Source organism: Paenibacillus jamilae (genome assembly GCF_050482105.1).
In the GTDB taxonomy this organism is placed as follows: domain Bacteria; phylum Bacillota; class Bacilli; order Paenibacillales; family Paenibacillaceae; genus Paenibacillus; species Paenibacillus jamilae_B.
In genome coordinates, this window is record NZ_JBCNHI010000033.1 from 1 (window position 1) to 57,671 (window position 57,671).

Annotated in this window: 44 protein-coding genes (1 of these 44 running past the window's edge); 12 read left to right on the forward strand and 32 right to left on the reverse strand. The window is 47.0% G+C overall.

What is annotated here, in order from left to right; genetic code table 11:
- On the reverse strand, positions 1-5,234 hold a 5,234-nt coding region (locus tag ABEW32_RS24570; protein WP_430192682.1), incomplete at its 3' end, for a WIAG-tail domain.
- Between the two features lie 189 nt (positions 5,235-5,423).
- Between ABEW32_RS24570 and fabV the strand changes: the two genes are divergently transcribed.
- On the forward strand, positions 5,424-6,611 hold the full coding sequence (gene fabV, locus ABEW32_RS24575) for an enoyl-ACP reductase FabV (protein WP_430192684.1): 1,188 nt from the start codon (positions 5,424-5,426) through the stop codon (positions 6,609-6,611).
- A 296-nt stretch (positions 6,612-6,907) separates the two neighbouring features.
- Positions 6,908-7,060: a DUF1540 domain-containing protein gene (locus ABEW32_RS24580; RefSeq protein WP_017426780.1), complete on the forward strand. Its 153-nt coding sequence runs from the start codon at positions 6,908-6,910 to the stop codon at positions 7,058-7,060.
- A 95-nt stretch (positions 7,061-7,155) separates the two neighbouring features.
- Here ABEW32_RS24580 and ABEW32_RS24585 read toward each other — a convergent pair whose 3' ends face one another.
- A complete protein-coding gene (locus ABEW32_RS24585) occupies positions 7,156-7,380 on the reverse strand; it encodes a hypothetical protein (protein WP_430192686.1) in 225 nt (74 codons plus the stop codon).
- 93 nt (positions 7,381-7,473) lie between these two features.
- Entirely contained in the window at positions 7,474-7,845 is a 372-nt protein-coding gene (locus ABEW32_RS24590) for a DUF4190 domain-containing protein (RefSeq protein WP_430192688.1), read from the reverse strand.
- 221 nt (positions 7,846-8,066) lie between these two features.
- Here ABEW32_RS24590 and ABEW32_RS24595 point away from each other — a divergent pair, with 221 nt between their 5' ends.
- Positions 8,067-8,654, forward strand: a complete 588-nt coding sequence (locus tag ABEW32_RS24595; protein ID WP_430192690.1) for a hypothetical protein — start codon at positions 8,067-8,069, stop codon at positions 8,652-8,654.
- A gap of 8 nt (positions 8,655-8,662) precedes the next feature.
- Here ABEW32_RS24595 and lpdD read toward each other — a convergent pair whose 3' ends face one another.
- The 5 genes from lpdD to ABEW32_RS24620 all read right to left on the reverse strand — a co-directional run bounded on the left by lpdD (position 8,663) and on the right by ABEW32_RS24620 (position 19,515).
- On the reverse strand, positions 8,663-9,013 hold the full coding sequence (gene lpdD / locus ABEW32_RS24600; protein WP_430192894.1) for a prenylated flavin chaperone LpdD: 351 nt from the start codon (positions 9,011-9,013) through the stop codon (positions 8,663-8,665).
- A 181-nt stretch (positions 9,014-9,194) separates the two neighbouring features.
- Complete coding sequence (locus ABEW32_RS24605; RefSeq protein WP_430192692.1) at positions 9,195-14,708, reverse strand: S8 family serine peptidase; 5,514 nt, start codon at positions 14,706-14,708, stop codon at positions 9,195-9,197.
- Positions 14,709-15,231: 523 nt separating this feature from the next.
- Complete coding sequence (locus ABEW32_RS24610) at positions 15,232-16,857, reverse strand: S8 family serine peptidase (protein WP_430192694.1); 1,626 nt, start codon at positions 16,855-16,857, stop codon at positions 15,232-15,234.
- Between the two features lie 517 nt (positions 16,858-17,374).
- Entirely contained in the window at positions 17,375-19,156 is a 1,782-nt protein-coding gene (locus ABEW32_RS24615) for a SulP family inorganic anion transporter (RefSeq protein WP_430192696.1), read from the reverse strand.
- A gap of 29 nt (positions 19,157-19,185) precedes the next feature.
- The gene (locus tag ABEW32_RS24620; protein ID WP_007431533.1) at positions 19,186-19,515 is read right to left on the reverse strand and encodes an ArsR/SmtB family transcription factor; all 330 of its coding nucleotides are present in this window, start codon (positions 19,513-19,515) and stop codon (positions 19,186-19,188) included.
- A gap of 553 nt (positions 19,516-20,068) precedes the next feature.
- Here ABEW32_RS24620 and ABEW32_RS24625 point away from each other — a divergent pair.
- The 3 genes from ABEW32_RS24625 (at position 20,069) to ABEW32_RS24635 (ending at position 24,232) form a co-directional block, all read left to right on the forward strand.
- Complete coding sequence (locus ABEW32_RS24625; RefSeq protein WP_430192699.1) at positions 20,069-21,526, forward strand: RtcB family protein; 1,458 nt, start codon at positions 20,069-20,071, stop codon at positions 21,524-21,526.
- Positions 21,526-22,809 (forward strand): AAA family ATPase, encoded by a 1,284-nt coding sequence (locus ABEW32_RS24630; RefSeq protein WP_430192701.1) that lies wholly within the window; start codon positions 21,526-21,528, stop codon positions 22,807-22,809. Before ABEW32_RS24625 ends, ABEW32_RS24630 begins: the two co-directional genes overlap by 1 nt.
- A 259-nt stretch (positions 22,810-23,068) precedes the next feature.
- Entirely contained in the window at positions 23,069-24,232 is a 1,164-nt protein-coding gene (locus ABEW32_RS24635) for an MFS transporter (RefSeq protein WP_430192703.1), read from the forward strand.
- A gap of 87 nt (positions 24,233-24,319) precedes the next feature.
- On the opposite strand, the gene ABEW32_RS24640 is transcribed toward ABEW32_RS24635, so the two are convergent.
- The 3 genes from ABEW32_RS24640 to ABEW32_RS24650 are packed head-to-tail and all read right to left on the reverse strand — an operon-like array spanning position 24,320 to position 26,624.
- Entirely contained in the window at positions 24,320-25,072 is a 753-nt protein-coding gene (locus tag ABEW32_RS24640) for an amino acid ABC transporter ATP-binding protein (protein ID WP_430192705.1), read from the reverse strand.
- Between the two features lie 14 nt (positions 25,073-25,086).
- Positions 25,087-25,755 carry an amino acid ABC transporter permease gene (locus ABEW32_RS24645; protein ID WP_430192707.1) on the reverse strand — a complete coding sequence of 223 codons (669 nt, stop codon included), beginning with the start codon at positions 25,753-25,755 and terminating at the stop codon, positions 25,087-25,089.
- 17 nt (positions 25,756-25,772) lie between these two features.
- Positions 25,773-26,624 (reverse strand): amino acid ABC transporter substrate-binding protein, encoded by an 852-nt coding sequence (locus ABEW32_RS24650; protein WP_430192709.1) that lies wholly within the window; start codon positions 26,622-26,624, stop codon positions 25,773-25,775.
- A gap of 284 nt (positions 26,625-26,908) precedes the next feature.
- Between ABEW32_RS24650 and ABEW32_RS24655 the strand changes: the two genes are divergently transcribed.
- Positions 26,909-28,201, forward strand: a complete 1,293-nt coding sequence (locus ABEW32_RS24655; protein WP_430192711.1) for an MFS transporter — start codon at positions 26,909-26,911, stop codon at positions 28,199-28,201.
- A gap of 128 nt (positions 28,202-28,329) precedes the next feature.
- On the opposite strand, the gene ABEW32_RS24660 is transcribed toward ABEW32_RS24655, so the two are convergent.
- Positions 28,330-28,587, reverse strand: coding sequence for a GlsB/YeaQ/YmgE family stress response membrane protein (locus tag ABEW32_RS24660; RefSeq protein ID WP_013372531.1), 258 nt, complete (start codon positions 28,585-28,587; stop codon positions 28,330-28,332).
- Between the two features lie 295 nt (positions 28,588-28,882).
- Between ABEW32_RS24660 and ABEW32_RS24665 the strand changes: the two genes are divergently transcribed.
- Entirely contained in the window at positions 28,883-29,140 is a 258-nt protein-coding gene (locus tag ABEW32_RS24665; RefSeq protein WP_430192713.1) for a YkgJ family cysteine cluster protein, read from the forward strand.
- Positions 29,141-29,181: 41 nt separating this feature from the next.
- Positions 29,182-30,138 (forward strand): acetylxylan esterase, encoded by a 957-nt coding sequence (locus ABEW32_RS24670; protein ID WP_430192715.1) that lies wholly within the window; start codon positions 29,182-29,184, stop codon positions 30,136-30,138.
- A 137-nt stretch (positions 30,139-30,275) separates the two neighbouring features.
- Here the strand turns inward: ABEW32_RS24670 and ABEW32_RS24675 are convergent, their stop codons facing one another.
- The gene (locus ABEW32_RS24675; protein WP_016324638.1) at positions 30,276-30,599 is read right to left on the reverse strand and encodes a DUF3817 domain-containing protein; all 324 of its coding nucleotides are present in this window, start codon (positions 30,597-30,599) and stop codon (positions 30,276-30,278) included.
- A 153-nt stretch (positions 30,600-30,752) separates the two neighbouring features.
- Between ABEW32_RS24675 and ABEW32_RS24680 the strand changes: the two genes are divergently transcribed.
- Complete coding sequence (locus ABEW32_RS24680; protein WP_430192717.1) at positions 30,753-31,757, forward strand: LLM class flavin-dependent oxidoreductase; 1,005 nt, start codon at positions 30,753-30,755, stop codon at positions 31,755-31,757.
- A 283-nt stretch (positions 31,758-32,040) separates the two neighbouring features.
- On the opposite strand, the gene ABEW32_RS24685 is transcribed toward ABEW32_RS24680, so the two are convergent.
- The 4 genes from ABEW32_RS24685 to ABEW32_RS24700 form a co-directional block, all read right to left on the reverse strand.
- The gene (locus tag ABEW32_RS24685) at positions 32,041-33,645 is read right to left on the reverse strand and encodes a cellulase family glycosylhydrolase (RefSeq protein WP_430192718.1); all 1,605 of its coding nucleotides are present in this window, start codon (positions 33,643-33,645) and stop codon (positions 32,041-32,043) included.
- Between the two features lie 444 nt (positions 33,646-34,089).
- Positions 34,090-34,341 (reverse strand): hypothetical protein, encoded by a 252-nt coding sequence (locus ABEW32_RS24690; protein ID WP_013372537.1) that lies wholly within the window; start codon positions 34,339-34,341, stop codon positions 34,090-34,092.
- A gap of 163 nt (positions 34,342-34,504) precedes the next feature.
- Positions 34,505-36,265, reverse strand: coding sequence for a dihydroxyacetone kinase subunit DhaK (gene dhaK / locus ABEW32_RS24695; protein WP_430192720.1), 1,761 nt, complete (start codon positions 36,263-36,265; stop codon positions 34,505-34,507).
- A 1-nt stretch (position 36,266) separates the two neighbouring features.
- Positions 36,267-37,400, reverse strand: a complete 1,134-nt coding sequence (locus tag ABEW32_RS24700) for a glycerol dehydrogenase (RefSeq protein WP_430192722.1) — start codon at positions 37,398-37,400, stop codon at positions 36,267-36,269.
- Between the two features lie 189 nt (positions 37,401-37,589).
- Here ABEW32_RS24700 and ABEW32_RS24705 point away from each other — a divergent pair, with 189 nt between their 5' ends.
- Positions 37,590-38,621: a PocR ligand-binding domain-containing protein gene (locus ABEW32_RS24705; protein WP_430192724.1), complete on the forward strand. Its 1,032-nt coding sequence runs from the start codon at positions 37,590-37,592 to the stop codon at positions 38,619-38,621.
- Positions 38,622-38,763: 142 nt separating this feature from the next.
- On the opposite strand, the gene ABEW32_RS24710 is transcribed toward ABEW32_RS24705, so the two are convergent.
- From ABEW32_RS24710 to ABEW32_RS24770, 13 genes are all read right to left on the reverse strand, one after another.
- Positions 38,764-39,696, reverse strand: coding sequence for a DUF2167 domain-containing protein (locus ABEW32_RS24710; RefSeq protein WP_430192896.1), 933 nt, complete (start codon positions 39,694-39,696; stop codon positions 38,764-38,766).
- A 575-nt stretch (positions 39,697-40,271) separates the two neighbouring features.
- Positions 40,272-41,048: a DNA and RNA helicase gene (locus tag ABEW32_RS24715; RefSeq protein WP_430192726.1), complete on the reverse strand. Its 777-nt coding sequence runs from the start codon at positions 41,046-41,048 to the stop codon at positions 40,272-40,274.
- A 17-nt stretch (positions 41,049-41,065) separates the two neighbouring features.
- Positions 41,066-41,293: a hypothetical protein gene (locus ABEW32_RS24720; RefSeq protein WP_430192728.1), complete on the reverse strand. Its 228-nt coding sequence runs from the start codon at positions 41,291-41,293 to the stop codon at positions 41,066-41,068.
- Between the two features lie 14 nt (positions 41,294-41,307).
- Positions 41,308-43,959 (reverse strand): Hsp70 family protein, encoded by a 2,652-nt coding sequence (locus ABEW32_RS24725; protein WP_430192730.1) that lies wholly within the window; start codon positions 43,957-43,959, stop codon positions 41,308-41,310.
- Positions 43,960-43,990: 31 nt separating this feature from the next.
- Positions 43,991-44,680, reverse strand: coding sequence for an iron-dependent peroxidase (locus ABEW32_RS24730; protein WP_430192732.1), 690 nt, complete (start codon positions 44,678-44,680; stop codon positions 43,991-43,993).
- Complete coding sequence (locus ABEW32_RS24735) at positions 44,677-45,996, reverse strand: normocyte-binding protein (protein ID WP_430192734.1); 1,320 nt, start codon at positions 45,994-45,996, stop codon at positions 44,677-44,679. The genes ABEW32_RS24730 and ABEW32_RS24735 overlap by 4 nt, the downstream gene beginning before the upstream one ends.
- Before the next feature lie 40 nt (positions 45,997-46,036).
- Complete coding sequence (locus ABEW32_RS24740; RefSeq protein WP_430192736.1) at positions 46,037-47,914, reverse strand: serine/threonine protein phosphatase; 1,878 nt, start codon at positions 47,912-47,914, stop codon at positions 46,037-46,039.
- A gap of 22 nt (positions 47,915-47,936) precedes the next feature.
- Positions 47,937-48,767, reverse strand: a complete 831-nt coding sequence (locus ABEW32_RS24745; RefSeq protein ID WP_430192738.1) for a PP2C family protein-serine/threonine phosphatase — start codon at positions 48,765-48,767, stop codon at positions 47,937-47,939.
- 35 nt (positions 48,768-48,802) lie between these two features.
- The gene (locus ABEW32_RS24750) at positions 48,803-49,330 is read right to left on the reverse strand and encodes an FHA domain-containing protein (protein WP_025365579.1); all 528 of its coding nucleotides are present in this window, start codon (positions 49,328-49,330) and stop codon (positions 48,803-48,805) included.
- A 67-nt stretch (positions 49,331-49,397) separates the two neighbouring features.
- Complete coding sequence (locus tag ABEW32_RS24755; RefSeq protein WP_430192741.1) at positions 49,398-49,946, reverse strand: FHA domain-containing protein; 549 nt, start codon at positions 49,944-49,946, stop codon at positions 49,398-49,400.
- Between the two features lie 30 nt (positions 49,947-49,976).
- On the reverse strand, positions 49,977-50,426 hold the full coding sequence (locus tag ABEW32_RS24760; protein WP_430192743.1) for a J domain-containing protein: 450 nt from the start codon (positions 50,424-50,426) through the stop codon (positions 49,977-49,979).
- A gap of 130 nt (positions 50,427-50,556) precedes the next feature.
- The gene (locus ABEW32_RS24765) at positions 50,557-50,982 is read right to left on the reverse strand and encodes a hypothetical protein (RefSeq protein ID WP_007431573.1); all 426 of its coding nucleotides are present in this window, start codon (positions 50,980-50,982) and stop codon (positions 50,557-50,559) included.
- A gap of 119 nt (positions 50,983-51,101) precedes the next feature.
- Complete coding sequence (locus ABEW32_RS24770) at positions 51,102-53,270, reverse strand: transcriptional regulator (protein ID WP_430192898.1); 2,169 nt, start codon at positions 53,268-53,270, stop codon at positions 51,102-51,104.
- A gap of 626 nt (positions 53,271-53,896) precedes the next feature.
- Here ABEW32_RS24770 and ABEW32_RS24775 point away from each other — a divergent pair.
- Positions 53,897-55,999 carry a VWA domain-containing protein gene (locus ABEW32_RS24775; protein WP_430192746.1) on the forward strand — a complete coding sequence of 701 codons (2,103 nt, stop codon included), beginning with the start codon at positions 53,897-53,899 and terminating at the stop codon, positions 55,997-55,999.
- A gap of 38 nt (positions 56,000-56,037) precedes the next feature.
- Here the strand turns inward: ABEW32_RS24775 and ABEW32_RS24780 are convergent, their stop codons facing one another.
- On the reverse strand, positions 56,038-56,949 hold the full coding sequence (locus tag ABEW32_RS24780; protein ID WP_430192748.1) for a serine/threonine protein kinase: 912 nt from the start codon (positions 56,947-56,949) through the stop codon (positions 56,038-56,040).
- 180 nt (positions 56,950-57,129) lie between these two features.
- Positions 57,130-57,671, reverse strand: partial view of an L-lactate MFS transporter gene (locus ABEW32_RS24785; RefSeq protein WP_430192750.1) — the 3' end only. 712 nt of this gene lie beyond the right edge of the window; 542 of the gene's 1,254 nt are visible here — the last part of the coding sequence; the start codon falls outside the window, past its right edge; the stop codon is at positions 57,130-57,132.

Below are 57,671 nucleotides of genomic sequence, written 5' to 3' on the forward strand. Positions count from 1 at the left end.
TGGGCTGAGGTGATAGATTCCGGGGCCAGATGACTCGACTGGATGGTCTCTTCTGCCAAATGATTGGCTTGCACAGCTTCATCCGTAATGTGCCATGGCTGTACGGAATGTGGAGATATTTTGGCAGCGGTCACGACCTCATCTGCCAATTTATCGGTTGTAACGGACGCATCCTGTAATGCATCCGTCGATATCGACTGGGATGCCAGATGCTCACTCTGAATGGTTCCAGTGTACAGATGGTGCGATTGGATCGATTCTGCGGCAATGTGTACGGATTTCACTGCCCCCTCTGCTAGCGCTGTATCCTGTACTGCGCCATTCGCCAAATGCCGGGTGTGTACCGAATGTGCGGACAAATGCGTAGGACCAACGCTGCCTTCTGCAAGATTCGTCCCTTGCACCGAGTGAGCTGCCAGCTTCTCCGAGGTGATGCTTTCCGCTTGTAACGCACGACTAGACACACTATCTGGGGCCAGATGGCTCGCAAGTACCGCCGAAGACTGCAAGTGGGCTGAGGTGATAGATTCTGGGGCCAGATGGCTCGACTGGATGGTCTCTTCTGCCAAATGATTGGCTTGCACAGCTTCATCCGTAATGTGCCATGGCTGTACGGAATGTGGAGATATTTTGGCAGCGGTCACGACCTCATCTGCCAATTTATCGGTTGTAACGGACGCAGCCTGTAATGCATCCGTCGATATCGACTGGGATGCCAGATGCTCACTCTGAATGGTTCCAGTGTACAGATGGTGCGATTGGATCGATTCTGCGGCAATGTGTACGGATTTCACTGCCCCATCTGCTAGCGCTGTATCCTGTACTGCGCCATTCGCCAAATGCCGGGTGTGTACCGAATGTGCGGACAAATGCGAAGGACCGACGCTATCTTCCGCAAGATTCGTCCCTTGCACCGAGCGGGCCGCCAGCTTTTCTGAGGTGACACTTTCCGCTTGTAGCGCACGACCGGATACACTATCTGGCGCCAAATGGCTGGCATATATCACTGAGGACTGCAAATGGGCTGAGGTGACGGATTCTGACGCCAGATGGTTTGACTGAACGGCCTCATCTGCCAAATGATTGGCTTGCACAGCTTCATCTGTAATATGCCACGACTGCACTGAGTGTGCCGACAGCTTGGCGGCAGTCACACCCTCATCCGCCAATTTATCCGACGTAACGGATGCATCCTGTAGAATATCCGTCGATATCGACTGGGATGCCAGATGTTCGCCCTGTATAGTTCCAGTTTGCAGGTGATGCGACTGGATCGATTCTGGAGCAATATTTACAGATTTTACTGCTCCCTCTGCCAGTGCTCTATCCTGTATCGCTCCGGCTGCCAGATGCCGGCTGTGTACGGATTGTGCTGTCAGATGTGACGGGCCGATGCTGCCTTCTGCAAGATTCATCCCTTGTACTGAGCGCGCCGCCAGCTTTTCTGAGGTGACACTTTCCGCTTGCAGCGCACGACCAGACACACTATCCGGGGCCAGATGGTTCGTGAGCACTGACGAAGACTGCAAGTGGCGAGAGGTCACGGATTCAGAGGCCAGATGGCTAGACTGGATAGCCTCTGCTGCCACATGGTTTCCTTGCACAGCTTCGTCTATAATGTGCCATGGCTGTACCGAGTTGACCGACAGCTTGGCGGCAGTCACACCCTCATCCGCCAATTTATCCGACGTAACGGATGCATCCTGCAAAGCTTCGGTTGATATAGTCTGGGCTGCGATATGCTCTCCATGAATGGTTCCAGTGTGCAGGTGATGCGGCTGGATCGATCCCGGGGTAATGTGTACCGACTTCACTGCCCCTTTTGCCAGCGCTGTATCCTGTACTACACCGTTTGCCAAATGCCGGGCGTGTACGGACTGCGCAGACAGATGTGACGGGCCGACGCTGTCTTCCGCAAGATTCGTTCCTTGCACCGATTGGGCTGCCAGCTTTTCAGAGGTGACGCTTTCCGCTTGTAATGCTCGGCTGGACACACTTTCCGGCGCCAGGTGGCTCGTGAGCACTGCTGAACCCTGTAAGTGAGCTGAGGTGACGGATTCTGGCGCCAGATGGCTCGATTGGATGGCTTCATCTGCCACATGATTTCCTCGCACCGCTTCGTCTGTAATGTGCCACGAATGTACGGAGTGAGCTGACAGCTTGGCGGCAGTCACACCCTCATCTGCCAGTTTGTCAGAGGTTACAGACTCATCCTGTAAAGCATTAGTCGATATGGCCTGGGCTGCAATATGCTCTTCCTGAATGATTTCTGCTTGCAGATGCTGCGGCTGGATCGATTCCGGGGCAATGTGCGCGGACTTCACTGCCCCTTCTGCCAGTTCTCTATCCTGTACCGCTCCGGCTGCCAAATGCCGCGTGTGTACGGACTGCACAGATAGATGTGAAGGGCCGATACTGCCTTCTGCAAGGTTCATTCCTTGTACTGAGCGCGCCGCCAGCTTTTCCGAGGTAACACTTTCCGCTTGTAGCGCACGACCGGACACACTATCCGGGGCCAAATGCCTCGTCAGTACGGAGGAAGCTTGTAGGTGCACCGAGGTGACCGCTCCAGATGCTAGATGGGTCGAGTCCACAACTGCCACAGCCAAGTGGCTGCTTTGTACAGCTTCGTCCATAATATGCCCGGACTGCACTGCATGGGCTGACAGCTTGGTGGAAGTCACACCCTCATCCGCCAATTTATCGGACGTAACGGACGCAGCCTGCAAAGCATCAGTCGATATGGCCTGCAATGCAATATGCTCTCCTTGAATGACCCCGCTTTGCAAGTGCTCTGATTGAATGGATTCTGCTGAAAGATGCTCAGACTTCACAGCATTCTGGGCTAATATCGTTTCCTCTACTGCTCCTGCTGCCAAATGTTTGGTTTGTACAGCCTGTGCCGCCAAATGTTTGGGACCCACACTGTTTTCCGCCAGGTTGGAGGCCTGCACAGCCCGAGCCGCCAGCTTCTCGGAAGTGACGCTTTCCGACTGAAGCGCATGGCCGGACACACTATCCGGGGCCAGATGTTTGGTTTGGACCGAAGCCGACTGCAAATGGTTGGAGGTCACGGATTCAGGAGCAAGATGATTCGCCTCCACTGCTTCAACAGCCAAATGGTTGCTTAGCACCGCTTTATCCGTAATATGCCATGGCTGCACAGAACGAGCAGACAGCTTGGAGGAAGTGACACTGCCCTCAGCTAACTTAGGCGCAGTAATCGCCAAATCATTAATTTTATCCGTAGCCACACTTTCCGGCGATAATTTCAACGAAGTAACGGCATGATCCTGCAAATGATGGGAATACACCGCTCCGTTGGCCAAATGCGCGGTTTGAACAGCTCCTTCACCTAATATGTCTGCGGTAACGGACTGTTCTTGCAAGGCCGTGGTTCCGACACTGTCTTCCCCAAGATGCTTGCTCTGTATAGAGCTCTGGGCCAAATGGGTGGAATCAACCGATTGAGCCCGTAACGCCTTGCCACCCACACTGTTGTCGGCAAGATGGTTTTCACGGATTACTCCAGATGCAATGTGTGCGTGGGTAATGGCTTGAGACGCAATTTTATTGCCGGTGACCGCCCCTGTACCAATTTTAGTTTCTATCACCGCTTCATCAGCGATTTTGTCAGACTTAATAGCGCTTGGAGCAATGTGATTTTCCTTGACAGCCTGATTCGCCACATGATGATCCAGCACTGCACCCTTCCTTATTTTCTCGCTTGTCACAGCCCCGGCATGCAAATGTTGCTCCGTAACCGCCTCAGATGCAATATGATCTTTCCGAATAATTTCGGATTGAAGATGCACGGAAGAGACGGCCTCCGGAGAAATCTGAGCTCCTTGTATGGCTGCTGTTGCAATATGTCTGGTAAGTACTGCCTCATCGGCAATTTTGTGTGGGAGAATGCTCTGATCCGAAATTTTGGATGAAGTTACGGATTGATCGACAATTTGCAATGAGCCTACAGACTGATCTGCCAGTTTATTGGACTGAATACTCCGATCCGCAATATGCCGGGCTGTCACTTGGCCCGTTCCGAGCTGTTCTTCCCCAACAGAGCCAGGACTGAGATGCTTTCTTTCAATCGATCCTGCCTGAATATGCACACCGGTGACTGCCTCAGTTTCCAGATGACGCCCGCTGACAACACCTTCCTCCAATTGTTCTCTGCCTACAATTCCGTTGGTCAGCTGCTGGCGATTAATCGAACCAGGAGCTAGATGCCGGGCATGAACGGCATGCTCGGTCAGATGTGCGCTCTCAATGCTGCCTGCCTGGATTTTAGTTCCATCCACAGCACCATCCCGCAGTTTGGAGGTGGTCACAGACTGATCGCCCAGCTTGGAGCTATCGACAGCTTCATTCGCCAAATTGTTTGATTGAATCGTTCCGCTGCGAATTTTATCGGAGGTAACCGACTGATCTTGAAGCATATCTGAAGACACGATCCATTGCTTGAAGTGACGGCTCTCGATCGAGCCATTCGCAATATGATCGCCGCTAATAATTTTATCCGCCAGCTTTTCGGGCGTGATGCTGCCATCCCGAAGTTTTTCACCACTAATAGAGCGATCCTGCAATTTACTGCCTGCCACAGATGCGTCCGACAAATGTTCAACCGTAATGGAGTCGGGAGCAATCTTTGAAGCAGTCACAGCACCGTCAGCTATTTTAATGGTATGAACCGCATAATCTGCTAGAGATTCTGTGTGGATACTCTCTTGCTTCAGCTTGCTGGAATCTATGGAAGCGGGAGCAATCTTTTCACCTGTCACAGCGAGATCACTCAGATCATCTGTATAGATGAAAGCATTGTTTACATGTGGAGCCTTCTTATTGTTCAAAATTTCTTCCACATCAATTGGATCAGGCTCTGGCTCTGGCTCTGGTTCTGGTTCCGGTTCTGGCTCCGGTTCTGGTTCCAGCTCTGGTTCTAGCTCTGGCAGTGGAGGTTCTTCCATCAAAGCTGAAGTCTCCTCTACATCTGCAACCTCATTCTCTTTTTCATGCAGAGCCTCGACTTCAGGCTCGACAACTGTCTGTAGCTCCGACTCCACTGTAGTTGGGGGAGGCGGAGAAGCAACTTGATGAAGTCTTGCTTCTGTGTCCCTCTCCGCAGGCAGTGGCTTTGAGCGTTGTATCATACTTAACTCATTCAAATCCGGGTCAATCACACGATAGAGCGGCTTTTTGTTTCTGTTGGTTTTGCGGCTCTTGTTCTTCAAGCAGCTCTCTCCCTTCTCATGTTTATCGTTACAGCATCATATGCAGGCTCTTAGGCACTTGCCACCCTGTACAGGGATACACTTTTGGGTAAAAAGGATACTTACTGAAATCCACGTTTGAAAAAAAATTGTTAAAAGTTAAAATAGTAAGGGTGAAGATTGCTACAAGAAGAGAGGAACTACAATAACATGATTATCAAACCAAGAACACGTGGCTTTATCTGCACCACTGCTCATCCAGTGGGCTGTGCCCAACATGTTCAGGAGCAAATTGACTATGTACAAGCCCGTCCTGCTATCCAGGGACCTCGTAATGTGCTTGTGATCGGGGCATCTGCCGGATATGGGTTGGCTTCTCGAATTACGGCCGCTTTTGGTGCGCGTGCCAATACCATTGGTGTATATCGTCCTAGCAATGCTACGGCTACACGCACAGCATCAGCCGGCTGGTACAATTCTGCTGCATTTGAAAAAGCTGCTCAGGAAGCTGGGCTTACATCTTTAAGCGTGACAGGAGATGCTTTCTCGGATGAGGTCAAAGCCAAAACGGTGGAAGCCATTCGCGAAGAACTGGGACAAGTCGATCTGGTGGTTTATAGTGTTGCTTCAGGTCGCCGTATCCATCCTCGCACAGGCGAAACGTCTAATTCCGTGCTCAAACCTATTGGTGAGCCCTACACGAATAAGACCGTTAACTTCCACACCGGTGAAGTCAGCAGCGTGACGCTCGAACCGGCAACAGAAGAAGAAGTACAGGGAACTGTGGAGGTTATGGGCGGTGAAGACTGGAAATTGTGGATTGACGCCTTGCGTGCAGGCGGTGTACTCGCTGATCACGCGACTACCTTCTCTTTTTCGTATATCGGTTCCGATATTACCCAAGCCATTTACAGAGAAGGCAGTATCGGATATGCAAAAGATCATCTTGAAGCGACAGCTCGTCAACTGAACGACCAGTTGAAAATCACGGGGGGACGTGCTTTCGTCGCAGTCACCAAAGGACTCGTGACCCAATCCAGCTCCGCCATCCCTGTCGTTCCTCTATATATTTCCGCTTTATATAAGGTGATGAAGGACAAAGGGCTGCATGAAGGGTGCATAGAACAGAGCTACCGCCTGTTTGCCGAGCGTCTGTACGCACCAGAAACTGCTGTAGATGAAGAAGGTCGTATTCGTATTGATGATTGGGAACTGCGCGAGGATGTGCAGACAGAGGTTGCGAAAATATGGGAGGAACTGACGACCCAAAACATCTATGAATTATCCGATCTCGAAGGATATCGTCGCGAATTTTTCCAACTGTTCGGCTTTGAATTTGAGGGTGTGGACTACGATGCTGATGTTGATCCCATCGTAAATATTCCTAACGTGCGCTAAGTCTTTTAGTGCCGCCATTCTATACGAAAAAATAAAAAAGCTGTCTCTGGCAGAAGAACATTTCGCTCTGCATAGGGACAGCTTTTTGTTTTTAATTAAAAGGGAACTCTTGTGTCTGTTTTGGACTGCAACATGATGCAAACATTGCAATTTTAAAATTCATTTGATATTGTACAAGTAGGCATAGCAAAATCCCTCTTCTTACCAAGAGGGTAAACACGGTTGGACAAGTTCCACCTTGACTGACCATGATTGTATTTGCTCAGCCATCACATCCCTGTAAGGAGGTGAACAATATGGCAAAAGACGTTCTGTGCGAAGTCAACTCATGCACGTACTGGGCTCAGGATAATAAATGCAGCGCGAGCTCCATTTATATCGTAAGCAACAAGCCTGCGAACACTCACACGTCCGAAGAAACAGACTGCAAAACCTTTGAAGCAAAATAAACCTTAGTTTTCAAGCACAAACATAGTTGTATCATGAAGGGGCCCCTGCCAGGGTTCCTTCTTTCTTATAATTCTAACAAGAATGATAATTATTATCAAGTTCTTTTTGGCTTAAATAAAGACAAAAAAAAAGAAGCGTCACCCTGAACGAGTCGCTTCTTGTGCTTGACCTTTTGTAATTGTTCCTGCTTGGTCGGCTTTATTCGCGTGTGCTGTGAAATCTCGCCATAATGATCATTCGTTTTACGACTCTGTGCCGCGCAATAGATCCCGGCGCGTTTTGCCTTGCTCAGCGCCTTTTGTGTTTGAGTACGTGCCATACGGTTTCACTCTCCTTGATTGGACTCCTTTTATCATAGCATCCAATAGGCAAATCGTGAATGGTTTGTCTGACTCCAGCACTCTTTAATCCATTAAATGTCGGAAAAAATATCCGAGTCACCACTGGAGGCCGCCACAATAACAACAATAACCAAGAAAATAATGATCAGTGCATAAATCAGTGTGCCGATAATACTACATACCAGTCCAGCAATAGCCATACCTCTGCCTTGCTCGCCATGACGATTAATTTCCTTCAGGGAAAGACTAGACAAAATAATGCCCACAATTCCAATAATCAACCCAAGATAGGGAATGACAACAGACAGAATCCCAAGCACCATCGAGGCAACAGCTTTACTGTTTGTAGGTGGAACTACTGGGGGCTGGTTAAATGGGGCGTTATAATCGTTCGGCTCCTGAAAAGGATCGGAAGATCGAGGCTCCTTGTACAAGTCACTCATCTGTTTAATTCAACTCCAATAATTATAATAACAATATATAAGTTCTAGGGTACCACAATCTTACAAATCAGGACAGTACTTATTTCGGTTTTTTTAAATTAGAACATGGAGAAGAAAAGTATATTCTCTTAGCACTTTTGTAGATAGCCGGGCATACAGTATTGTACCTATTACAGATAAATTGCGCTCCATGAGAGCATCCTGCCAAGGAGGTCGGAGCTATGTTATATCGTGGAACATCCCGCAGAAAGGGCTCGCCTCACCAACGTTTACGTGCAAAGACACTTCGGAAAATATCTGCCGCCATGCTGCCGTTTTATAAAGCTATTGCAACTCGCCGTGCTTTTGCCGCCCAATGGTCGCGAGCTGTCGTTCAAGGCAACTTGGATCGGATGAAATCCCTCCTTTGCTCAGTAGCGCCATTTGCCGCCAAACAAGGCTTAGGCACGAATGGCATCGGCTACTTTATTTCCTTTTTAACTGAGCCACCGATGCTCTATTATACGAACGGTACGACGATTCCACCGGGGACGGTGCAGTTTACATTTGAGCCGAAGGTTCATCGCGCCATTGCCAAAGCCGTTTTTCCGCTGTATCGCGAATTGGCACGCAATGAATGCTTTGCTTCTGCCTTAGCCAAAGCGATCAATAGGCAGGATCAGCGTGCCGTTCAGGTAATGATCCGTAGTTTAATTCCATCCTCTGCGCTAAAATCTGTAGACATTGAGGATCATGGATTTGCATTGCTTTTTAAGTATCCCTTTAGTAAATATCCCTATCGCAATCTACTCTTTCAGGAGTTCACTTAAAAAGGTCGCTATAAGCGTACTTGCTTAAGTTCCTGAATGAGCTCTTTTCCCAATTGTATAGCCATGTCTGTCAGCACTTGGATTTCGTCCTTGGTTGCATGATCCAAATGTGCCCCGCTGCAAATGGCAAAGTTGCCTGCAAACTCCTTTCGCAAGCGGACTGCAATTTCTTCGGTAATATAAAATTCCTTGTGGTTTTGCAATTGCACGGTTTGAATCGGTTCGAGTCTCGCTCCTGCTGTGATGGTCCCCAAGTGAGGCTGATCGCCGCCTGAAATAAGCACAACGATATCTTTTCCCATAAAATAAGCATCCAGCACAAGACGGATACGTCCGCTTTCTTTTTGCAAATGAATCAACATGATCCTCTCCTGCTAAAAATTATTGTTGTGAAACGATTCACTTTATAGAGTACTATTCATTGTATCGCTTCCTGAACTGTTGGACAAATTTAAAAAGGCCCACAGCAGCCTCTCTTAACAGTGGCTTGCTGTGGGCCTGCATTGTATTCTAAAAAATCTTCTACCCCCTTACTTGCTGTTAACGGATCGTGATGGTATGCACTGCCTTACCGCTTGCGCTGTCATTATCCGTCACCATTAGCTCTACGGTATACGTTCCGGCTGTGGTGAATTTATGCTTCACCTTCGAGCCAACTGCCGTATCACCATCACCAAAATTCCAACTGTAGCTGACGATCTCACCATCCACATCACGGGAAGCTTTGGCATTAAATTGTACATTTTTGTTTTTCTTGGCTGAGTCATTCGCCTGAATAATAGCTACCGGCTTTTCATTCGATGTAGGTGGATTCGGACCAGGATCCTCTCCTCCACCTTGGGTTACATACAATCTTCCTGGCGCCTCCGTCTCCATTTCATTCCCCGCTGCATCCCTTACCCGGATCACGATGACTCCGCCTTCCAGGTTCAGAGAAGATGAAGTGAAATAAGTACCTTCATAGTGGCCTGACGAGGTTTCATTTAATGGAATTTCGTTGCGGGCCAGAGTCGACAGGTTAAAGGGCAGCTCCACATGGAAGAATGCCTCCAAGCCAGATGCACTGTCAAAAGATACTCGTACCGGCTGCCCTGGAGTGATGCGTACATCCTCAGCAGGGTTAATATTTTCAAGCTTCGGCAGCGCTGTATCGACATACACGGAGCGTGTAACAGTCGTTTCATTTTCGGCAAGATCCTTGGCCGTCACCGTAATTTGATTTTCACCTTCATTAATAAGCAACCGTTTGTTAAAGCTGCCGTCGCTTCCGAATTCAGCGGGCTCCCCGTTAATCGTCAATTCGCTGAGAAACTCATCATACACCGTACCGGTTACACTAACCACACCTGCGTTCGTACGGGCTCCTTCATCAGGTGAAGTCAGGATCAGACCCGGTTTAGTCTGATCAAGCGTCACAATCACAGGCTCGGATCGATCTGTTACTTTGCCGTATACTGCCGCTTGAACACTTAACGGATTAGCACCTGGCTGAAGATCGACCGCCAAACTGAATTGACGATCCTTCACTTTTGTTGTGCCAGCCAGTTCCTTGCCGTTAAAGAGCTGGATATCAGCTCCTTCTGCCGGAGAAGTTCCTGTGACGGTAATCGTATCTTCCTGCGTATATGTTGCCTTTGTAGGAGTTGTAATCGTTGGAGCATTCACCGGATATCTGACGATCGCCCGGATCATGTAGTTCCCTTCCTCTTCAGGCGATTGGCTCCATGTGCCGCTGACACCTTGCCAGCTGCGAAGCGCATTAGGGCTGTTTTCATCTGTAGCAAGACCTGGCGACTGTGTGCCTACAGCAGACTGTGTATATACGATGTAAAAATCACCTTGAACCGTCACTGGCTCTGGAAGCTGCACCGTCGTCCATTGTGTCTCATCCCGTACGGCGGTTCCGTCGAATGGACCAGCCAATAGTCGTCCAGGTGCTCCTGCTGCACCAGAAGCGTCATAGACAGAATATTGGAATGCCGTACCTCCCGGATTCGGGAAGGCAGGGTTCCAGAACAGCAGTGATGCTCCTGTCACTTGTGCCACTTCCGATTCAGGCGTCATTCTCACCGCCCATGAATTGCCTGCTGCGTTAAAGGCTCTGGCATTTTCTCCTGTGCCGTCATCGTAGGCGATGCCTCCTTGAAAACCGATGAAAGGCTTCAACGTGATGTTCGCTTCAACATTACCGTTTGGAGGAGCCGTGACAGAAATACTGTCACTATAATAATTTTCGGCTGCGATGGACAATGTATATGTTCCTTCCAGCACGTCCAGCGTAAATTCTCCAGCCTCATTCGTCTCTACTGGAGCAATACGTGCATCTTCCAGCACCAATACTTTCGCTTTTTGAATCGGTTCACCAGATTGCTTGTCGGTGATAACCCCATGAATCGTACCGTGTGGGACAGCTTGAAGACTAAAGTTCGCTCTGATGACTTTGTTATTCTCAATCGTAACTGCTTTGGTCTGAGGCACGTAACCGTAGGCTTCGGCCTTCAGCGTATAGTCACCCGCTACATGAGTGAAGCTGTATTTGCCTGTGGTTGGGTCTGTTTTCACCGAACGTCCGGTTTCCAGTACCGTAACCGTAGCACTAGCTGGAAGACTGTCGAGACCGACACGTCCACGATCCACCGATGTTTCTGCCGGCTTCACTTTTTCCTGGAATTCACTCTTTTCAGTGCTTGTAATTTTGTACAGCGGGAATTGTTCCTCCGCTTTTTCCAGCTTGATATTGGACTCAGGTACGATATCCTTGGTCACGGTCGAAGCTGGAACACCCAGCACACGGAAATCGTCAATATACCAGCCATTCTTGTTCACACTATTATCCGACTTCAAGCGGAAGCGAACTTGAATCTCATTGCCGGTATAGCTATCCAGATTGTAATAAACAGGAGCCCATTTTTTACCACTTGTACTATGCGAGAATTTACCCAACTCACTCCATGTGTCGCCATTGTTTTTGGATACTTCTACATATCCGTAATCATAGCCGCCTTCAATTTCAAACCAGTGGTTGAAGGTCAGCGTGGCGTTGCGTATACCATTCAAATTAATTTTTGGAGAAACCAGTGAAAAGTCGGCACCATTCTCATAGTTACTATCGAGATCGGTGGCCCATACATTTGGTTTGGACACTGCGCTCTCCGGTCCTACCTCCTTAGGAATGCCGCGTTCCCATTCATCCTTGGTACCGGAATGAGTCCAGCCATTGTCTGAGCTGCCGTCAAAATGATCGCTATACAGCGTATCCGGCACGTCCACTCTCAATGAAGCCTCGTTCGACTTGACACCTTCGTTACCACTATAATCCTCGGCCGCCACCGCATAATGATAGGTCGCACCACCCACGGTGATCGTATCCGTGTAGGTCAGCCCAGTGGTTGTACCGATGGAAGTATAATTTTTGCCGGACTGGGTAGAACGATACACCTTGTACTGCTTCACATCTTCATCAGAGGAAGCGCCCCAGGCGAGTGTGACATTGCCCACAGTATCTGCTTCTGCAGTCAAATGGCCAGGGGCAGCAGGTGCAACGCTGTCTGGTTCCTGAATGGACAGATCGTCAATATACCAGCCATCTTTCACGATCGTATTGTCACTAGTAAAGTTGAACAGGAGATATACCTTTTGCCCCGCGAATGCTCGCAAATCAAGATATTGTGTTTTCCAGCCGTTGCTGGTTCCAGTAAACGATAATACCTGCTCAAACGCATTCTGATTGTTAGTGGTCGCTACATACACTTTGCCGAAATCAGAATTATTTTCGAGATCATACCAATGTTTGAAGCTGACCAGTGCCCCTTTGGAACTCTCAGTCAGATCAATTGGAGGGGCCACAAAATAACTGTTGGAGTTGGTCTGGTATTGGCCTTCGAGATTGGTCGCAATGACCTTTGTACCCGAATGTGCGCCTTTAGGGCCGCTTGTCGGTGTTCCCCATTTCCAAACACTGCCCTGACCCCCGATATTGACACCGGCGATGTCTTTCTCAAAGTCTTGTGTGTAGCCCGGTTTAACACCTTTGGAGACATTCACCTTATATACTTCCGTTTCAAAGCCATTATTGCCGAAATCATTTACACGAATATAGTATTCCAAACCTTTGCTATCCACCAAAAAGGTCGGAATGGACGCCTGATATGTACCGTCTTTGCTGTCTCCAGAAGTCCGCTCCAACGGAATATACACATAGTTTGACGAACCTGCTGTTTTGGCAAATGCCTCAACGGCTGTTACGCCTACATTATCTGTTACATGAGCAGTTAAAGGTATATCAATACCCTCGAATGCAGCTGCAGGCGGTGTATGCTCAAGAACAGGCGCTTCCAGATCGTCGCCACCCGTTACGACTTTACCAGATACAGAGCCCAGACCCTGCATGACAGATCCGACTGCATCAAGTGCATTAATGACGCCATGTCCATACCCATTGTTTGGCGAAGTAGGGTATGTGCTATCTGTCCGAGGGGTAGCTGTGTTTTCCAGAATTTCCTCCAGCTGATCCACGGTAAGAGAATGATTCGCTTGCAGCAATAGAGCAGCAAGACCCGCAACATGAGGCCCCGCCATGGAAGTACCGTTATATCCACCTTTATAGCCGCCACCAGCCACGGATGATCGGATATTTACTCCCGGTGCGGAAACTTCGGGCTTGATCTCACCATAAGGTGAGGGTCCCAGCAACGAAAAGCTTCCCAGTTTATCATTGATATCGGTTGCCCCCGTGGCAAAGGATTCCGGATAGTTAGCCGGATTGGCTACTGATCCAGGTCCACCCGGATTGGAGAGAGAGGTATTCCCTGCGGAGAATTCGGGGAAGATTTGAGCATCCCGCCATGCCTGAACTACAGGCCGAAACCATTCATCAAGACCCGGTCCGCCTCCCCACGAGTTGTTCACTACATCTGGAGCAAGCTCGGGATGAAGATTACCTTGGGCATCTTTTGGCGCAAGCAGCCATTGACCACCGTCCAGTATAATGGCATCCGTCGTTTCCGGATTAAAAATCCGAACCGCAATCCACTTCGCACCAGGAGCAACGCCCACTCGGTTCGTTCCATTTTCCTCGGAGCCAACCATCGTGCCCATCGTATGCGTTCCGTGGGAATCGTCTTCCTGATCGACTGGTAGCGCCGCATGGCTATGCGGATCATACCAGCTCAGCTCTGGATTCACGATATTGCCTGCTGCGTCCAGACCACGCCATTTGCGATGCAGGGCCGGATGCGTATAGTCAACGCCTGTATCGAGGTTGGCGACCACGATTCCGGTTCCGTCAATTCCTTTTTCCCACACTTGAGGTGCGTTAATATGGGATATGTTCCATTCCACTGTAGACGGGTCCACCGCAGTCTTGCCCGTATTGCCGGGCAATGCCGATGTTTTGCCATCGTCCTTTTTCGGTTCTACAGCTTTTTGTGCTGTGTCAGACTTTGACGTTTCCGCTGTTGCTGCCGTAGCTGTTCCAGTCGCTTTGGTGCCTGTGTCTTCTGGCTGCTTATCAATCGTTACCTTTTGCAAGTAACGTGTTTCATTCGGCAAAATTTTATCGACCTCAGGCAGCTTCGAAATATGATCCAGCACCTCCTTGGTGCTCGTGACAGCTAAAGCATTGACTATAAAATAGCTTTTATATTCCTTTACTCCGCCGCTCTCCGATTCCTTATCCAAATAGCTTTCAAGTCCATATTGGGTTCTGGAAGCCGTTTCACGCAGAGAGCTGATTACATGGCTGCGCACAGCCATTTTGGCAGCGGAAGGGGTTATTTTCTCAAGTGAAGCCTTTTGGAGAGCATTTTTGGAAACCTTGTCGGTATCTACCTGTTCCTTTAATTTGACCAAATAGGTAACATAGTTGCTCTCTTCAAACTGTTTGGTCAGCTTCGGGGATACCTTCGCGGTCGTGACCTTGTGCGAGGCTGATTTTAGCTCCAGCTTGGAGCCATCCGGGGTGTTATTCGCTAAAGCGGGTTGAACAAATGAAAAGGCCATAAGCAAAGAGAGTCCAATAGATAATGGTTTCTTGAAACGTCTAGGTTTAATCAATTACTTCTCCACTCCTTTTACTAGGTTTAATGATTCCGGAATAACCTGTACAAGAGTCAGACCTCATGCCTTGCACATCAAACACACGAATTGCGCAATATGATGTGTTGCGACCACCTCCTTCATAGATTATAAAGAGACACAAAAATATATAGATATGTTCGTAGATGGCAGTTCTTCATAGGTGAGTTTAATGCAATAGAAAAGCGATGAAATTCAGTAGATACCTAGGAGAAAAAGCAGGAGCATTTCGAAGAAAAAAACATGTTATATCATTACATTTTATATTAAAAATTGATATAACAGCATATATTATGGATAGTATAAAGTTATCAAAACAGATATACAAGTCATTTTTTTGCATTTTTCTTGAAATTCTATGAATTTTATATTCATATATGTACGAAAACCCCTTTTTAGCGGCTACGTCATGAGTGCAACACACAGTTAACAGGTGCATGCGTTCTTGTACGAGCCGCCCAAAGGGATCTTCGGGGATCTTTCTTACATCTTTTGATTATTTTTAGTTAAGTACGGAGTTCACCGCAGCAAGCGCATCGATCAGACCATATCCATAACCATTATTGGGTGAGGTCCGATACTGGGTGTCTGTCAGCGGTGTTGCTGTTTTTGAAATAACATCCTCCAATTGATCCACGGTTAATGATGGTTTAGCCTGAAGCAGCAATGCCACTAATCCGACAGTATGCGGGCCTGCCATAGAGGTGCCGTTCCAGCCACCCTCATAAACTCCTCCAGGTACAGAAGAACGAATTTTTACACCAGGAGCCGAAATTTCTGGCTTCACTTCGCCGTAAGGAGAAGGACCACGCAACGAGAAGCTGGCCAGCTTGTTATTGATATCGGTGGCTCCTGTGGCATAGGCTTCCGGTAGATTTGCCGGATTGGCCACAGATCCAGGTCCACCCGGATTCGACAGTGTTGTATTGCCTGCAGAGAACTCAGGGAAAATTTGAGCTGCTCTCCACGCCTTGGTGACTGGGCGATACCATTCGTCCAGGCCAGGTCCACCACCCCAAGAATTATTCACCACATCTGGTGCAAGCTCAGGGTGCTTTTTGCCGTTTTTATCTACAGGCGCAAGAATCCATTGCCCACCGTCCAGCAAGATGGAGTCTGTGGTATCCGGATTGAATACTCGAACGGCAATCCACTTGGCCCCTGGAGCAACACCGATTTCATTCGTACCGTTGCTGTCTGAGCCAACACTTGTCCCCATCGTATGTGTACCATGTCCATTGGAATCTGTGGGCAGTGATGCTCCATTAACCGCATCATACCAGCTCAGTTCAGGGTCCACGACTTGTCCAGAAGCATTAAGCCCCCGCCATTTTCTTTTCAGTGCCGGGTGAGTATATTCAACACCTGTATCTAGATTGGCAACGACAACGCCCTTGCCGTCAATACCTTTGGCCCACACCTGTGGTGCTTTGATTTTAGAAATATTCCACTCGACACGACTTGGCGCTACCGCATCTTTATATACGGATTCTTCCACTGATTTTTGTGCATTCTCTTCCGTCACAGCCGCATCAACAGCCGTTTGATCTGCAACTGCTTGGTCTGCTGTTGATTGCTCCCCTACCGGCTGGGCATCCTTATCGATTTCTACCTTTTGCAGCTCCCGCTTTTCATCCGGTAAAATTTTGTCGATCTCAGGCAAGGTAGCGAGATTATCCATGACCTCTTTGGTACTGGTTACCGCAAATGCATTCACGATAAAGTAACTCTTATACTTTTTGACGTTTCCGTTGTTGACTTCCTTCTTTAAGTATTCTTCCACAGACTGTTGAGTTTTTTCTGCGGTATCCATGAGAGAGCTGACCACCGTTTTGCGTACAGAAAGCTTAGCAGCAGCAGGGGAAATCTGCTCGGCGGAAGCCTTCTGAAAAGCATGCTTAGCAACAGACTCCGTGTCTACCTGATCCTTTAATTTAACCAGATAAGTGACATACTCGCTGGTACTGAATTGCTGGTTCAGCTTGGCTGAAACCTTAGCGCTAATCGTCGATGCTCCTGCTGAGGAAGTTGTGCTGGAATCTCCATACACCGGAGAAATCAGAGAAAAAGCAAGAATAGCGGTAAAACCAACCGACAGCGTCTTTTTAACATTTTTCGACTTAATCAATACTATACTTTTCATCTCCCTTTACTTGGTTTTTTGGATTCTCAAAGACAGCCTTAAGGGCAGCAGCGTCAAAAACTCACAAATAGCCTCTGGTACTCACCTCCTTTAAAAATATAGATTCTGGGGTGAAATCCATAGGTCATATTCTGAGGTGAATAACCTTTGGTGCAGACCACAAGAAACGACATTCAAGCAAGAGCTGTGACAGGTCTAGGAAAAAGTAAGTGAAAAAATGAAGAAAAAGGTAGGGTAGAATACTAGAAGTGATCGAGGAGGTTGGTAATCACGTATTAAAATACAATTTAAAACAAAAGAATGAAACATATGGTATCTTTTGAATCTAGTATAGTGTCACAAAATCAGATATTCAAGCATTTTTTTTGAATTTTATTCCTTTTTTTCTTGAAGAAGTGAAAAACCTCTTCCATTTTCGAAACCAATGCGAGTCTTTCATACTGCATTTTGTTTCGGATCATAGAAGAGGTTTTCGGCATTCAGCAGCAAAAGTAGAAGGGCGCTATCTGCTGCTATTTACAGGTATGGGAACCGAAACGGCTCCTTCTGGAAAGGAAGATTTGGGTTCCTGGGTTCTACGACACAGGCTCGTACATTCTCGAAAAGCCATTTGTCTGCACCCACTGCACCGGTCCTGATTCACCATAGCAAGAGCTGCCGTTAAGGCCTCTCCAGTATGTTCAAAAAAGTGATTTTGTCCGATCATGTCGTAGCATCCGGTTTTCTGCAGCAATTCCAGCGGTTGAGGCTGAAGCCCGGACACAAGCACTGTGCCACCAGACTTCCGGTATTTTTGTATTAAGGCAGTAAAGTTAGCTTCTCCCGTCATATCCATAAAAGGGACCTTGCCCATACGCAACAACAAAATCCCTTGCAGGTGGCCAGTCTGTCCCCCTACACCTGAGTTTTCCAACGTCGAAGCTGCACCGAAAAACAGGGGGCCTTCCACATTGTAAATAGCCACCTGTGGGCAATCGTGCTGCTCTGTGACCATATGTGCGCCTACCTTTTCATGCTTCACAGAAGGGTCAGGAAGCACCTTATCTACTGAAAGCGTACTGCTCATGCGTTTGACAAACAGTACAACTGCCAGAATTAGACCTACCTCCACAGCCGTTGTCAGCGTCGTAAAAACCGTCAGCAAAAAGGTGACGACCAGCACAATAGAATCCGCTGTCCGTGTTTTGAGGATGTGTGCAAAATGCTTGCGCTCACTCATATTCCAGGCGACCACCATCAACACCGGTGCCATACTGGCCAACGGAATATTGGATGCATAAGGTGCAAAAAGCATCAGAATGAGGAGCACAACGACCCCGTGCACAATGCCTGACATAGGAGATACCGCGTTGTTGCGGATATTGGTGGCCGTACGGGCAATGGCACCTGTCGCAGGAATGCCGCCAAATAGTGGTGTCAGCACATTGGCAATCCCTTGTCCAACCAGCTCGCGATTGCTGTTATGGCGGGTTCCCGTCATCCCGTCAGCTACCACCGCTGAAAGTAGCGATTCAATAGCCCCCAGCATCGCTATAACAAGGGCTGGCGGCAAGAGCTTCACGATTAATTCCCACGTCATCGTAGGAACATGCAGCTCAGGCAAAGATGCTGGAATTGCGCCATAAGCAGAGCCAATCGTAGCCACCTGCCCAGGAAAAAGCAAAGCTGCCACCAGCGTTGACAAGAGTAGGCCGACCAGTGAGCCAGGTATCTTGGGCCATTTTTTAGGCACCACAATAAGCGCAGCAAGACAGATACAGGCTGTCAGGATGCTGTACACATTGAGTGAAGGAAGTCGATGGACGAGCTCTGCCATCGAAGGCAGAAAAGTTTCATGTCGCTCTACCCCGCGCAAGCCGAGAAAGTTAGCAATCTGACCGCTGAAGATTGTCACGGCAATCCCAGCTGTAAAGCCAATGGTTACTGGCTTGGGAATAAACTTGATCAACACCCCCAGCCTAAGAACACCCATTAAAATGAGGATAATACCTGCCATAAAACCGGCTATAAGTAGATTCTCATACCCGTATTGCATAACAATAGCCAGCAAAATCGGAATAAACGCACCTGTAGGTCCTCCGATCTGAAATTTGGACCCACCCAGCAGTGAAATCACAATCCCCGCCACGATGGTTGTGTACAGACCATATTCCGGCTTTACCCCCGATGCAATGGCGAACGCCATACCGAGCGGGATGGCCACAATCGCTACAATGCTTCCAGAAATTAGATCCTTTCGTAAAGCCCCTGCGTTATAGCCTTCGAACCTTCCTATCCACTTCATTCCTGTAACCCTTCTTTTCTGTAGTAGCATTACTTCTCGTTACGTATTCCTTCCAGCAACGAGATCGCTTCGACTAAATGATTGTCAAAAATCCGCCGCGCCACCGCTAACAGCTCTGTTAAGAGCGGATCACGTAGTGAATACACGACCGTTGTGCCTTCCTTGAAGCTGTTCACCAAATTTTTAGCACGTAAAACAGCCAATTGCTGCGATACAGCAGAACCTTCGGAACCAAGCGCAGTCTGCAGCTCGTTCACATTCCGTTCCCCTTCACTCAACACTTCCAAAATGCGGATGCGCAGAGGGTGAGCCAACGCTTTGAAAAAGTCAGCCTTAAACTTCTGGAGATCTCCTTCCATGCCTGCGCCGTCCTCCTCACAGAATTGTTTTCATAACAATCAACAATATCTGAATATTTGAATATTCAGTACAATAACAGCTTTGGGTCAATTGAACTATGATGTTACTCACACTTCACCATGCGTATAGTCACATTTTTCCACGTTTTTACCTTTCAGGGTTGACAGCTTCCACAGGTTTCCATTAACATAGCAATTAACTTTAAGAAAAGGGGGCCGACAGACATGATCAAGCTTTACACGCTAACGACGATTAGTCAGCAAGATACAACCACATATTCGAAATTTCGTCTCATCGGTCCCGTTCGGGCGACATGATGGGGATGTCACGCTGTCTGACGGCGTGATGTACCAGGCTTTTTTATTTTTTTATGCTATTGAAAGAACAGGTTATTTATGTTTTTATGATGTATTGTATGATGTACTGATCATAAAATGTAATGACACTTTCGGTGCAGGAAGCCGTAGACGACAAGTCTGCGGCTTTTTTGTTTTTTTCAAATCTATCTATACGATGTTATGAATTTACATGAAGAAGGGAACTACCCATTTTATGAATATACAACCTATGACCAACTCATCTTTGCATGAAGGACCATATAGCCATCTGATGAAGCTTCCAGCAGGAGATTTGACCGTGTACGCTTCGCAGCAACTCTTCTCCTCACTGGATTACAAAGTGTTCGAGATGGCTAACAACAATTTACAAATTCCTGGAATCCGCTATATGGGATACACACCGGATGTACATGTAGGCGTCGGAACCTGCATCGGTACAACTGCGGTGTGGGGAATGGAAGACGGCTATGTATCTCCCTCCATCGTTGGCAGCGATATTGGCTGTGGCATGCGCGTACACCTGACCAATCTGCACAAGGATGCTTTGAAGGAAATTAAGCTGCGTCGCAAGCTGGTTAAGACGATCGACAAATACTTGCCAATGGAAGCCCACCAACGCGGACATTATTCGGATATACGACTGGAGCATATTGTACGCAAGGGTTTGCATGGCTTGCCTAATAAATACATTCCCGATAGCTACACTCCTAAGAAATCTACCTCACTGACCCATGTAGAGCACAGTAAGTTCTCCTTTGACGAGGAAGTGCTGAATCTTGTCGAAGACCGTACTTGGCACCGGGCTCATCGGCAGCTCGGTACGTTGGGTGGAGGCAATCATTTCGTGGAAATTCAAGCGATTGAAATTGCGGAGGAAAATAGAGAAGTCGCTGAAGCTTGGGGAATGTTTGATGGTCAGGTAGCTGTGATGATTCATTCCGGATCACGTGCTTGGGGTGGAGCAGTCAGCCAGAACAGTTCATCTGCCATTGCCAAAGTGATGAGCCGTCTCGGTCTTGGCACCTCCGACCCGAGACTGGTATTCGCACCGCTGGATCATCCTGAGGCAGCACATTATGTGGATATGATGTATTCAGCGCTGAATTATGCTGTGGTGAACCGACATCTGATTGCATACTCCGTGCGAGAGGCCTTCCGTGATGTTTTTGGTACAAAGTGCGAGTTGCGTACTTTGTACGATCTGATGCACAATTATGCTTGGAATGAGTCCCATCCGGATCATGGCAGCGTGTTTGTTCATCGTAAGGGTGCGACACGCGCTCTTCCAGCTGGACATCCCGACAATCCGCGGCCTTATCAGGCAACAGGGCATCCGGCCCTGATCCCCGGCTCTATGGGGACTGCCTCTTATATTATGGTAGGTTTACCGGGCGGTCAGGATAACTTTCACTCCATTTGTCATGGAGCGGGCCGTATTCGCTCGCGTTCTGCGACCAAGCGGCTTGTAAGTGTAGACGATTTTGCAGGTGCCCTGGGTGTTGGGACAGACGACGAAATTGTGGTCAACCAGGCATCTCTGGAAAGTATTATCGACGAATCTCCACAAGCCTACAAAAATGTAGATGATATTATTGAAAGTGTTACCGGGGCAGGACTCGCAGCCGTTGTAGCCAAATGTAGACCGCTGGCCGCCCTGAAAGGAGCAAAATAATGTTGAGTATAGACATCCCAGCTATTTATGAATTTGACGAACAAACAGATGGACGCATTACCGGTTATGCCGCTTATGCCCGTCTGATCGACGGTATTAGTGAAGCACTCTATAACCGCTATGGCGTAAAATATGAGCTGTATGCCAGTGATGATCCCAATATTGAATATTGGGATCTGCTGGAGGAGGATATTCGTTCAGGCAGCCCTGATCTGGAGCATGTGGCACGGGTCTTCGATCGTTTGGAGGAACGCACCATTCAATATGACGATGACGGGCCAACGCCTGAATATGGTGTGCATCTGTCGATGCGCAATAATGTATTTGCCTATCCCAAGTGGGGGATCGCACTGGCACGAGTCCCCTTTTTCCGTGAAAATGGCGTATACAATGAAGATTACGTATTTGCCATAGGCGACCAGGAACTGCAAAGCTTCCTCGCCGGCGTACGCGGTCGTGAACGCAAGCAAAATATGAAGCGTGTCACCGTCTTCACCGATACAAGCCGAGGACTCTCCCGGCAGGCAGAGCCGATAACCCGCGCCATTACGCGGGATGATGTGATTTTGAAAGCGGAAATCAAGCGGGATATCTTCCGATCACTTGATCAGTTTTTTGAAGCAGATCGTACCTTTTATCAGACTTATAACATTCCTTACAAGCGTGGAATTCTACTGTACGGCCATCCAGGTAACGGCAAAACAACACTTGTGAAATCAATTGCCAGCAGTGTACCGGGTCCGGCCGCTTACTGGCAAATTACAGAATATACAACCAGTGAATCAGTCAAAGAGGTGTTCGAGGCAGCTACTCGCCTGGCTCCAATGGTGCTGGTCATTGAGGACATTGATTCTATGCCTCAGGAGGTTCGTTCCTTTTTCCTGAATACGCTCGACGGCGCTACATCCAAGGAGGGTATCTTCCTGATCGGAACGACCAATTATCCCGAAAAAATTGATCCGGGACTGATGAACCGGGCGGGGCGTTTCGATCGGGCTTACGAAATTAGTTTGCCTGACGAAGCGCTGCGACTCGCGTATCTCAAGCTGCGTAACTTCCTTGTTTTTGCAGGTGAGACAGGTACACAGAAGGCGGCAACGATGACGGACGGCTTCTCCCTGGCTCAGCTTGGTGAACTGTATGTCAGCACGGCTCTAGAATGGCATGAGCAAGGAAAAGCCGATATTGAGCTGATTATTAAAGGCATGCGGGGCGAGCTTGATAAAAGCCGCAAGCAGGACTGGCTAAAAAATGCCTCCGAAGGAAGAGTTGGGTTCTTCTGATTAATCCTTTTACTGTCTTATTATGAAATTTATGTTATACTGATAAGCAATAAAGTACCGAAAGGGTGACCTTAAGCCAATGATCTACTAATCCTATTTCCAAAGAAAAAACGTAATCTTACGAATTTTCTGGATAGGATTAGTGTAGGCTTTTGGGTATTAACGATAAGAGCATTGCTTCTTTGACGGGAGCAGTGTATCTTCTTGTTCGTATGTCTGCCTCCTATCCAGAAACCAATGGATAAGGAGGTTTTTTAGTATGAAAAGAATACTCGCAATTCTCATGATCAATATATTCATTGTGATGGTCGGCGTTGGTTTGATTACTCCTATTCTGCCGGAACTAATCATTGAATTTGGTGCCAGTGGGCGAGCCATCGGCTTATTGGTGGCAGCCTATGGCATAACGCAATTCCTGCTCTCGCCCATGACGGGACAGCTGTCTGATCGATATGGGAGAAAAGTTTTTATCGTCGTAGGTGTTATTATTTTTGCGGTAGCTAAATTTATTTTTGCTATTGGAGATGAACTGTGGATGCTGTATACCTCAAGACTTCTGGAAGGAGTGGCAGCAGCCCTGATTATTCCGCCCATGATGGCATATGTAGCTGATATTACTACGACCGAAGAACGTGCCAAAGGGAATAGCCTACTAGCGGCAGCGATGTCATTTGGTTTTGTTATTGGTCCAGGACTTGGCGGCCTCCTTGCAGCATATGGAACGAGAATGCCGCTGTATACAGCAACAGGTGCAGCTATGATTGCAGTTATTTTTTCAATCATTTGTTTACCTGAAAGTTTATCGAAAGAACAAATGAAGGCAGCACGGGCAAAAATTAATCATCAAAGAGAATCTATTTTCAAACAGTATGCAAGGTCATTGAAGTCAAAATATGCGATGTTTTTTGTCATTGTTCTGGTGATGACTTTTGGACTCGCTAATTTTGAATCCGTTCTTGGTTTATATGTAACGAATCGCTTCCAATTCTCACCGCAACATATTTCAATCCTTTTAACGGCAGGTGCTATGATCGGCGTCGGTATGCAGGCATTGGTTGTTGCGAAAATGATCCATCAATTTGGTGAAAAAAGGTTGATCAAAGGCTCGCTTCTATTCACCTCTGCCGCTTATATTTTACTTCTCTTTGCCAAAGATTTTTGGAGTATCTTTCTTGTGACTTCCCTTATTTTCTTTGCCACCGCTATGCTTCGTCCAGCTCTTAATACACAATTGTCGAAGATGGCAGGTAATGAGCAAGGGTATGTAGCTGGTATGAATAATGCCTATATGAGTGTCGGAAATATTTTAGGTCCTACTCTAGCGGGATTTTTATTTGATGCAAATATGTTTGCTCCATTCCTAACAGGCTGTTGTATTCTTTTAATTACCTTTTTGATTACATTAAAAATGAAAGTGAAATAAAAGAGAGGACCACTGACGAATAAAAGGCAGCTACTGGCCTGGGGCGTTATTTTCAATCCCCTGGCTGTAGCTGCCTTTCTGTTCAGTTTATTCCGTTTCCCCACTCAATCGATTGAGAAACTGGATGGCCCGTGGACTGGTGGGCTGCTCCAGCACCTGATGTGGCTTACCCTGCTCAATGATTACGCCCTGATCCATCAAGATTACATGATCCGCAACCTCTGCCGCAAATTTCATTTCGTGGGTAACAATAACCATCGTCATCCCTTCGGCAGCCAACTGCTTTATGACCTTGAGCACCTCACCTACCAACTCGAGATCAAGAGCAGAGGTCGGTTCGTCGAACAAAAGCACCTCAGGTTGGACTGCCATTGCCCGGGCAATACCGACCCGTTGTTGCTGTCCTCCCGACAATTGATGCGGATAGGATTCTGCTTTATCAGCCAATCCTACCTTTTTCAACAGTTCCAATGCCCGTTTGCGCGCCTCGTCCTTGCTTTTTTTCTGAACCGTGACTTGCCCCTCCATCACATTTTGCACGGCAGTCATATGCGGAAAGAGGTTGTAGGATTGAAATACCATCCCTGTCCGTTTACGCAGCGCCAAAATGTTTTCTTGTCGGAGCTTCGTTCCCTTCGCAAAATTCAGTGCAATATCACCTACCTGAATCTCCCCCTGGTCGGGAACCTCCAGCAAATTCAAGCAGCGTAAAAACGTTGTTTTACCAGAACCGGAAGGGCCGATAATTACAAGCACTTTTCCCTTATCGAGCGTCACGTCAATACCCTTAAGCACTTCCAGCGAGCCGAACGACTTGTGTATATTCCGAATTTGGATCACCGGTACAGTCTCCTTTATCTAACGGAAAAACGGCTCAGACGTTTTTCCAAATCATTTTGCAGCACCGTCAATATCGTGCTAAACAGCAGGTAAATTACTCCTGCCTCGGTATACACTAACAATGGTTCGTATGTGGTAGCTACAATCTGATTAGCCGTTCTAAACATTTCCACATAGGTGATAGTGGCAGCCAGTGAAGTATCCTTTACCAAGCTGATGAATGAATTCGCAAGCGGAGGTACGGATACACGGGAAGCTTGAGGAAGCACAATCCGCCGCAGTACTTGCGAGCGTGTCATTCCCAAGGAATATCCTGCCTCCCATTGACCTTCCTGAATGGAAATAATAGCCGCACGCATAATTTCAGAGCTATAGGCCCCCACACTAAGCGTAAAGCCGATCACTGAAGCAATAAACGGGTCCAGTGTAATACCAACAGAAGGTAAACCGTAAAAAATAATATACAATTGCACCAGCAAAGGGGTACCTCGAATCACCCATACATAGAAGCCGAAAATCAGCTTGAGTATTCTCCATTTGGACAACCGGGCGAGCGCAGTGATTAGCGCCAGCACGAGTCCCAGGGCAAATGAGATCAGCGTGAGCGGAATCGTAAAAGAAACCCCTGCTTTTAGCAGAGGCAATAATGAATCCATAATAATTTGTATTTGGCGATCATCCATTGTACAGACATCCTTTATTATTTGGACACATCGGCTCCAAAATATTTTTCTGAAATTTTCAGATACGTACCGTCAGCCTTCATATCAGCCAATGCTTTGTTGACTTCCTTGATCAAATCTTCGCTGCCTTTGTTAAATACGGCTGCGCTGTGTGAAGCATCTGTAGATTCGTCCACCTTTTTGATTGGAGCATCAGGCTTTTGCTTTTTCAGATCCAGGTAGGATAATCCATCATTGACGGTCGCATCTACCCGTTTGGAAGTAAGAAGATCAATAGCTTGGTTGAATCCTTCGGTTGCTACAATTTCCGCACCGTTGCTTTTGGCGATCTGAGTCAGGTTGCTGGTCAGGGATTGTCCTGCCTTTTTACCTTTTAGATCAGCGAATTTGTGGATGTCAGTATTATCTTCACTCACGATCAGAACCGCCTTGGAGACAATGTACGGATCGGAAAAATCATATTTTTGCTTGCGCTCATCTGTTATGGACACTTCATTGAATACTGTGTCAAACCGCTTGGAGTTCAAGCCTGCAAATATTCCGTCCCATTGTGTCTCGATAAATTCGGGTTGCACACCCAGACGCTTACTTACTTCGGTTGCAATATCGACGTCAAAGCCTGTCAGTTTTCCAGCAGCATCATGGTACGTAAAGGGAGCATAGGTACCTTCCGTACCGATTCTCAGCTTGCCACTCGCTTTTACAGATTCAAGAGTAGCTGCAGCCGTTGTATCTGCTTTTCCATTATTAGAACCGTTCTCTCCGGTAGATGCATTATTCGTACCAGCGGCTTTATCATTGTTACCGCAAGCCGAAACCAGCAATGCCATCACAATGAGTACAACAGGTAAAAGACTAAACTTTCTCATATTATCCACACTCTTTTCCTTTTTCTTGATAACCTAGCGCAAGTTGGTTATTGAATAGTACATCATCCATTTTCGTACGTCAATGCTTTTATCCAATAATCCCTATCTAAAAGGTTAGTTATTATATTTTCATCTAATGCTATTCTAGGTTGACTCAATCATAGGCAGGCTATTCATTGTTGCTCCCCTTGCAGTAACTTTTTGTGTACCATCACCTAAGAGATTTCGTATAATAGGTTTTAATATGCGGATTACAAATTAGAAATATTTACCGGAGCGTGATCATGGATACCCAAAATTCAACTTTATCCCACGAAGGAAGGCACTCAGCCTGGGCTACCTTTACTTCACCTTTAAAGCAATCCAAAGCGTTCACCCTCTTGTGGCTTGGACACTGGATCGCTATGCTAGGGAGCTCCGTCACGACAGTCATTTTGCCACTGGTTATCTATTCTCTGACAGGCTCGACAACCATCATGGGACTAGCGATGACGGTTTATATGCTGCCAAACGTACTTATTCTTCCTTTCGCAGGAATGATTGTGGACAGAATTGACCGGATTCGTCTCCTTCTGTTCACGAACATCGCCCGCTTTGGCCTGATGTTCGTTGCATCTGTGCTGATGTTCTCTAACGGGATGAAATTGCCGTTCCTTTTTGTAGGCCTCGCATTGTATGGATTGATGGATGGTATCTTTAATCCGGCTTATTCGGCCTTACGTGCACAGGTATTCACGCCGGACATCCGCAATGCTGCCAATGCGCTAAGTCAAATCAGTATACAAGCCGTTCGTCTTCTCGGTCCGCCGTTAGGAGGCTTTATCGTATCCTTTTCCTCCCCAGGTGTCGGCTTTGGACTGGACTCTATTGCTTACCTGGTATCCTTTTCCTGCTTTTGGATGCTAAGCGCTCATTTGGCCTCCGTCATCGGCAAGCGTCAGTCCGATTTAGAACAGGAGGATCAAGGTGGACAACATTTTCTCAAGGATTTTATAGCAGGCTTTGCTATTCTCAAAAGCCATCCTTGGCTATGGATTACGATTCTCGCTTTTTCCTTCATTAATATTTGTTATTCAGGTATTATTGCTGTACTCATTCCGTGGCTGTTCAAGGTTCATCATGGCTATAATCCAGTTGTATACGGGACCGCAATGGCAAGTAGTGGTATTGGTGCCATGCTGGGCGCCTTTGTGTATGGATCGCGCAAGCATTGGAAGCACCGTGGGTTGCTCGCTTACTTAGGAGCTTTTGTCAGTGGTTTTGCCTTGCTGCTGTTGTCTATAGTCACCTGGATGCCAGGCTTAATTATGAGCATGATGCTCGAAGGATTTGGCATTATGATATTTGCGATTATCTGGGAGACAAGCCTGCAGGAGTTAGTCCCCGCTGAATCCTTTGGACGTGTAGCCAGTCTGGATCTGATGTTTTCCTTTGCACTACTTCCTGTTGGCTATCTGGTCGTAGGTGCCGTGGCGGACAAGCTTGGCGGCATCCTCACCATTGGCATGTTTGCAACCATCGGCATGTGTATCGTGCTGGGCGTGCTAATTGTTCCTCATATCAGACGATTTCAATAGGAACTATGTAACTGTATCTCAAGAAAAAAGCTGCTCCCGCAGGTTCATTTGTGAACCCTGCGGAAGCAGCTTTTTTCCATTTTTAACTCGCACCCCATTGGGACGGGTCTATTCAATAATTCGCAAAGTTAGCCTCTGCTCCGTCCAACGGAACGGAAGATCAAGCTTACAATCACGACCAGCACAATCGCACCGATTAATGCAGGAACGATGTAGAACGATCCGATTTCAGGACCCCAGTCTCCCAGAATCAAGCTACCCAACCATCCACCGATAAAACCAGCGATGATGTTACCAATCACGCCACCCGGAACATCACGACCTGCGATAATTCCTGCCAACCAACCAATAATACCACCAACAATCAATGCCCATAACCAACTCATTTTGCGTCACCTCGTTTAAGTTTTTATCGTTGTGTTCTATTATTAACCACTCGAACTCCTTTTGAACACACAGAGATCAATTGGTTAATATTACCACTCAATGGAATGCTGATTCGTAGGATGATACCATCCTACGTACTTCCCATCTTATTTATGCTCTTTAAGTGGAAAGTGTGTCTCCTATTCGTTTATCCTTGTATTCCTGCTTTTTTTGTGCCATCCTCACATTATGGCTTCATTGAAGTCACTTCATGCATAAGTTACAAAAATAACAGATTATAAGGAGTGACCCCCATTGGAGTGTCGAGTAGGATGTGCTGCGTGTTGCATTGCCATTACGATTTCTTCCCCTATACCCGGCATGCCGGATGGAAAACCCGCTGGTGTTCCTTGCCCTCAGCTCACGCCCGATTACCGTTGCCAATTATTCGGCAAGCCTGAGCGACCCGCCGTATGCAGTGGCTTTCATGCTGATGAGGACACATGCGGAAACACTAATGAACAAGCATTTGAGCTGCTGAGAAAGCTGGAGAAATCCACTTTACCGAGTTAAAGCTAAGGCGAACTCATTCTATATGAAGGAGAATATTGATTATGAATGTTATTGAAAAAAGAATTGCAGAATTGAAGCAGTATGCTCCCGATCTTACCACCCCTAAAGATATGGATTTATTCTGGGACAAAACACTGAAAGAAGCTCACGCCAAACCTGTACGTGCGTTCAAAACGCCCATAGGAACACCGTATCCTCACATGATGGCCTATCGGGTTACTTTTGAGGGTGTTGATGATACGCCACTACATGCCTGGTATGTACGCCCTCGGTTTGCTGGAGACCAAAAGCTGCCGTGCATCGTTCTATTTCATGGCTATACAGGTGGAAAAGGCTATCCTGAAGATTATTCATCCTGGCTGATGCTTGGCTTTGCAGTATTGGCGGTAGATGTCCGAGGTCAGGGAGGAGAAACGGGGGATCGTCGGAATGATCCTCATGGGACCGTTAAAGGCTGGGTCACGAAAGGAATATTGGACAAGGATACCTGCTACTACAAAACGATTACAACCGATGCCCTTAGAGCTGTAGATTGGGCGGCAGAGCAATCCGATGTCGATTCAGCTAAAATCGTAATCAGTGGCGCCAGCCAGGGCGGTGGACTTGCATTAATGGTGGCTGCGCTCAGCGATAAAGCTGCCACTGTAGCAGCAGATATCCCCAATATGTGTCATATGGATTTTGGCATGATGAATTCTACCAGCTCACTGACAGAAGCTGCCGAATTCGCAAACCGCTTCCCTGAGCATTTAGAACAGGTACTACATACATTAAGTTACTTTGACGTGATGAATCTGGCTCATCGTATCCGTATTCCGGTCATGGTATCTGTAGGGCTGAAGGATACGGTGTGCATGCCAGAAACGATTTTCGCCGCCTACAACCGCATGGAGTCACCGAAAATGATCGAAATTTATCCATTCACCGGACATTGGGTTGAAGGTTTCCACAGACGCAAGACGGCTGAGTTTTTAGTTCAAACCTTAGCATTACATTGAGTGCATGGTTTCCTCCGGTGCATAAAAAAAGAACACCACGCATCCATCTGCGTAATGTTCTTTCTATTGCATCGGAGCCAGTCTCACTTCCACAGACAAGCTTCTCGTCACTTCACAGCGAAGCACCTCTGTAAAGTTTACGATGCAGTTCGCTGTTCTGCTGCCGAATCCCCTGTCCATTTTCTCACCCAAACAAAATCCATAATCATCAGACCAAACGGAATGAAGGATGCAAACATAATGAAAAGAGGTCTCCGTATAGACCAATGTAGTGCGGTTTTTCCATAGATCAAAGCAACGAGGAGCAACAGAAAGCTCACCCGGTATATGTTACCAATCACCATAACCGCCTGGGTCATGCCCGCAGCTTGCAGCGGCTGGTGGGTAAATAGTATTGCCAAATACGCTATAGCTTGAATCCAGAGCATGAGCCGGACACGCCCCAAAGGTGTTCTTAACACAAATTTAATCCCCTCTCCATGAGCTGAGATGTTTCTCTCATCCCTTATGCATCTTTTATTATAACGAAAAGATCCCCAAACTCCAACCTAGCCATTTTGAATTTTGACCTAATGAGTTGTGTCTGATACAGTTGTGTAAGAGGTGATTGTAAAATGCTTAAACTAGGTATACTGGATCAATCTCATATTCCTGAAGGCGGTACCGCTCAAGATGCATTATCCAATACAACAAATTTAGCACGTGAAGCTGATCAACTGGGGTATAGCCGTTATTGGGTATCCGAGCATCATGCATCCAAAACATTAGCCCACTCCAGCCCTGAGGTATTGATTGCCCATTTGGCTGCTCATACATCGCGTATTCGTGTGGGTTCTGGTGGTATTATGCTGCCACACTACAGCGCATATAAAGTAGCTGAAAACTTCCGCTTGCTGGAAGCGCTCCACCCAGGACGCATTGACTTGGGAATAGGGCGTGCTCCCGGCGGCTTGCCGCTGGCTACTCGCGCTTTGCAGGAAGGGAAATACCAAGCTGTCGAACAATATCCACAGCAGATTCTAGATTTAATCGACTACTTCCATGATTCAGTGCCTGACAATCATCGGTTTGCTGGTCTTCATGCCTCCCCGATGATATCAACCGTACCTGAGCTATGGTTGCTTGGCTCCAGCGGAGAGAGCGCCAGATTGGCCGCGATGATGGGCGCTTCCTATGCCTTTGCCCAATTTTTCGGTACTCCGGGCGGCGTAGAAGCTACTGCGCGGTATCATGAGCAATTCATGCCTTCGATCTTAGGAGATAAGCCGCACTCTATGGCGGCAGTTACGGTCGCCTGCGCTGAAACTGAAGAGGAAGCTGAGCAACTGGCGTCTAGTGCTAGTTTGTATTTCCTTTTACTCATGCAGGGTAAAGAGATGACTTCTCTTCCATCCGTGAAAACAGCCATGTCCTATCCATATACGGAATTTGATCGTGAGCGACTGCGTCAATCCTCAGCATGGCGTGTTGTAGGTACACCTGAACAGTGCAAGGAACAGCTACTAAGACTGGCTGAGCAGTACCGCACTGATGAGTTGCTGATCGTTTCTTCTATTCATGACTTTGATAAACGTGTTCAGTCCTATCGGCTGCTGGCCAAAGCTTTTGATTTGGTATAGACATCCGGTTGAACTGAGGCTAATTTTCAGCAACATTAAAACCCCCGCCTGCCTATAACGGCAACAGCGGGGGTTTGTTTATAGAGGATCGGTTCATTAGAACCAACCCATCTGTACTATAGAAGTAGTGTATACACCACAAAAGTTGAATGTCATATGGCACTTTGGTATTATATGTCATACACCAAAGGCGCATACGATATACTTCATATCTTCAAAAGACCGTAACCCAAAGTCCCATATCTTTTACTCGTACTATAGTTAGTATAAGCTATGGCAAATTCTAGGGCTCTATGCCCCATATCAGCTTACCCTGCTGATATACGGTGCCATGGTCCCAGTCTGCGAATGCTGTTTGGGCAGCTCCATACGAGTAATCGTTGGTCTCATCAAAATTACTCCAATTCGCTGCATGAATACGAGATTGAATTTCTCCGGTTTCGCCACCGGGCTGAATCGTTCCCGCTCCATCTGTAAAAGAAATCTCCACATATTTATCTGCCTTGGATTTCGGATTTGGCAATGTTACAAAAGTTGCTTTTACCTTATCATTGCCAAGCTTGGCCCAGTCTACAAAAAACTGCTGAGCTTGTTTGCTCTCATCTGTGTAATAATAGCGAATTTTCAGATCACTTAACTTCACAGCTGTTTTTCCGGTATTTTTGATATTAAATTGAGGCCGGATTGCATTATCCTTGGCGTTCGTGTCATCGGTGCGATATTGAAGTGCAATCCCTTCATTGTTACCCCCTGGTGTACTTCCACTGTGATCGCCACCGCTATTTCCACCATCGTTAGTACCACCATTATTGCCGTCTCCGCCGTTATTCCCGCCGTTGCTTCCTCCACCATGACTGCTGGAGCCTTCCAGAATCGCCTGTTTTACAAATTTACCGGAAGCGGTTAATTGTGAATCAGGCCATCCGCCCTTGCGGTCGGCACCAGGCAACAGCGCAGCAGAGGTCTCATTTTTGTCGGCAAGCGACCAACTGGCCCAACTGATTTTACGACTGGCCAGAAAATCTGTCCATACTTTGGATTCATTCAGGAACGGACCACCGTTACCCGAAGCGTCGCTTGTGCCCCACTCGGTAGCAAAAATGCCTACACCTTTGTTCAGTGCATAATCAACCCGATCCCGCAAATATTGTCCATGCGTACCCGCGTAGAAATGCACAGTATACATTGTATTTTTGTCTGGAAGTGGATGGTCTGCTGCATCATGCACATCCTGACTCCAGGTACCTGTTCCTACAATAATGATATTATCCGGGTCCTTAGCTCGGATAACCTGAGATACCTCGGATGCATAAGGTCGGATTTGATTGTTCCAGTTCACATTCCCATTTGGCTCATTAGCAAGTTCATAGATTACGTTAGGCAAATGACCATACTTAGTAGAAAATTCATTAAAGAAAGCTTTGGCTTCATTTTTATGAATGTTTGGATCGCCATCTGAAAGAATGTGCCAGTCAATAATGACATACAGGCCCAGTTTCTGTGCTGCCTCAATTGCTTCTTTCACTTTATTTTTTAAAGAAGGGTTGGCAATATATCCGTCTTCCTCAGTGTACAACGCAACTCGAAACACGGAAATGCCCCAATCGTCCCGTAACCATTTCATAGTGTCCTGGTTTACCAAATCCCCAAACCACTGAACGCCATGAGAACTAATACCTTTGAGCTGTATAGGCTGTCCATTTTTATCCACCAATTTTCCGTTCTTTACTGAAAGTTGTCCGTAACGTTCCACAGGAGTCGTCCCGGCTGCCTCTGCTGTTTGTGCATTCCAGTTGAACCCATTCGTTAATGTTAATAGCAATACTGCTGTTAACATTACTGCTACTCTTTTTACGATCCTTGGCAGGACCCATTGCTTAATCATCATTTACACATTCCTTCCTTTTAATAAAGTAGATGAGACTTATCAGTACGTTGTTCTCCGCTCTTTTGCTCCCTCCTTTATACAACAAGAGGATCAGGTTCCACATTCGATGTCACTTACCTGTATATGGATGTTACTACTATTATAGTTATTTCCATGTTACATTTCGACTTTATCCCAGAAAATGAACAAGAAGTCACTGTTTTGGGATAGGTATCCCTTCGTTGAATATGTAGAGTACTGAAGGGACAAAAGTCTCATTTATTTATTGAGAAATTTGGCTAATCTTGGGTGGTTAGCAGATTAAAAAAGTCTCTATTGCAACTCTTGAACCTAAAAAAAGACTGCTTCCCGATGCCAAGGCACGGTACAGCAGTCTTAATCATGATCTTATATGTGATTGGATAATTTAATAATATTATCTTAACGTAACGTATGGTGTCCCTATTATCCCTTAGCGGCAGCTTGAGGTTCTTGGGTTGCCTGATCTTCGTTCATATCGCCGCCATCCGTCGCTTGATCTGTCAGTACAGTCTCAGATGAATTACCCATTACCTTGTCAATAAGTTGTAGCCAAGGTTCTTCACTGCCTCCACAGCTCTCAATATCACCGAGCAGGGACTCTAGCGTGGTTCCTTCTTCTGGCAAATCAATAACTAAACTGTCTTCGTCAACTTGGATGGTGCAGCAGGTTTTCATTGTAAATCCCTCGCTTAATTCTTATTTGAGCATGCAGTAAGCCTGCTCAGATGGGATGAACTCCCACGGATTCAGGGATAAGCCCTTTGAATCCGTCTGAAATTATAAACCTTATACATCCCAATTGCAATGAACAAACCTTGAATTTTTAAGAATTAGCGAATTAGTTCAAACATTCAGCAAGCTCTGTAAAAATCACTCCAAGCGCATAAGCCCCCGCATCTGGATAACCAAGACTTCTCTCTCCGACCGCTCCGGCACGTCCCATACGCGCCACGATGTCTTCCGTCTTCTTGGCTCCTAGTACAGCGGCTTGAGCACCTCGTACAAAGGCTGCCTTCACGTCAACATCTGATTTTGCGCTCTCCACCCAGCTATCCGCACAAGGCACTAATGCATCAATAAGCGTTTTATCTCCAACGACGGCCCCTCTGCCGAAAGAACGTTCGCCTGTCGATTGTATGCCTTGCACCGCAGCCTGCATCATATCCGCGAATTCAGTAACGGTCAGTTCGCGTCGTTCACCCACAGATCGTGCCGCTGCGCGAAATGCTGAGCCCCAGATCGGACCCGAAGCGCCGCCGCAGTATTCCATGATGACAAGCGAGCACGAATGGAGAAAGCTTCCCATCGTCAAAGAGTCTTGGTGCAGGATGTCTCTCCATTCCCGCTTCAGCTGACGGAATCCCTTCGCAACGCTCATGCCAAAATCGCCATCGCCTGCATGAGAATCGAGCTCGCAGAAAGGCACCTCATTTTTGATGATAACCGCACTCATTTTGTCTACCAGGTAGATCAAATTGTTTAACGTAATCTTGTTGTCTTCAATAACCGCACAAGCAGGGGCGGTTTCCACTTCAAAAGATACTTGCCGATTTTCGTCTGCTACAGTTGAAAGCTCCGTGAATTCAACATGATTTACAGGTCCAGACACCTTGAACGCAGGCGCGTTACTTTCATGGGAAAGTAAGGTTTGCAGCTCGTTGTCCAGCTTCATGATGGAAACTGAGATGCCCGCCATATCAATACTCGTCATATAATTGTTGACGAAAGCTCGATTGATCTTGATCCCCTTCGCTGCTAATTTGCGAGTAACCGCATAATTGAAGAGGTACAGTTCTTGCAGGGGAGTACCGCCGAAACCATTGATCAGCAGAGCAATTTCTCCACCGAATCCATTTTCAATCTGCATATCCCGAAGGAGGTCGGTCACCATTCTGTCTGCCAGCGTATCCGCATCCGTCAGCTTCTCGCGTCTGATCCCTGGTTCACCGTGGATGCCGACACCATACTCAATTTCATCATGCCCAAGCTCAAACGTTGGCGAACCCTTCGCCGGCACGGTGCATGACGTCAATGCGAATCCGATGCTGCGTACATTCGCAGCAGCTTTCTCGGCCACTGCTTTGACTTCCGCCAGACTGCGGCCCTCTTCTGCCGCTGCACCCGCGATCTTATGCACAAGTACCGTGCCCGCTACACCGCGCCGTCCAACCGTATATAAGCTATCTTCTACAGCGATGTCGTCTTCAACCTTTACATAGTCCACTTCCAGACCGTCTTCAGTAGCCAGATGGGCGCCGTTTCTAAAGTTCATGATATCACCGCTGTAATTTTTGATAATCAGCAGTGTGCCTTTTTTCCCAGCTGTTGCTCGAATGGCCTGATACACTTGAATTTGTGAAGGAGAGGCGAAGACATCACCGCAGACCGCCGCATCGAGCATCCCTGTGCCGACAAAGCCAGCGTGAGCGGGCTCATGTCCGCTACCACCACCGCTGATGAGCGTTACTTTCTCCGTGTTCAGTTCCTTTTTCTTGAGCACTTTATATTTTGGTAGAAATTCCAACTCAGGATGCGCGAGCGCAATACCGCTGCACATCTCGAGGACCAGGTTTTCCGCACGATTGATAACTTTTTTCATGCTACTTTACCTCCGCTTTGTACTGGCTGCCGATCCGATCGGCCGTAGCAATTGCCGCTGCAACCTGCTCCACTGTGATCGGAAACGGCATGGCATGAATCGATTCCTCCTCAATGCAGGCCTTGGCAGCTACTTCCATGAGTTCTTCTGGACTGATATGATCGACGCCGATATCGGCGAAGCAGACTGGCAAACCGATGGCTAAACAGAAATCCAGTACCTGATGCAATTCCTCCGTTGGTGCATTTTCGAGCACCAGCTGTGCGATCGTACCGAATGCGACTTTCTCTCCATGGTAATAATGATGCGTGCCTTCCAAAATGGTGAGTCCATCATGAATCGCATGGGCCCCAGCAAGTCCGCCACTTTCGAAGCCAAGACCTGAAAGTAAAATATTAGTTTCAATGATATTTTCGAGCGCTTGTGTAACTTGATTTTCGTCGCATGCCGCTTTGGCTTTGGCGCCGTCTTTTAAGAGCATTTCATAACATAACGTTGCAAGTGCCATTGCCGCATTCGTCCCTACGGCTGGCGCACACTGCCCCTCGCGTACTCCGTTAGGCAGTCCGGCGTTGACCCTGGAGTAAGAACGAGAGGTCGCACGGGCTTCAAAGTAAGTCGACAGTGCATCACCCATACCTGCCACGAGGAATCGGGTTGGTGCATTGGCGATTACGGTGGTGTCGACTAATACGACACTCGGGCTTTGTTTAAAATAGGCGTAATCGTCGAAGGCGCCTTCTGGAGTATAAAGAACGGCCGAGTGACTTGTCGGCGCATCCGTCGCAGCAATCGTCGGACAAATGATAAGTGCTTCTCCTTGTGCCACACATTTCGCCGCGTCAATCGCTTTGCCACCGCCGAGACCAACGATGCAATCACATCCGTTCGCAGTGGCGATTTCCTGAAGTCTGGACACTTCCTGTCTGGAGCACTCACCCATAAAACCGCTTTCAATAAAAGTCACATTATATTTTTCCGTGGTGGAATCAAGCTTATCTTTCACCCGCTCCACATCGGCCGGATGCGCAATCAGTAAAGCAGATTTGCCAAAGGTGCTCACATAATAACCCAGATTCAACAATTCGTTTTCACCTTGTACATATTTGCTGGGGCTGATAAAAGCTTTTCTCATCTATAATTCCTCCCTTTAGTTGTGTTGGTTTAGTTCTGATTAAAACTATAAACGAACCCTGTGAACTTTACATTGGAGGAATCAAGGAATATATTATAATCTGCAATCGTATTTTTTTGCACTGAAGAATGCAAATTGTACTTTTTTGTTGTTGCTTACAGGAGAATTTACCATTAAGGGATGAGAATCTTGATACGTGAACATTTGAGCATCCAGAAAATCTTTGATTTGAAGAAGTGGGAGCAGTTGCAGGATTCATTGGCATCCGTTACCAAACTAGCCATTCTCACCGTCGATTATAAAGGGAATCCTGTAACCAGCCACAGCCAATGCCAATCGTTTTGCAAGAAGGTTCGCCAAGATGAGAATCTCCTCCCCTACTGCCAAAAATGTGATTCTCGTGGTGGACTTGAAGCGGTGCGTTCCAACAAACCTTATATTTATCTCTGTCATTATGACATCGTCGACATCGCGGTGCCGATCATTATCGACGATAAGTATATCGGCGCCGTCATGGCAGGTCAGGTTCGCCTAGCCGATCCTTCGAACGCCTTACAGCTAGAACAAATCCTCACGTCAAAAAATGAAAAACTGTACAGCTCCAAATGGGAGGAGCTTAAGGACTACTATGCCGATCTGCCGACAATGACCTATCAGGAAATTCAGATGATCTCCAACATGTTGTCCTTATTGTGTAATTATATTGTTGAAGAAGCGATGAATAAAAATCTTCTCGCAGAAATGTTCGAAAAGGCTTCGGCTATGCAGTCCAGTCCGCAGTTGTCCGAGATCCTTCCTGGCTACTCACTGAAGCATATTGAAAGCCTTAAGAAAGAAATGAATAATTTCTTAGCAGATGCCTATCTGAATTCCTCTGGGAATGAGGATATTCCATATGGAAATTCTGTACTCAAACCCGCCTTTGAATATATTTATGAGCACAAGGGTGAAACTTTCTCTCTAAAAGCCATGGCTGACTTGTGTCACATTAGTCCAAGCTATTTTAGTCGGCTGTTCGCTAAAGAAACGGGTGAGAATTTCTCCAGCTATCTTGCCCGCTTGAAGATGAAATGGGCGAAGCAACTGCTTGAAGCTACAGATATTCCGGTATCCCAGATCAGTAGCGAGCTCGGCTTCAATGAGCCGGGGTATTTTATTAAAATATTCAAAAAGTATGAAGGTACAACACCCGCGGTGTACCGAAAGTTTTACAAGGGATAAATGAAAAAACAGATGATTCATGGTTCTATCGTCACCATGATCATCTGTTTATATGGTTCTTGTCCGGCTACATATCGGTGTGTACTGATCAATCTACCTGACCTTTTGGTTAGTAATCTTATTATGGCGTGTTTCTCTATAACTACTGTATGGTTTCTGACTGATCCTGAGCATTCGTTTCATGGTGCATGGATTCTGATTTTTTCTTGCGGAACAATTTAGCAAAAAACTTGCCTATCACACCAAACACACCTGCACAAGCAGCACCAATGAGAACGAGCACCTTAACTCCCGCGCCCTTAACAAAAGCAAGGATTAATGCCAACAAGCCTACCTTTTTAGCTACTGCCAAGCCGGCTCCTCCCAAGATCAGTCCAGTCAGGCCATACTCAGATATTTTGTCTGTTGAAGCATTAAATTCCTCGTATCGTTCCCCTGATTTGACGCTCAACTTGGGTAATATGTGGTCATTCAAAAACTTCTTATCCGCTTCCAAATGTGCAGGATCAGACACTAAGATGGCAGAGATATAACCCTGACGAGTGAGTACGCGAACATTATAATTAATCAGCTTTTCCTTGTTCCCATCCTCTGCCAGCATAGACCAGGTTAGATTATGGGTCGCTTCATTATAAAAAGGCTCCACATCCCAACCCGTAACATACAGGCGATCACTTTCCGCTTTTTCCTTGTTACTCTCTTCCGTACCCTCTTTATAACTATCTAGAATGGCATCTGCATCGATGTCTTCTTTTTCATCATCCTTGATATGTCCAAGTTCATAGTATTCAAAAACAACTTCCCAATTTTGATTTTCATCCTTCGGAAATATACTTCCTATTTCCTTGCCAGATGGTTTCTCGTGATTCATCTCGCTTACCTTCGCAGTGTTAGCCGCATCCAAAAAAAGAAGAGATGAGTCTAAATCAACCGCAGCCACATTTCCCAGGTCTACCTTTCGGCCACCCTCAATCCATTTTAATTGCTCACTGGATGAAGCCCACGCATGACCTCCACTGAGTAACATCAGACTAAGCGCCAACAGCGCTCCCAGAATCGTTTGGCCCCATCTCATGTTGTTGTTACATCTGTTATCTAGTCTCTTGTTCAAAACTCATTACCCCTTTATAAATTCCAATATCTCCCGTGTCCCCAACCATATTATCCACTGCTTCATATTTTGTCAATTTACAGTAGTAAAGGAGGTTCCTGAGACTTAATACTCATTTTTATACATATGTATGCAATTTTTCTAATCTAATCGAACTTGTTTTACATTATATGGATGAACAATATAAAAAGACTCATCATGGACAAACACAAATGCGCAATGACTGTAACTTATCCGTTCAAGTCTCTCTCTAATGCTTGCTTAAAGGCCATATTCCTTGATACAACAACTCCGTTGACTCCAAGCTTAAGCTCGTACACATCCATCTAGCATAAAAAATGTCGAATTTCAGCAGATTAAGGAATGCATACTTCACCAAACAAGCGACAATGGTCTTAGTGACTTTATTCCTGTTTTTATACATATGTCATCTTTTTTATTCAAAAGAAGATATAGGCTTACACCGGATTGATGTATCAAATGCTTGGGCATAGAAGTAAAGATAGAGGGAATGCACATTTCACTCCTCTATCTGATTTCTAATCCACAATCATCCGTCCGGCTCCACCGCCCTGCCAGCGGCCTGCTGTGCGCTTCCCCCGACCAGCTCCTTCCAGAATCAGCACCAGCTGCCTATGGAGCTGAGCATGTGAATATTCCTTATATTCCGCCCCAGTTCGGTTCGCGATATAATGCTGAATAGATTCTCTGTCCACAGCCTCCAGGTTCAGGCACATCATAGCAAACATACAATCCATCGGATCGGTTGTACCGCTTTTGAGCAGCTCGGATGCAAAGTAGCGCATCGTTTCCGGGCGCAATGTACTTTGATGCAACCCCGCAAACGGGACATGAATATCACTCCATGTGTTGAACTCAGTAGCTATATCGGCAAAATCCTGATAATTGGAGCGAAGCACGGCTCCATCTTTAAGTTTGAACCGGCCCAGCTCCAGTTCATCCAATCCGGTCTCAGCCTCGGCCCCCAGCACAATATCTGCATGATGCATGGTGAAATCCGGGCGATCGCTTTGTTCCAAAAAGAGCAGCTTCAATACTGATAGCCGCCCCGTGGCCGCATATGGTACTTCCTGTTCCTGCTCCAGCAGGTATAATCTATTCTTATGCTTTACAATACCTCTGCCTACGGTCAGCGCTTGTTCCCCGACGGTCACGTTCATTCCAGTAATAATGCCATCCGAATAGTCCTGATACCGGATATCGAGAAAACTGCGAGGATAGTCCCGCAGATTTTCCAGCATCTCGGTTTTCAGAATACGACCTTTTTCAAACTTTGGAACGATATGCGTTAACATGGGGTTCCCTCCTTTCTCTATTCTTCTTTATGTAGGGGAACAGATAGCCGATTCACACCGGGCGAAGGAGGTGGAACAGTGACGTCCTCTTTGGTGGTAGGTGGAGCTTTACTTACTCCAAGTAATGCAGAAAATCGACGAAATTTCTTAAGGCTGTCAATGATATAAGCCAAAGTTCGTTTCCAAAAACCTGCATACAGCATGTTATCCCCTCCAAGTGTTGTGTGCTTTTCTGGTTTCTGCATTTTGCAAAATCTTATTATTTCGTGCCGTCAAAGAAATCCAGCTCGGAGAGATCATTTTCGAAGGCAAAAAAGCGCTTCGGACCCAGGTACAGCAATTCATCACGGCGCGTAATCGGCACTACATAAAAGCCCCAACGGCTATCTCCGACAAAAACAAAATATTTCGTCTCCTCATTACGGATGGAATCCGTATCATCCTGCGGGATATCCCGGCCGTACAGCTCTGCGATTTCTTCATACGGCATGGGTTCAAAAGCATCTGGCCGACTGCGGTACACATGGCGCTGACGAAGCTTGCCCTCGTTGGTCGTCAGGAAAAATTCCACTTCGGCCGCACGAGACGGCCGGGAAATCGAACCACGTACCCGGTTGCTTTCCAAACTCGCAATTAGCTCCTTCTCACGCCCCGTGTGCGTCCATGCGCTGACCGTATACGGAATAGCTGGAATATGATTGGTAATGACAGGCTCAATGGTCCCCATTTTTTTAGCGTTCAGGTAACGGATCGCCCCGCGCAAACAGGCCATTTTCAACTCAGGTACCCGGCTTAGGTCTTCTGCCTTTTGTCGGAACTCAATACTGCGCCCAGGCACAAATTCCTTGAGTGCTTCGCGGAACACGTCTATCCGGCAGGACTGCCCGGTCAGTTTGATAATCGAATAATCCTGCAAGCGCCCCTCCAAATAAAAATCATCCAGAAACTTGCGCACAATATTGTAGATATCTGCCTTAAGCAGCTGCTGTATTTCCCGAATGTTAAACACCACGTCAGGCAGACCATATTCATCACGGAACCGTCCGTTCTCGATGACCGAAACCAGCCAACGATCCATTACGGCAATGTTCAGGTCGCTTTCAGCGGATAATACCTGCTCGGCTTCAAAGCGGCTGCGTAATATCCCTGTACGTAGGAAAAACTCCTTTTTCATATTTTCTGCCGCACTCCACAGCAGATGAAAATTACTCAGCACCCGTTGATATTCATCCCGCGTAGCATGCTCATACCGTTTGAACGCGGTTGGCAAAATCGCCTCAGCCTCACGATAACGTTCCTCCAGTCCTGCATATACAGCATCTACACCAAACTCATCCACATGGCGGTACAAATCTCCTGAAGGAATGCCGATCAGGGCATCAATATCGGTGTCAGGCAAACGCGTCTCCGCAGCATAATAACCTGCAAACACAATTTTCATGAACTGCATAATTCGATAGGTCAGATTATTCCCACCAAAATTGGTATCCCCATTTTCATACGTTGTGTGAATATCCAGCTTGTAGGCAATTCGTCCATCTTCAATCCGAAACCGGCAGGAAGACAGATCTGTCGTGCCCCCACCACAATCAATGACAAGAGCCTGATACTCCTCACCGTCCGCAAAAGTTCCTCGTTCCATCTGGTCTGCCAACGTGTTGTACAGCACTGCCAGCCCTTCGTCCAGCGCATCCTCCGCTTCAATCTGGTAATCGGGCAAAATGTCGCTAAACATCTCTGTAAACTGAGGCTGTAGTTTGACAGGAGCAGAAAAGTGTAAATTGCGAAACCGACATTTGAATTGCTGCTCGGCTGTAGTAATCACATAACGGATAAATGCCGCTAAAATATCGCTACGGGAAGCAGTTGCTGTGTTCCCCTCAGAATCCATCAATTCTTCAATTCGCTTATAGTCGTTAACCCAACGTTTAATTCCCCGCAATACGGTTGCACGGCTACCTGCGACATCGCTACCACGTAGTGCCTCCTCTCCAAATACATAAACAATATGTTCAGGATGGGAGCAATCCGCAACGCGAATGGCGGTCGGCAACACTTCGATCCAGTCGCCTTCTATGCCTTCCGAACCGGGGAATGACACATAATTGATAGCGTCCAACCTGACTGAGCTGCTCATACCTATATCAGGATTCGTAACGTAGGAACGATCCAAATAAGCACCTGCCGTGGTGTTTGAGGTGCCAAAATCAATCGCCAGTACCGCATCGGTTGTTTCCGTGCCACGAATGATCAGCTCTGCCACCGGAATCCGATAACCCTGAAGCTTCAGCGGCAGCATTGGCTTATCCCCATAATAGAGGTTATAAAAATATTCTGACTCCTGTCTTCGCAGAAACAGCAGGCTATAACTATGATTGGACGTCTCTCGCAGTTCAGCATCGCGGTGACGAGAAAGATAATATACGCCTGTTCGTCTCTCATCCTTTACCAAATTCAAAACACCGCACAGCTCTCCTGTCGCATTCACCAGCAGCACATTAGATGAGCTCAGCCACGGCAAATCGGATTCGATCCGATAGTTGTCCATGCGGCCTGTGCGCACACCCTGATACAGTGTGATTTTAGCGGGAACCCGAATGCCGCCGCTTTCCTGCCGGCGGTCATTCCAGTTGCGCTGTAGTGCCAATTCCATCCGTTCAAAACCGCCAGGATTCGACCTTGTAATAAGCAGATGCTCCTCTGCACTCCGAAATCGCAAAATCACACGAATTAATTCTTCGCGTGCCAGACGATTCGCAAAGCCCTCGACCAGTCGCTCCTTATCACATATCCCGCGCAATTGAAAGGTCGTCATTTGCTCCAATTCCGCCCGTGTGTATTTTGTCGTGCTGCGAACGTTTTTTCGATCGGTGAGCGGGTCTAGCAACCTGTATGTATAGGGTCCGTTCATCGTTCACATGTCCTTTCTTAGCCATTTAGCCTTAATAGAGGGCGATAGCGTCTATTTTCATCGTAGGGTCTTCCTCCAAAATGCCGAAATGACTGGTCCAATACAATTCCGTCGTAAACCGTGCTGGAAGAAACAAATCCAGAACCAAATCCACTTTGATTCGTGAGAGCATCGTCTCCTCCTGGCCAATATATATAAGCAGTTCGTCTTTTTCCTCACAGTTGGTGTAAATGATCGAGCGATGAAAGACGCGACGCATCGTTTCTTTTAGCAGATGAACAGCTTCCCCCGTCTCATACAGGCGCAGCAGCCCTTCAGCAATCGCGTCCTGTTCGTCACGGTTTAATTGTTCAAAGGCTTCCTTTACCTTCGGGCCAAAAATGCCATCCGCAATATCACGCTGAACAAACCGGATATGGTATTCTCGCCGATTCATCCCTTGATACATATCCATTTCCGCCAGAAAATGCATCACAATATCAAATAAGGATTCTCTCAGCTCCAGATCGTCTGCTGCATCCGGTGGAAACAGATCCCGAAAAATAGAATAAAAGCGGTAGTACGGATTAATCTCCACTACCTGCTCCAAATGGGACGTATTCAGCTCAGCCAAGCTAAGCTCCATATACGGAGAATAGCTGACAGCGGGTACGAAGCGGAATTTATCTACATCCAGCCCCTGTTTCCTTGCGCGCATGAGCAAATCCCAAACATAATTCACACCCATTCTCCTTCACACTTGTACTCTGGAAAATACATCTGCACTTCCGACACCAGAAAGCTCATTAAGTCGGATAAAATGTATGCAGGTGCGGTTGGCAACACATCCTCAGAACCACGTCTGAACCCCAATCGCATGATCTGCTTGCCATCCTCTGTCCGTACATTATCACTGACAAACGGATTTAATGGGTACGTTTGAGTTTTGGCGACAAGGTTGCTTACATCATTCCTCCCTGCACCTCCCCAAATTTCCACCCGCTCTAGCTCCAGACCCTGTGCTGCTTCGAATGAATTGACGATGCGCGTGATCTCTGCTTTAGCGCGGACAATCACGGCCTGTTTCCCCGCATAGCGACCCAAAAAGCTGTCCTGCCGCCGATTGGACAATACCGGATAGATTTGACGACTAAGCTTGGTTGTAACTGGTTTCGTAACCTTCAACACATTCCATTCGCCGGATTTATCACGTGGTGTAACAATCGTCAGTTCCTCTTCTGTCCGCTTGATATAGCGGATATCACTTTCAATCCCGTCAACCAGGTAGCCATGCTCTGGTCCTGTTTTACGCAAAGGCAGCACATGCTCATAGTTCACACGATCGATAGCGGGAATTGGAAAACCACTGTTTTTTAAAGCCAGCCTTTCAATGTTCCACAGCGGAAAAACATCGGCTTTCTTATAAATGTCGAATTCCTCCAACGAAATCGAGATTTCATGGATTTCTTCATGAGCGGCCGGCTCGCCGTCCCCACCAATCAATACACAATCCACAAATTTATAAGCGTATGGAAGATTAATCGTTTTCCACGGCATGCCATTTTGCATAAACGTATGATATAACTGCTCAATCTCCAACATATAAGATCGGTTATGCTCCAGACGAAAACGAATCGGATAGTTGGCAGTTTCCGTGACCAGCATTCCTGAGAAAATTCGTTTGCTGCGTACCAGTGCCGAGATTCGTTCGGTCTCCATCTCGAGAAAAAGTGTAAACAGCGGCATCTCCCCGCTTTCGCGCACCACCTCTGCCACACGACTAATGTCTACCTTTTTATCTTCAGCATCGGAGGGCAACACAGGATACAAAAATTCATGAATCGGGTCATAGTCCTCACGCGAAGTCAATGACACATACACATCAAACTTTTCTTCCGTATTCTCCATTTCCTCAAATACCCGCCGTTCTAGCTGGCGGGTCATTTCTTCCTGATATTCGACGAGGTTCATAAATACCCCCGCCATCATATTTTTCAGTAAACGTCTCTGCTCTAAATCGTCCATCTTGCTCAAACGGTCCTGTACCAGCTCTTTCACGACGTCTCACTCCTTTCCGGCTCCAGCATTCATTGGAAACTTATTTTCCGTTCGCAGCAGCCTGGTCTTGACTCTCTGAATTAGTCGCCCCGGCTGCTTTAGACGCAGACCCAACAGTTCCTTGCTCTTTGCTGGTGTCCGGCTTGGTCGAAGCGGCATTGCCATCCCCCGTACCACTGCTCTTTGCAGCCGGAGAGGCTTCCTTCTTCGCGGATGCAGTCCCCGTTGAAGCCGTCGGCGCAGCCTTCGTTTGCGGTTCAGCAGCAGAGGTTGCGGCAGCGGAAGATGAAGCTTCACTCGCTGTGCCCTCAGCATTGGTGTCGTTCAACGCTCCGTCAGACAGTCCCAATCCAGCAGGGAGCTGTCCATTTTGCTGCTGCTCCGCGCTCTGCTTTTGCTCCGCCTTGGCTATGCTCCGCTCCAGCGCCAGAACACTTTCGAGCTTATCGATCTCCTGATAAATCTCCTGTGCTCCGCTATAAGCGTCAATGGCTCCTTCATAATCGAGATCTTTCATCAGCCGATCCCCTTTGGCCTGAAGCTTGCCAGCTTGAATCTCCTTAAGCTGCTGCTGGATGGATGTCAATTTATCATTGGTCTCGGATATTTTCTTCTCCAGCTCTTTTTGCGCAGACGTATAACCGGATTCCATCGCAGCCTTGTTGGCTTTCTTGTATAGCTTAAGCGCGTTGTTATAATCGCCACCCTGGAATTTTAAATCTCCGTCCTTCATCCAGCTCGCCGTCTCAGCATAGCTATCCAGTTGGTCGATTTTATGCTCTATGTCCTTCACATTAAATGGTGGATATAGCCCGGCGCTTTTCCGTGCTTTATCGTAGCTGGCTTCAGCTTTGGTAAAATCGGCCTTTTCCACATAGCCATCCCCGTCAACCATGAGTTGAGATACTTTCTGCTCTGCCATGTACAATCGCTTGTGGATTTTATCGTTGATTTTAGCTGCCGCGTTTTTCGCTTCACTGTAGGACTTGAGCGCTTTTGCATAATCGCCAGTCCTTGCATAATCATCAGCTGCCTGAGCCGATTCGACCATCGTTTCCAGCGCAGCCGCTTTGTTCGCAGCCATACGTGCCAATGTAATCCAAGCTCCTGTACCCATCACAATAAAGACAATTAACGCAATCAAGATCCGTTTGATCAGCTTACGACGGTTTTTAGGCTTTTCCTGAAAAACTTTGTTTACATAAATGGCAGCAGCCGTGTAATTATTTACCGTCCGACGCTGCTTGCTTAGCAAGACCTCTTCTAACGTATCCGTCAGCATACCCGGGTCCTTCGCTTCCTCCAGCGCACCCAGCATTTCCGCCAGTTCAACGTCCTCCCACATCCCGGATGTAGCGAGCAGCATGACATCTCCATCTGCAAGCTGCGTCTTTTTGGCATAATGGGCATGAACCCCATTCGGATTCCCGAGGTATTCCAGCAGATTGCCTCGTTCCTCATGTGTACTGGTCGCTTCGTCTGGAATTCGACCATCATCTGCTAATGACTGGGCCAAGCTATGATCCTTGCTGCGAAAATTAAGCCTTCCATTGCGAAAATGATATAGCCGTACATTACCACACGAAACGTACACCATTTTGTTGTAGTTGGTCACGACCATCAGCAAACTGGCCTTAAGCCGAACGCGACGACTTTCAAATTGCAGCCATTCCTGCGCTTCACGTAGATCTCTCATCAAGCGCCGCTTGGACATGGAAGGCTTCTCCATAAAGTTTTCCAGCACCGTTTTGACAACCATTTCTGCGCTGCGCAGCTCCTGATCCGAATCCAGACCGTCTGCGAGGACATAACAGGCCATGTCGTCCGTCTCCATGAATGCAAAATAGTCCCGGTTGTCTATGTAAGAGCCCGCTTCCGACACAAAGGCGGTACTAAAATCGCTGTTGTCCTTGCGCATCGCTACCCCCGTCTTTCTTGTTTCATCCTATCGCCAAAATAAGCACTGTCGCATTATCCTGACTTTTATACCCTTTATCATTAATGGTATCGATCATGGCTTCCGCCATTTCCTGCGGTGTTCCACCCTTGCGCATGATCTCCTCCTGCTCAATCTCCGTCAGCGCCTCCTGAATACCATCACTGCACAACAGTACATAATCGCCCGAATACAGACGAATCGGTGCATTCCCCAGCTCCATACTCTCAAAGCCTTCATAGCCCAAGTAGTTGACCAGTTGATTACGTACAGGACTCGTTTTGGCTTCCTCTGAGGTCATTTGTCCAGCAAGCACTCGTTCCTCCAGCAGTGTTTCCGCTGTATGCTTGGAATTAACTGTCTGAAAGTGACCATTGCGGTATATCATAATCAAGCTGTCACCCACCGCTCCATAATACAGCTGATAGCCGCACACAATGACCGCCGCGAGCGTCGTTCCCCCGCCCTGTCCATTCAAATTTTGTAAAATGCCGCGATTGCTTTGGGTAGCCGCCTCTGCAAAATACCCGTTCACATTCGTTGCATCTTCTAACTTGGCAAACGCCTTCGTAAAAGTCGTCACAGCCAAGGTACTGGACATGCGTCCATTGGCCAACCCGCTGATCCCGTCTGCGACTACCGCCAGCGTACCGACAGGAGTGGTTATACTGGAGAAATAATCATCCTGCTCGCTCCGGCTTCCGATCGTTTGACCATTGCCGATCTCAATTCCACTCACGGTATGGCTGCCGGAGCTTCGCGTCAGTCGTATACGGATGATGAGAAGAACAGCGATTAGCACCGCAGCTCCACATACAACATAATAAGGCTGCATATCGTTACCTCCCTGCACCATTGCCCACTTCCGTCCTAGTTTTCGTTATCCCATTCAAAATGAGCGCCGCACAGGGGAATAAAGATGAACTTGCTTCGCCCAAGCTGAATCACGTCATAAGCAGCCAGCTCCACTGGTGAATATACTGCCTCGTTATTGTGATACGCTAAGCCTGATGAATCACCTGGCAGCAAGTAAAAGTTGCGTTTCTTTGGATCATACACAATGACCGCATGATTTCTACGAGAAATCGTGTTGTCCCCGATAATACGGACATGCATTTCCTCTGCGCGCCCGATAAAGTTTTTTTCCGCCATAATGCGATAGTCCTGACCCACCTGTGCTCCTTCAATACATACCAGCCATCCGGTTACCGGGTGAATTCCCACCGTTTCACCTAAATACGGCATCGTTTTGTCATCGTCTCCCGCAACGTTTGTTTTCGCTGCTGGTTCCGCGCTTTTGGGTGCAGCTATATTTACTACCGAATTACAATAAGGACACGTATTTCCGTGCTTTCTTGTACTGAACATGTGTCCATTCGGGCATCTTGTCAAACTCATAGTCAGTTCCTTCCCCCATTGTCATGATTGTCTTTACAGTGATTTAAGGATTGTGCAACATCTTCAACTATTTAATAAGCAGCCTGGTATTGGCAATATATATTAAATCGCCTGAGTAAATTCGGTGAGGCTCACCGCTTTCCAGCTTCTTGGTAGCACTTTCGTTCGCAGGCCGCAGCCCGGTCCCGTTGCCGGAATCCACATCCTCCACAAACCAGTCGCTGTTTACCCGGTTGAGTACCGCATGCTCCACACTTATCAAAGAAGCATAATCTGTACCTGCTAAATCAATATCCGCCTCAGAGCGTGACGTTGTTTTGCCGATTAACAATGAGGTTTCACCTTCGATATACCATTCTTTAATAGATTCGCCTTCTTCATCAATCAACACCAGCTTGGCAATCCGATGACGCTCTGACCTTGGCTTAGGCACAGGTACCACGGACACCAGATTGCGCAGTATGTATACGAGCACGCCGATTCCTATTCCTATTGCGACCACGGTTTTCAAACCGCTGTAGCCTGTACGCTTAAACACATAAAAGGCGACCGCCAGCATCAGCCCGAACATGGCAACATCTATGATGAACACCCATCTGCTCTGCGCCGTTTTCACTGCTTGCTTCCCCCGTTTCTATCCTGATCATCACTTTTTACGAATGCCGAAAAATTGGTTGAACATGGCTGAGGTATCCGTAGGATCACCGGATTTTTTTGTTTTTTTCCCTGGCGAGCCCTCCTTGGTTTTCGGATGAAAGCCGAAAAATTGCTCAAAATCAGCGCCTATGTCAGCCGGATTAAATCCTTTGGCTGTCTTACGCGTACCGCCTGAAGGTGCAGCCTCTCTCGCTCTCTCTTGCTGGTCTCCGCTAGTTCCCGTTGCTTTTCGGATAAGCTCAGCATCGTATGCCTGCCGCAATGCTTCGTCACGCAAGGTATTGTAAGCCTCGTGAATCAGCTTGAACTTGCGCGTTGCTTCCTCGCTTCCCTGGTTGGTATCAGGATGATACTTTTTGGCCAGTTTACGGTAAGCTTGCTTAATCTCTGCTTCCGAAGCATCCCGGCCGACACCGAGCAGCTCATAGTAGTTGGTCATTGTGTGATGTTCCCCTCTCCGAAAAAAATAAATATTAAGAGACCCGCAGGCCTCTTAATATTTATCCACCCATCACGTAAGCGCTGGGTGAGTGTGTGTTTAAGCTGCGCTTAACGTTAAGACATTAAGCTTAAACTGGATATCCACCGTCGATAGTAGCCAGCTCGGTTTTGTCTTTCTTTTGTTTGATGTAGAGTGTAAACGCACCTACACCTTCTGTGTCGCCGAAGTGCTCGTTGTAGTCTACAACGAACGCATTGGGGAAGTAGATTTTACGCACCACTTGATCAGCTGCGATAACTTCCAGTGTTACTTTACGGTAGCTGTCTGCTTTTTCAGCAGGAACCAGAGACCACAAAGCCAGTTTCAGCGTGTCATCCGCGCTGTCGCCGTCTACTGCTGTGATGATTTTACCGCTGATGCGCAGGGTGGAGCCTACGTCAGTGGAGCGTGCATTGGAATCGTCCGGTGTATCGGTGTCATAAATAACCGTTTGGATGTTATCCAAGCCCAGCTCGATTGTTTCTTGTCCTTCTACTTTCAATCTGAATCCCATGTGTGTTGCCTCCTTGATATTAGGTAAAATGATGGCGGAAGAAGCAGTGCTTCTCCGCGATTTATGTATAAAGGCGGTTCTGGATAGAAACGCCTCTACCATCTTTCGTAATGCTCGGATCATGATTTGACCGAGCTGGTTCCCTTAGTGATCATGACTTCCAGGTTCTTCACATTACCATTGAAGACTAGATCGATATGGCACATGTTGCTTTTCTCGTCAATAATGAAGCTCATATCGTCTCCGTCCTGAATGATCGAGTTCACAGATCCTCTGCTGCTCAGCCACTTACTCTTCTGACTGCTCGGATTGTTACTGAAGAAGCGGACGATATTTTCGTGTTTGAAGTCTCCGGTTTGGTAGCGCAAAATACGTTCAATGTACGTGCTGACCAGCGTTTTGTAGATGGAATCAAAGCCATCCTCGGACATCGCCATGCTTCTTGCCTTGTAGACAGTAATTCGGCGGATATCCTTGTCCTGAATCTGAGCATTCTCGGACGAGAATACAAAGCCAAAGTTTTTACGGTTGATGGCATCCTTGATCGTATTGGTGAACCCGGTGATTTCCTTGGCCATCGTTGTCACCGTGCGCAAACTGTTGTCTCCAGCTTCAATGTCGAAGCGTACGCCAGGGAAGTTTTTATTGACCGTTTTGAACGTTTCACGCAGGTATTCAGGACATTGATAGGAAGCGACCAAGCCAGCGGCCACATAGGCAGCGCCTACATATACGCCCTCAATCCACAGCTTGAGAATATCTTCTTTCTCCTTGGAGAGCTGCACACCGTCTTCGGTCTGTAGCATTTTGCTATCAATGATGACACCTGATTTATCCTTCGGAATAATGGTAAAGTTCGGTACACAAGGAATCGCAAATTCGCTATATTCTCTGCGCACAAGACTGGCGCATTTATCGACATATTTGTCGATGCCTGCTGTCGCCATACTGTTGAAAGTCGTCTCTTCACCGGATTCAAAGTTAAAGAACATTTGAATTTTGTAATCCTTCACGACTTGCAGCAGCATCGAGAGCGATTCCATTGAATTTCCGCCCTGCTTCACGACCTTCTCGTTGCCCTTAAAGCGTTCACGGGAAACCTTTACCTTACCGGCTGCTTCGAGCTCGATCGATGGAACGATTCCGAACCAGATGGTGTCGCTGAATTCATTTTTGGCATTTACGGTGTTCAGGTACGTTTCCAGACGCGGGATATTGCTGCTTTTCACCAGCATGTCCAGCTTGTTATTTGCCACCAGCATTGTCGGCAGCATCCCTTTGCTCTTCGTCGCATATTGGTCGAAGAACATTTTGACACCGAGGATTTTTTCTACCAGCGGCTTAACCGCCTTTACGAAATCATCCTTGGCATTTTTATAGAACTCCAGATACGTGTTGTAGTTCTGAACTTCAACCGCTGTGTCAACCTTGGCCTGAACAGCTGGCAGCGGCACAAACGTACGAACCACCAAGTCCTTCACATAGTCAGAAGGCGTATCTGTAATAGAGTTATAATCTTCTTCGAATACTTGGGAGAGATCGCCAGTGCTATTCTCATCCAACAGCATCAGCTCAGTACTTTCGCTCTTCGGCGCTTCAATAATTTTCAGTTCGCCGCTTTCCCCAATGGAGAGCATACCCACCTGGATCAACTCGCCGGCGTTTTCCTCTTGGGCCCCACCGAGCAGAAGTCGGGTTTTGATGTCCTCAATTGCCAATGGCAGCATAGCCATGACGTTGTTATAGTTCTGGCTGGCTTCCTCGAACATGGCATTCAGCTTGTCACCCATGTCCAGTTTCTTTGGATCGCCATCATCCAGCTTGTCGTATTCACCGTACATATAGTGAATTTCTTTGCGGACTTGACGGATATCGTCCATAACCTTTTTCGGAGAAATCATATCCAGCAGATTTTCAAACTTGAAATCTACATTGGTGATTCCTTGACTGCGCTTAGTATCAATGAGCGTAAACAACATTTTCAGAAAATCATTGCTTTGATTGATACGAATTTCAGAAATGCTATCCTCATCAATTCCTTCAGGCTTTTTAAGGGTGTACACGACCTTTTGATTGGCCGCGTTAAAAAAGGAATATACGGTCGGTGAAAACTTATCCAAAAATTCGTCAAAGCTGCGCACCAGAAGGTGCTGATTAATTTCCTTGATCTTCTCATCGCTCAAGCTGTCGATACCCTTCACATCACCTACAATGGTGATCAGATCCAGCTTTTCCGGGTTAATCTCTTCAAAAAGCATTGTCCGGTTGGTTTGATAAATGATTTCCATCGCTGTCGGCAAATGAATAAAGCATGAGTTATAGGTCCATTGCTCCATGAACGGACATGGGATGTCCAATCTGGAACGGACGAATATTCATCTTTAGTTCTTTTGCCTCCTCCCCCCTACTTAACATTTAAATTCGTCAAAGGATTGAGCTTATACCACATTCATGGTACAGGCATGTAACCTCGAAAATCGGTCCGAAGCGTTATTCGGCTTTTAACGGCAAAGCGTTTATACGAGATAAATTTCAAGAACAAAAGTCATATAACACAGAAATTTCAAATATATGATTTCGTATTCCTAACTTCAATCCCAATTTTTGCCGTTGATACGAGAGCTATCATACAAAGCACCCTTCAGTTTTGTCAATTTCTGTAGTCTCAGATCGAACCAGGGCATTTTGACTCATTTTATGCGTAAATATGTAATTTTTATGATATGTTAGACCTGTTTATTCAGGGAAATATTCACAAATGGAATCCAATTACCGATAGAAGTTCATTGGATATTTCTGATAAGCGTAAAAGTATCAAATTCATGGCTAATGTGAGGGTTTTCATCTGTTTTGATCCTTTATCCCTTATATCCCAAGGATTAGGAGAGTTGCTATACCCACATTGGTCTCGCCAATGGAGGAGCCTATGTTCAGAATAAGGAAACTAGGAATTATCATTTTCATGACTTTTGTACTATTTTTACAAACGGGCTTAAACGGGGCCATTTGCACTGCAAATCAGGCTAATGCAGCATCTTTGGGGACTGCTCCGATCGAGGGTTACGATGCTGTTTTTGTACTGGATACCAGCTATTCTATGAGGGATACTGACCCCGAGGGCATTGCCGCCGAAGTCATCAGTATGTTTATGGACTTAAGTGATGCAGACCGTACACGCGTAGGTTTCGTTGCCTACAACCATCACGTTGTCGCCTCAAAACCATTGACCTCAATTGGCGTGGCAGCGCAAAAATCCCAGATTCAGCAGGAAATCAGAACGTTGAACCGTTCTGGCTATACAGATTTGGGGCTTGGGCTGCGTAAAGGTTCGGAACTGCTAACCGCAGGAGCTTCCCAAGGGCGTCAGCCTTTTATGATCTTATTATCAGATGGAGAAACCGATTTTGGTGCCTCTTCTGGTTCTCGCTCCAAAGCTGACTCCAATAACGATGTATCATCCGTCATCCAATCTGCACAGACCAAGGGATATCCTGTGTATACGATCGGTCTGAACCATGACGGCACAGTGAACCGGCAAGAGCTTGAGCGGATCGCTTCTCAAACGGGGGGAGCTTCTTTTATTACAAGTAGTGCTGAGGATCTGCCGGAAATTCTGAACCGTATTTTTGCCAGTCAAATTCGCTCCAAGCTCGTTCCAGTTGCTGCAATTACGACCACTGGCGAGATGCAGGAATTAACTGTGACTCTACCGGACTCTAGTATGGAAGAAGCCAATCTGGTGCTTTTGTCGGAGCATCCCTTGCTGGAAACCCAGCTATACTCCAATTCAGAAAATGTCCGCAGGTACAAGTCGAGCCGATATGCGATTTTGAAAATTGAGCATCCACAAGCAGGTAAGGTGAAGCTGAAATTGCGGGGCACACGCGGAGATTTGGTTAAAATCAATCTGCTGGGCAGCTATCGACTGGAAGCCGAAGCTACTATGGGAGGGACGCCAGCAACAGCAGCTCATGATGACAAGCCTATGCAATTGCTGAAAGGACAAGCTATACCGTTTCAAGCTCAGCTCCTGTTACCGGATGGTCAAAAGCTTGCAGATGAAGCCGTATATACTTCTCTCCAAGCCCATATTATAGTTATCCCTGCAAAGGGCGGTACAGCTAAAAAGGTGCCTATGACCTATAAGTCAGGAGCCTTTCATACCGAATATGCGTTCCCACAAACGGGGGATTATACATGGCAGCTATCTCTGGATAGTCCGCAGTGGTACCGTAAGGGAACTGTACATAAGATTCATGCCATCAATGCAGCACCACAGGTTTTAAAAGACCTGACGATTCACTTGGTAAAAGAAGATGGGGATTCACGTCGAAGCTTATCAAATTTTATTGTTGATCCTAATCAAGACCAGCTGACCTATAAGCTCGATTCAGAAGCCTCTGAGGATACGATCAATGCCCAGATTAACGGTAGTAACCTACTGCTATCCGGGCTTCACACAGGTGACACGAAGCTTAAGATTATTGCTACTGATCCGGAAGGTGCATCCAGTAGCGCTACACTGACCGTATCTGTACAATCGCGGTATACAGCCATTAAATGGACGGTTGCCATCAGCATTGTGATAGCCACTCTTCTGTATTGGTTCTTACGACCAAAGCCGCAGTTTGCTGGAAGAATCGAAGGATATTTTCTCGCTACAGCAAGTGGACAGGAAGTTCCGGTAAAATCTTGGCCGCTCACCTCTTTTCCGGGTCGTAAGGTCAGCTTGCAGGAATTGTTTGTTACCCTTGACGTCCACGAACCGTTGCCAGAAGCGGAACGCATCCTATTTTCCGCAGGTAAAAAAGGGACTCTGATCGTAAAGCATGATACCCGCTGCGCCCTACAGCATGGAAAAGTCAGATTGACCCGCAACAAAAAAGCGGTCATGGAGTATGGTGACAAGCTGTACATCACATTTGAGGACGGCGTCACTGAAATTGAGCTACGCTACAAAGCGATTAAGCCGAATACTTCAGTCTACACCGACCATATTCAAGCTCCGACAGGATAACGTCTGTCCGAAAAAAAGAGAAGCGCCTACTCTTACGGCTAACGAACCGTAAGAGTAGGGCGCTTCCCTTTTTTTATCCAATATTCTGCACGTAGGGCGGCTTTAAACCATCGAAGTGAGCGGCAACGCTTGGTAGCCTGCACTTCCAGACCGCGCCGAATGACATACGGCAGTAATGAAATCCCTGCATTTTCGATCCGAATTCGTTCGGTCCGATCTGCAAATAGTCTGCCCGGTACATCCGGTGGAGGCGATCCTTTTTGGCAATAATACAGCGTGGCGGCCAAGCTATAAATATCCGACACAGGTCCCTGCTGTGAACGGTTAGAGTAAAATTCCAGCGGAGAATAGCCTGCCGTGGTGAAGATCGGATGCTCCTTGCCTTCAAAATGCACAGCAGAGCCAAAATCAATCAGCTTGATATTGCCATGTTCCCCAATCATAATATTGCCTGGCTTAATATCCCGATGAATAATTCCTTTGTTGTGAATATACTCCAAGGCGTCAATTAAAGGCAGCAGCGTTTGGTATAAAAAAACCGGGTCAGACGTGGGCACAGCCTCCTCTTTCATCATTCGATCCAGCGTCTTGCCTGCGCAGTATTCCATGACCAGATAGGCTGTTCCATTTTCCTCAAAATGATCTATATAACCGACAACCCCCGGATGATTTAATTCCTTCAGCATTTGCCCTTCACGCAAAAAATAATGCATAAACTCCACATATTTGGATTGCATAGAAGCGCTGCACGTGACCGTTTTTCGATCCATTCCCCGCAAAGCCAGTGCATTTGGGAAAAATTCCTTTACAATGACCTTTTCTCGGTTATCCAACAGCCTTGCCGTATACACGATGGCCAGCTCACTGCGGGACAAGGCGCTTCGAATTTGATATGTATTTCGCAGCTTCGTATTGCGGGCAAGCAGATTCCCGCTTGTATCCACGATCATGACTCGTCCTCCTGTCAGGTTCTTAGCTTATGTCTTTTGTATATATCGGCTTATTACATGTCTTTTTATTATACCGTAAATTAGGTTATTGGAAAAACAAATAACCTGCCATAATCTCCCTTAGAGAAATGATGACAGGTCTTTTGGCATTCAACTGGTTCTATTTTCTTAAATCGTCGTTTAACCTAACTTGGTACCTGGCTTCATGCTGCGTACACTGTTGGTATTTTTCTTCCGTTCGCTACGCAATTTGCCTTTACCTTGTTCCGGAGTGCGAATGGTGAGGGCAATCAGGAACGATACGACACACAGCACAGCAATCGTGGTAAAGGTCGGGATAAATCCGCCGAGCAAGGCTGCGATAAATGACCCCGCCAGTGCACCAAGACCAAAGCCCTGATACACAATACCATAGTTTTTGCTTTGGTTCTTCAGACCGAAGAAATCAGCTACAATGGCAGGAAAGACGGTAATATTGCCGCCGAAGCAAAAAGCAATTCCTGCTACACAGGCAAAGAACAAACCAAAATTCAGGGGTACCAGACTCAGTACTGTAACTGCAATTGCCGTTGTTAAAAGTGCACCTGCTACCACTTTCAGACGACCTACCTTATCCGAGAGCGCACCTAAAATAATCCGACCCGCCGTATTAAAAATAGCGACCATAGCGACCGCGTTAGCGGCTGTTGCTACATCCAAACCGGCCATCCGTACACCGATAT

Excerpts from the sequence above, each read along its gene's own strand:
- ABEW32_RS24685 (WP_430192718.1), bottom strand. The coding sequence starts at position 33,645 with ATGATGATTAAGCAATGGGTCCTGCCAAGGATCGTAAAAAGAGTAGCA.
- ABEW32_RS24590 (WP_430192688.1), bottom strand. The coding sequence starts at position 7,845 with ATGAGTGACTTGTACAAGGAGCCTCGATCTTCCGATCCTTTTCAGGAG.
- ABEW32_RS24690 (WP_013372537.1), bottom strand. The coding sequence starts at position 34,341 with ATGAAAACCTGCTGCACCATCCAAGTTGACGAAGACAGTTTAGTTATT.
- ABEW32_RS24620 (WP_007431533.1), bottom strand. The coding sequence starts at position 19,515 with ATGGAAGGAGATCTCCAGAAGTTTAAGGCTGACTTTTTCAAAGCGTTG.
- ABEW32_RS24700 (WP_430192722.1), bottom strand. The coding sequence starts at position 37,400 with ATGAGAAAAGCTTTTATCAGCCCCAGCAAATATGTACAAGGTGAAAAC.
- ABEW32_RS24775 (WP_430192746.1), top strand. The coding sequence starts at position 53,897 with ATGGAGGAGCCTATGTTCAGAATAAGGAAACTAGGAATTATCATTTTC.
- dhaK (WP_430192720.1), bottom strand. The coding sequence starts at position 36,265 with ATGAAAAAAGTTATCAATCGTGCGGAAAACCTGGTCCTCGAGATGTGC.
- ABEW32_RS24585 (WP_430192686.1), bottom strand. The coding sequence starts at position 7,380 with ATGGCACGTACTCAAACACAAAAGGCGCTGAGCAAGGCAAAACGCGCC.
- ABEW32_RS24655 (WP_430192711.1), top strand. The coding sequence starts at position 26,909 with ATGGATACCCAAAATTCAACTTTATCCCACGAAGGAAGGCACTCAGCC.
- fabV (WP_430192684.1), top strand. The coding sequence starts at position 5,424 with ATGATTATCAAACCAAGAACACGTGGCTTTATCTGCACCACTGCTCAT.
- ABEW32_RS24780 (WP_430192748.1), bottom strand. The coding sequence starts at position 56,949 with ATGATCGTGGATACAAGCGGGAATCTGCTTGCCCGCAATACGAAGCTG.
- ABEW32_RS24765 (WP_007431573.1), bottom strand. The coding sequence starts at position 50,982 with ATGGGATTCAGATTGAAAGTAGAAGGACAAGAAACAATCGAGCTGGGC.
- ABEW32_RS24740 (WP_430192736.1), bottom strand. The coding sequence starts at position 47,914 with ATGCGCAAGGACAACAGCGATTTTAGTACCGCCTTTGTGTCGGAAGCG.
- ABEW32_RS24680 (WP_430192717.1), top strand. The coding sequence starts at position 30,753 with ATGCTTAAACTAGGTATACTGGATCAATCTCATATTCCTGAAGGCGGT.
- ABEW32_RS24670 (WP_430192715.1), top strand. The coding sequence starts at position 29,182 with ATGAATGTTATTGAAAAAAGAATTGCAGAATTGAAGCAGTATGCTCCC.
- ABEW32_RS24660 (WP_013372531.1), bottom strand. The coding sequence starts at position 28,587 with ATGAGTTGGTTATGGGCATTGATTGTTGGTGGTATTATTGGTTGGTTG.
- ABEW32_RS24625 (WP_430192699.1), top strand. The coding sequence starts at position 20,069 with ATGAATATACAACCTATGACCAACTCATCTTTGCATGAAGGACCATAT.
- ABEW32_RS24595 (WP_430192690.1), top strand. The coding sequence starts at position 8,067 with ATGTTATATCGTGGAACATCCCGCAGAAAGGGCTCGCCTCACCAACGT.
- ABEW32_RS24615 (WP_430192696.1), bottom strand. The coding sequence starts at position 19,156 with ATGAAGTGGATAGGAAGGTTCGAAGGCTATAACGCAGGGGCTTTACGA.
- ABEW32_RS24760 (WP_430192743.1), bottom strand. The coding sequence starts at position 50,426 with ATGACCAACTACTATGAGCTGCTCGGTGTCGGCCGGGATGCTTCGGAA.
- ABEW32_RS24715 (WP_430192726.1), bottom strand. The coding sequence starts at position 41,048 with ATGTTAACGCATATCGTTCCAAAGTTTGAAAAAGGTCGTATTCTGAAA.
- ABEW32_RS24645 (WP_430192707.1), bottom strand. The coding sequence starts at position 25,755 with ATGGATGATCGCCAAATACAAATTATTATGGATTCATTATTGCCTCTG.
- ABEW32_RS24770 (WP_430192898.1), bottom strand. The coding sequence starts at position 53,270 with ATGGAAATCATTTATCAAACCAACCGGACAATGCTTTTTGAAGAGATT.
- ABEW32_RS24720 (WP_430192728.1), bottom strand. The coding sequence starts at position 41,293 with ATGCAGAAACCAGAAAAGCACACAACACTTGGAGGGGATAACATGCTG.
- ABEW32_RS24710 (WP_430192896.1), bottom strand. The coding sequence starts at position 39,696 with ATGAGATGGGGCCAAACGATTCTGGGAGCGCTGTTGGCGCTTAGTCTG.
- ABEW32_RS24745 (WP_430192738.1), bottom strand. The coding sequence starts at position 48,767 with ATGCAGCCTTATTATGTTGTATGTGGAGCTGCGGTGCTAATCGCTGTT.
- ABEW32_RS24750 (WP_025365579.1), bottom strand. The coding sequence starts at position 49,330 with ATGAGTTTGACAAGATGCCCGAATGGACACATGTTCAGTACAAGAAAG.
- ABEW32_RS24630 (WP_430192701.1), top strand. The coding sequence starts at position 21,526 with ATGTTGAGTATAGACATCCCAGCTATTTATGAATTTGACGAACAAACA.
- ABEW32_RS24580 (WP_017426780.1), top strand. The coding sequence starts at position 6,908 with ATGGCAAAAGACGTTCTGTGCGAAGTCAACTCATGCACGTACTGGGCT.
- ABEW32_RS24725 (WP_430192730.1), bottom strand. The coding sequence starts at position 43,959 with ATGAACGGACCCTATACATACAGGTTGCTAGACCCGCTCACCGATCGA.
- ABEW32_RS24635 (WP_430192703.1), top strand. The coding sequence starts at position 23,069 with ATGAAAAGAATACTCGCAATTCTCATGATCAATATATTCATTGTGATG.
- ABEW32_RS24650 (WP_430192709.1), bottom strand. The coding sequence starts at position 26,624 with ATGAGAAAGTTTAGTCTTTTACCTGTTGTACTCATTGTGATGGCATTG.